Annotated in this window: 36 protein-coding genes and 1 pseudogene; 24 read left to right on the forward strand and 13 right to left on the reverse strand. The window is 34.7% G+C overall.

All coding sequences use genetic code 11. From position 1 onward, the window contains the following. Positions 1-1,098: 1,098 nt before the first annotated feature. Entirely contained in the window at positions 1,099-1,431 is a 333-nt protein-coding gene (locus C6H25_RS05030; RefSeq protein ID WP_104748368.1) for a zinc ribbon domain-containing protein YjdM, read from the reverse strand. Positions 1,432-1,907: 476 nt separating this feature from the next. Between C6H25_RS05030 and C6H25_RS05035 the strand changes: the two genes are divergently transcribed. The 6 genes from C6H25_RS05035 (at position 1,908) to C6H25_RS05055 (ending at position 5,220) form a co-directional block, all read left to right on the forward strand. Continuing rightward, positions 1,908-3,098: an HNH endonuclease gene (locus C6H25_RS05035; protein WP_158653878.1), complete on the forward strand. Its 1,191-nt coding sequence runs from the start codon at positions 1,908-1,910 to the stop codon at positions 3,096-3,098. Next, positions 3,070-3,342: a hypothetical protein gene (locus C6H25_RS05040; RefSeq protein ID WP_158653879.1), complete on the forward strand. Its 273-nt coding sequence runs from the start codon at positions 3,070-3,072 to the stop codon at positions 3,340-3,342. The genes C6H25_RS05035 and C6H25_RS05040 overlap by 29 nt, the downstream gene beginning before the upstream one ends. 169 nt (positions 3,343-3,511) lie before the next feature. Then, on the forward strand, positions 3,512-3,967 hold the full coding sequence (locus C6H25_RS05045; protein ID WP_104748371.1) for a hypothetical protein: 456 nt from the start codon (positions 3,512-3,514) through the stop codon (positions 3,965-3,967). A gap of 133 nt (positions 3,968-4,100) precedes the next feature. Continuing rightward, positions 4,101-4,289, forward strand: coding sequence for a hypothetical protein (locus tag C6H25_RS08595; protein ID WP_158653880.1), 189 nt, complete (start codon positions 4,101-4,103; stop codon positions 4,287-4,289). A gap of 20 nt (positions 4,290-4,309) precedes the next feature. Continuing rightward, positions 4,310-4,765, forward strand: a complete 456-nt coding sequence (locus C6H25_RS05050; protein ID WP_104748372.1) for a hypothetical protein — start codon at positions 4,310-4,312, stop codon at positions 4,763-4,765. A 5-nt stretch (positions 4,766-4,770) separates the two neighbouring features. Then, complete coding sequence (locus C6H25_RS05055; protein WP_158653881.1) at positions 4,771-5,220, forward strand: CopD family protein; 450 nt, start codon at positions 4,771-4,773, stop codon at positions 5,218-5,220. A 62-nt stretch (positions 5,221-5,282) separates the two neighbouring features. On the opposite strand, the gene C6H25_RS05060 is transcribed toward C6H25_RS05055, so the two are convergent. The 8 genes from C6H25_RS05060 to C6H25_RS05095 form a co-directional block, all read right to left on the reverse strand. After that, a complete protein-coding gene (locus tag C6H25_RS05060) occupies positions 5,283-7,424 on the reverse strand; it encodes an AAA family ATPase (protein ID WP_233707336.1) in 2,142 nt (713 codons plus the stop codon). 190 nt (positions 7,425-7,614) lie between these two features. Further along, positions 7,615-8,355: an HpaA family protein gene (locus C6H25_RS05065; RefSeq protein WP_158653882.1), complete on the reverse strand. Its 741-nt coding sequence runs from the start codon at positions 8,353-8,355 to the stop codon at positions 7,615-7,617. 163 nt (positions 8,356-8,518) lie between these two features. After that, positions 8,519-10,309, reverse strand: a complete 1,791-nt coding sequence (lepA, locus tag C6H25_RS05070) for a translation elongation factor 4 (protein WP_104748399.1) — start codon at positions 10,307-10,309, stop codon at positions 8,519-8,521. A 20-nt stretch (positions 10,310-10,329) separates the two neighbouring features. Continuing rightward, positions 10,330-12,180, reverse strand: coding sequence for a 1-deoxy-D-xylulose-5-phosphate synthase (dxs, locus tag C6H25_RS05075; protein WP_104748400.1), 1,851 nt, complete (start codon positions 12,178-12,180; stop codon positions 10,330-10,332). Positions 12,181-12,197: 17 nt separating this feature from the next. Then, positions 12,198-12,971, reverse strand: coding sequence for a flagellar assembly protein FliH (gene fliH, locus C6H25_RS05080; RefSeq protein ID WP_104748375.1), 774 nt, complete (start codon positions 12,969-12,971; stop codon positions 12,198-12,200). Beyond that, the gene (gene fliG / locus C6H25_RS05085) at positions 12,964-13,995 is read right to left on the reverse strand and encodes a flagellar motor switch protein FliG (protein WP_104748376.1); all 1,032 of its coding nucleotides are present in this window, start codon (positions 13,993-13,995) and stop codon (positions 12,964-12,966) included. Before fliG ends, fliH begins: the two co-directional genes overlap by 8 nt. 2 nt (positions 13,996-13,997) lie before the next feature. After that, positions 13,998-15,698: a flagellar basal-body MS-ring/collar protein FliF gene (gene fliF, locus C6H25_RS05090; RefSeq protein ID WP_104748377.1), complete on the reverse strand. Its 1,701-nt coding sequence runs from the start codon at positions 15,696-15,698 to the stop codon at positions 13,998-14,000. 58 nt (positions 15,699-15,756) lie between these two features. Beyond that, complete coding sequence (locus tag C6H25_RS05095; RefSeq protein WP_104748378.1) at positions 15,757-16,452, reverse strand: phosphatase PAP2 family protein; 696 nt, start codon at positions 16,450-16,452, stop codon at positions 15,757-15,759. A gap of 253 nt (positions 16,453-16,705) precedes the next feature. On the opposite strand from C6H25_RS05095, the gene pyrG reads away from it, so the two are divergent. The 5 genes and pseudogenes from pyrG (at position 16,706) to C6H25_RS05120 (ending at position 22,562) form a co-directional block, all read left to right on the forward strand. After that, positions 16,706-18,322 (forward strand): glutamine hydrolyzing CTP synthase, encoded by a 1,617-nt coding sequence (gene pyrG, locus C6H25_RS05100; RefSeq protein WP_104748379.1) that lies wholly within the window; start codon positions 16,706-16,708, stop codon positions 18,320-18,322. Between the two features lie 10 nt (positions 18,323-18,332). Next, the gene (gene recJ / locus C6H25_RS05105; protein WP_104748380.1) at positions 18,333-19,880 is read left to right on the forward strand and encodes a single-stranded-DNA-specific exonuclease RecJ; all 1,548 of its coding nucleotides are present in this window, start codon (positions 18,333-18,335) and stop codon (positions 19,878-19,880) included. After that, entirely contained in the window at positions 19,880-20,788 is a 909-nt protein-coding gene (locus C6H25_RS05110; RefSeq protein WP_104748381.1) for an RluA family pseudouridine synthase, read from the forward strand. Before recJ ends, C6H25_RS05110 begins: the two co-directional genes overlap by 1 nt. Positions 20,789-20,945: 157 nt before the next feature. Continuing rightward, positions 20,946-21,278 (forward strand): hypothetical protein, encoded by a 333-nt coding sequence (locus C6H25_RS05115; RefSeq protein ID WP_233707337.1) that lies wholly within the window; start codon positions 20,946-20,948, stop codon positions 21,276-21,278. Between the two features lie 118 nt (positions 21,279-21,396). Next, positions 21,397-22,562, forward strand: a pseudogene (locus C6H25_RS05120) (glycosyltransferase family 10 domain-containing protein). Positions 22,563-23,443: 881 nt separating this feature from the next. Here C6H25_RS05120 and tgt read toward each other — a convergent pair. Then, a complete protein-coding gene (tgt, locus tag C6H25_RS05125) occupies positions 23,444-24,559 on the reverse strand; it encodes a tRNA guanosine(34) transglycosylase Tgt (RefSeq protein WP_104748383.1) in 1,116 nt (371 codons plus the stop codon). Positions 24,560-24,615: 56 nt separating this feature from the next. Between tgt and C6H25_RS05130 the strand changes: the two genes are divergently transcribed. The 13 genes from C6H25_RS05130 to C6H25_RS05190 all read left to right on the forward strand — a co-directional run bounded on the left by C6H25_RS05130 (position 24,616) and on the right by C6H25_RS05190 (position 46,720). Then, complete coding sequence (locus C6H25_RS05130; protein WP_104748384.1) at positions 24,616-26,037, forward strand: COG3400 family protein; 1,422 nt, start codon at positions 24,616-24,618, stop codon at positions 26,035-26,037. A 4-nt stretch (positions 26,038-26,041) separates the two neighbouring features. After that, complete coding sequence (gene aroB / locus C6H25_RS05135; protein ID WP_104748385.1) at positions 26,042-27,073, forward strand: 3-dehydroquinate synthase; 1,032 nt, start codon at positions 26,042-26,044, stop codon at positions 27,071-27,073. A gap of 86 nt (positions 27,074-27,159) precedes the next feature. Beyond that, the gene (locus tag C6H25_RS05140; protein ID WP_418904548.1) at positions 27,160-28,632 is read left to right on the forward strand and encodes a mechanosensitive ion channel family protein; all 1,473 of its coding nucleotides are present in this window, start codon (positions 27,160-27,162) and stop codon (positions 28,630-28,632) included. Between the two features lies 1 nt (position 28,633). After that, positions 28,634-29,890 carry a tRNA (N(6)-L-threonylcarbamoyladenosine(37)-C(2))-methylthiotransferase MtaB gene (gene mtaB / locus C6H25_RS05145; protein ID WP_104748387.1) on the forward strand — a complete coding sequence of 419 codons (1,257 nt, stop codon included), beginning with the start codon at positions 28,634-28,636 and terminating at the stop codon, positions 29,888-29,890. Then, a complete protein-coding gene (locus C6H25_RS05150; RefSeq protein WP_104748388.1) occupies positions 29,877-31,529 on the forward strand; it encodes an AAA family ATPase in 1,653 nt (550 codons plus the stop codon). Before mtaB ends, C6H25_RS05150 begins: the two co-directional genes overlap by 14 nt. Positions 31,530-31,531: 2 nt before the next feature. Further along, entirely contained in the window at positions 31,532-32,059 is a 528-nt protein-coding gene (gene bioV, locus C6H25_RS05155) for a pimelyl-ACP methyl ester esterase BioV (RefSeq protein WP_104748389.1), read from the forward strand. Between the two features lie 3 nt (positions 32,060-32,062). Beyond that, a complete protein-coding gene (locus C6H25_RS05160; protein WP_104748390.1) occupies positions 32,063-32,533 on the forward strand; it encodes a DUF4149 domain-containing protein in 471 nt (156 codons plus the stop codon). 8 nt (positions 32,534-32,541) lie between these two features. Further along, the gene (locus C6H25_RS05165) at positions 32,542-33,486 is read left to right on the forward strand and encodes a glycosyltransferase family 25 protein (RefSeq protein WP_104748391.1); all 945 of its coding nucleotides are present in this window, start codon (positions 32,542-32,544) and stop codon (positions 33,484-33,486) included. A 106-nt stretch (positions 33,487-33,592) separates the two neighbouring features. Beyond that, positions 33,593-42,577 (forward strand): vacuolating cytotoxin domain-containing protein, encoded by an 8,985-nt coding sequence (locus tag C6H25_RS05170; protein ID WP_104748392.1) that lies wholly within the window; start codon positions 33,593-33,595, stop codon positions 42,575-42,577. Positions 42,578-42,627: 50 nt separating this feature from the next. Next, positions 42,628-43,842: a diaminopimelate decarboxylase gene (lysA, locus tag C6H25_RS05175; protein WP_104748393.1), complete on the forward strand. Its 1,215-nt coding sequence runs from the start codon at positions 42,628-42,630 to the stop codon at positions 43,840-43,842. Beyond that, positions 43,835-44,116: a chorismate mutase gene (locus C6H25_RS05180; RefSeq protein WP_104748394.1), complete on the forward strand. Its 282-nt coding sequence runs from the start codon at positions 43,835-43,837 to the stop codon at positions 44,114-44,116. Before lysA ends, C6H25_RS05180 begins: the two co-directional genes overlap by 8 nt. A 36-nt stretch (positions 44,117-44,152) precedes the next feature. After that, the gene (locus tag C6H25_RS05185; RefSeq protein ID WP_104748395.1) at positions 44,153-45,025 is read left to right on the forward strand and encodes a DUF2156 domain-containing protein; all 873 of its coding nucleotides are present in this window, start codon (positions 44,153-44,155) and stop codon (positions 45,023-45,025) included. Next, on the forward strand, positions 45,026-46,720 hold the full coding sequence (locus C6H25_RS05190; protein WP_104748396.1) for a bifunctional chorismate-binding protein/class IV aminotransferase: 1,695 nt from the start codon (positions 45,026-45,028) through the stop codon (positions 46,718-46,720). 297 nt (positions 46,721-47,017) lie between these two features. Here C6H25_RS05190 and C6H25_RS05195 read toward each other — a convergent pair whose 3' ends face one another. The 3 genes from C6H25_RS05195 to C6H25_RS05205 form a co-directional block, all read right to left on the reverse strand. Beyond that, positions 47,018-48,928, reverse strand: a complete 1,911-nt coding sequence (locus tag C6H25_RS05195) for an outer membrane protein (protein WP_104748397.1) — start codon at positions 48,926-48,928, stop codon at positions 47,018-47,020. Positions 48,929-49,016: 88 nt separating this feature from the next. After that, the gene (locus C6H25_RS05200) at positions 49,017-50,510 is read right to left on the reverse strand and encodes an outer membrane protein (protein WP_418904547.1); all 1,494 of its coding nucleotides are present in this window, start codon (positions 50,508-50,510) and stop codon (positions 49,017-49,019) included. Positions 50,511-50,528: 18 nt separating this feature from the next. After that, a partial coding sequence (locus C6H25_RS05205) for an outer membrane beta-barrel protein (RefSeq protein ID WP_158653883.1) occupies positions 50,529-50,849 on the reverse strand: 321 nt, incomplete at its 5' end.

The raw sequence follows: 50,849 nt of genomic DNA on the forward strand, positions 1-50,849 counted from the left end.
TAAAACACTTTTTAGGGTTAGATAAATTTTTGGATAGAATACAAGTCTAAGGAAGTTTCCACATAAAGAAGGTAACGACTTCTCTAGGTGGTCGCTCTCTAAGATTAACTTAAGGAGCTACCATGATTAAGTTCGTGACTTTAAAAAGACTAAATGTCTTTTTAAGGCAAGATTATACCGTTTTTACTAATGCCTTTACTTTAAGGACTAGAAGCTAGAAAAGATTTTAAAATTTTTTCTAGTGAAATGGAATTTAACTATATCCTTTAACCCCCCCTCCTAAGATACGAAAAATCAAGGATAATTTTATGGACTTTTTGATATAAGTGTAGGCAGTGGTAACAGTATTATCAATGGCTGGTATTTTCCAATAAGTAATCCTAATAAACTCGGACTTTCAGCCGAGGGGGTATTTTAGGATTTGTCTAATGACTCCCTCTTAAGGCGTTTCTTTGACACGCACAAAGAATAGTTTAACAAGTTTTTAATATTTAAATACAAGTTTAATATCCTTCAAAATTTAGACTTTAAAGGTCAAGAAATCTCTAGGTTTAAAGACACAAGCATGATCAAGCTCAAAAGAGTTTTAATGGATAAAATACCTATTAAATCAAGCCGCTTTGGTTTCTTTTTATTGCTTCTGTCCCGGTACTTTTTAATTTTTTAAAGCTTTTTATTTTTAACTTCATTTTTATAGTTTAGATTTTATCTTCTTATTAAGCTCATTATCTTGAGTTGAGGCAGATAAAAATATTTGGGTATCGCTCTTTGTTTTTTAAAAATGCGTTTAGCCCTTTTTAAAACGCTCACTTGATTACACCTTATAACCCCTTATAAAAATGCTTAAAAAGTTATCACTTTTATTTTCTTTGTCAAACTCTTTCATCTCTAACTTTTAAGAAATGTTTATATTATCCGTTATTTCTAATATCTATTATTAAATCTCAAAAAGGCTTATTTTGAGTGGTTGTTCCTAAGTTTTTATCTTGTAGAGTAAGGGGTATTTTGGATTTTAACAAGGATTGATCGTAAGCTTGTGTGAATATAAGACTAACTAGCCCTATGCTTATGCAAGGCTAGATGATTTAAGGGCTTGAATTAAGCCTTTTTAAGAAATTCTGATTTTAACGCTAGGCTTTGTCCCTCAACCTTGCAATCTACATTGTGGTCGCTATCTACAAGCTTAATATTTTTAATCTTAGTGCCTTTCTTTAGCACAAGCGATGAGCCTTTAACCTTCAAATCCTTAATAAGAATCACTGAATCGCCATTTTGCAAGATGTTATTATTGCTATCTTTGACAATAAAGTCTTCAGCATTGAAAGTGGCATTTTCGCTCCATTCATACGCACAGCTAGGGCAAACTAATTGCGTGCCGTCATGGTAGGTGTATTCATCTTTGCACTTAGGGCATGGGGGGAAATCTTGCATGATTTTTCCTTACAATCATTTTTAGCTATTGTAATGTGTTGGGGCTTAAAATGAGATTTAAAAACCATACTTAGTGGTATCTATGGCATATAGATTTGTTATATTTAAAATGTTTTTATTAAAAAAACTTTGCGTTTTCTTCTGTTTTATAAATATTTTAATATAAATACTTATATTTTGATTATCTTGAAAGTTTTATTTAAATATAGATGTTTAATTATTGTTGAATGTAGTTAGATGGTGATTCCAAAAATAATTGATGTAGTTTGTTTGGGTCTTCTAGACTCTAGTTAAAATTAAAGTGTTGTTAAAATATTCTTAACAATAGGTAGTTAGCTATGCAAGCAATAGATAAGATTTTTTATACAAATTTGCGTAACATTATGTTTCAATGCCAAAAAGAACATTGGTCAATAGATAAATTAAAATGGCATTATGAGTTTCTGTATCATTTTAAAGGTAGTAATTTTAACAAATTGAAAATTAATTTAGATAGTTTTTTTGATTTTTTTGATATTTTTTTAATTTCTAATCCTTTTGTTTCTATCAATAAAGAAGTTTGTGTAACACAAGAGTTAAAAAATAAATTTGGGAAATTTTTTAATAAATATAAGCAAGAGTTCAAGGGACTAAATAAACTCAAAGCTATGTTTGAGTGCTTGCAATTTGGAGATATTTTTTATATATGCAATTATGATGATATGAAAATGATTGCAGAAATAACTTTAAGTTTTTGTAATCAAGTAGTATGCCGATTCCCCAATTATTTTAAGAAAACCGATAATCGCAACAATGAGAGTTTAATACAAAAACTTATGACATTGCCAAATAATTATTCTGTAAATCCCTATGTACAAGATAAGAAGACCACTATTGGCGAGCCTAATAAGACGAAAAGAGTTTGTAGATTTTGCAACAAGGACTTTAGAGAAACCTCTTTTAATAATAAAGCCCATGTTATTCCAGAAAGTCTAGGTAATAAGATTTTGTTTAGTTCTAATGAATGTGATACTTGCAACAAAAGATTTGGTGAAACGATTGATTATTCTTTATCTAAATTTTTTGAACTAGAATATTTGGTGCGAGGAATTAGGGGGAAAAAGGTAAGGAAAAAAGCCTTATATGATAATGGTTCTGAAGTCTATCCAAAAGAAGGTTTAGAAAGTTGGTTAGAGAGCATTGACGATGAGAAATATAAGGAAAATATAAGAGAGTATTTAAGACAATTTGATTTGTTTTTGGAGAGATTAAATCAAAGTTTTGTTCAAGGGAAATCTTTATTTTATAAGCAAAAGTTTATTAAGGAGCTACTAGATAAAGAAAAATTGGATAACCTAATGAATAGTAAAGATGCTGATGAAAGAATGCGAGTGGTATGTAAAAATATTCTCGAAAATAGAGATAAGCTTGAGACACTATTTTCTTTCAGCGGAGTATTTTTAAAAGGTTCTGATTTTTCAATAAAGGAAGTTAATGGTGTAAAATACCATGTTTTAAGTTCTAAGGAATGTATAGGGATTGATGTTTATAAAGCACTTTGTAAAATGGTTATAAGTGTGATTGATAGCAAGGAATTACCCTTTTTACAGAAATGTGTAGAGTGGATAAACCATAAAGTTTTAGAAGAAACAAAGATTTTTGCCTCGCATAGCTCTAGGGGTTTTTGAGAATCCTTTGCCTTTACAACTTATGGTTTATATTAGAGAAGATAATGATATTAATATGCCACATATTTATGTAGAGTTATTTTGGGAAAATTATGTGTATGGATATATTATTCCTTATTCGTCAAAAGATAAGAAAGCTTTATTGGTGATGATGAATATATTCAAGTGTTTGAAAAATTTAGGAAGTTTGCAAAAACTGAGCATTGTAATTGGTATTTTGTGCAACTTGACAATTCAGCCATAGAATTCTTTGTGAGATTGTATCAGTAAATAAAGATGTTAAAATTGGCTTTCTTTTATTTTTGATATAATAGAAATTTTGTAAGTTAGATAGCTATTAGTTCGTTGGAGAGATTCATTGATGTTCTTTTCTCTGTGGTATTGACAAGCGTGTTGTATGGGTTGGGGGAGGGTTGTTAGCACTCGTATTATGGCGTATCCGCACAAAAATCTATCAAAGATTCCCCAAAAGTGCGTTTTTGATTTCTTCTATCAAAGCTTTTTTACGCCATTTAGCCCATGGTATCAAAGTTGTTCCCCATGAAAATAAGACGCCAGAGACCTTACCCAGTAATGACACACTAGAGATACCGCAAAAAACCTTGCTCTATATTCAAACAGATGGGCTTGGCGATTATATTGTTATGCGTAATTTTTTTGAACCTTTGCGTAAGAAATATGCAGATTATCACATTACTTTTTTGGGACGCACAGCTTATAGTAGTTTTATGGAATTAGATGGTCAGTATTTTGATGAATTTATTGCTTTGGAGCTTGAACAAATTGTTGATAATGAAAAAGGCCGTCCATTTTTTGCTCATTTTACGCAAACACGAGCTTTTGAGATAGTAATTTATGCTGCTCACTAGTTGGGTAGTTGAAAATCTAGTGATTGCTCCCATAAAAGCTCATTGGTGATTTGTTTCTAGTGGTTGGCATGTTTCTTTATCAAGCACCCAACGCCCTTATGAAGCTACGTTTGTTCCTATTAGCCAAAAGCCTTTGCATCAATTTGAACGCAATAAAGAATTTTTTACACACTTAGGTTGTGATATCTCTAATATTGAGCATCCCACGCTCATTGTGCCTAAAATATCCTTAAACTTCGTGCTTCCAAAAAAATTCGCACTTTTTTGTATAGGTGCGAGCGGTGATGCTAAGAAGTATAAACGGATGGGAGAAGTAGCATAAATGCTTTTGGAACATGATACTTGCTTAAACATTATTATTGTGGGGATAAAAATGACTTACAAGAGACTAAACATTTTACTTATTCTATCAAGGATAAATCACGCTTGATTGATTTGGTGGGAAAAACCTCTATTTTTGAATCGTTTGAGCTGATTAAACGAGCAAGTTTTGTTGTGGAAAATGATTTAGGTTTGGCCAATGCGACTATAGCATTAGATTGCAAGAAACCTGTTTTTGTAATTTCTAATGGAAGTCAATATAAGGGTTTTATGCCCTATCCCAAAGAGATGGCTCCAAACTTACATGTGATTTTTCATATGTTAATAGAAAAATATCAAGAACTAGCTCTTCATGACTTAGATTATGAAGAAGTCCTTGTAGCAGATTTATATTATTTTGTTGGTGCATCATTACACAAAATAGATGGTATAGAGTCAAAGCGAGTTTTTAAGCATATTATCTCAAATCTATTATAGGTTTTGTGCTATGGTCTGCAATGTTGCTTATCTTGCCTCGTTTATTTTCTATCCATATAGAGAACTTAGAGAATAAAGAATGGTGCGTTATTTTAGAGAAATTAGAGTTGTTTATTTATCGTTATATAGGGAGTGTGGGGGTTATTTTGGTCTTTATTATGGGGGGATTGCTTTTATACCTTAATCCTAGTTTGTTAAGCGAGCGGTTTTTCCAAGCAAAGCTTGTAGCGGTGGGTCTATTGACTTACTATAGCCATACTTTAGGTTATTATAGAAAAAGGCTTTCTACTACTAAGCGCAACGCACGCTTTTTTAAGGCGTATCATTTAGTGGCTTTAGCTTTAGTGTGTTTGATTATTTCTTATATTGTGCTTAAGAGTGTGTCTGTAATCTTTAGTGTTGGTGTGTTAAGTCTTATGGGGTTATTGATGCTTTTTATTTATAAAAGAAAATAAGCCCTTATTTTTAAGTAGGGGGCTTATTTAGGGTTTTATTGTTGCTTTTCTTATGGTTTTTCTTATAGCTTTTCTTGCAACCACTCTAAAAGCTTGTAAAAATTGTCTTTCGTCTTTTCTTCTACTAAGCTAGGTTTTATTAGCAAGTCATTTTTTAAAGCGCTTGTATAGGCGATATGTGAGCGAGACCATTTGTTTTCTAAATCAAATTTGATTTTATCCTTTTGGCTAAACAAGTCTTCAATGTTTTTAAAATTTGGTTCGCATGCACTCAGTTTAAAGACATCAATAGTGTTTTTTAGCTTGTCATGGTTTTGTAAATCGTTTTTGATTTTTTCACAAGTTTTTCCTCTCTCGTCGCCATCTACCAATAAGATTGCATGGGTTTCATCTTGGCTTAGAGCTTGCAATATTGCCTCAGTCTGTGCGTCATCTTTGCCCAAGCCATTAATGGGTAAAAACACCATATTTAGAGACTTCTCTTTTTCTTTTTCATAGAGCAATTTAAATGCACTTAGATAATTGTAATCGCTAATGCCTTCTACAAACACACATTTTGAGCCGATTAGATGGCGTTTTTCCACTCCTAAAGCATTTTTGATACGCTTTAAGGAATCGCTATCGTCTAGGCTGATAGATGAAAAATGATTGATATTCACATTACGCAAATCTTTATCTAAGCTTAAAATCCTTAACTCATCTAAATGGTCTGCATCAACCAAAAAGGGGTCATGCGTGCTTATAACAAAGGTAATCCCCTTTTCTTGCCCCAACTTTTTTAAAAAATTGCGATACTCTATGCGTGTAGGAACAGAGAGATTAGCCCCAGTCTCATCCATTAAAACAATAGAATTAGGCACTAACTCAGGGCTACACAAAAGATTGAAAAACAAATCAAAATACCACCTAAACCCATCGCTTTGATGGTCTAATTCTAAAACTTCTTCTTCGCTTTTCTTATTCCGCTTGAATAGTGAGAGTGAGACTTTTTGGCTATCTAGCTTAAAATCAAATTCATAATACAAATCTTCATTTTTATTTTGAAAATACATTTGGTTGAAATGTTTAGAAATCTCTTCATTGATAAGCTTTTCATACTTTCTGCCTGCTTGATTTAAATAACCTTCTGATTTATCCTTAGCCTTGATATAGGCATTCTTTATTTCTTCAAAAGCATTTTTATTGACAGCATTAAACAAAAGATTAAAAAACTTGCTTTGAATCAAATCATCTGGCGTTGTCATCAAATCTTTGGAGCTAAAGCTTGTTGTGGGTTTGTAATAAATGATTTGAGCGAGTTTAGAGTGCAAGAAATACTCAATTTTACCCAAAGGATAATCTTCTAAAATATTCTCTATGCTCTCATAATCCACATGTGAACTTAAAATAGGCTCTTTTAAATTGATTGTAGGGAAAGTTGGGGGATTTATCCTAGTATAGCCACGATTGATTTTGTCAGTATATTCGTTTGCAAGTTGCTTGAATTGTTCTAAATTCTCTTGCATGTCTTTTAATGCTGTATCTTCATCACAAATAGTTTCTATCAACTCTTCCAACTCTTCAGTTGAATTGAAATAGCCGCCTAATTGATTAGTGATTTTTTCTAACTCTTGCTTTAATCTTGTCTTGCAAGTAATTAAATCCTTTTTAAATTGTTCTTTTATGCCATTAGGTTTTTCATTGTCTTGATAACGCAAAATTTCATTAAAGAGCTTTAATAAACTATCTGCATTGCTAGTGCGATTAAGTTTGTTTGTGAAGTCTTCTTTAATGCTTGTTTCCATGTCTAAATTATTAAGCACTTTAAAACAAACGCTTTTAAGTTGTTCGGTTTTTGGAGTTAAAGAATACGAAATTCTATCATGTTCAATCTCTATACTTGCCTTATTTTCACTCTTTTTATCTTTGCCACTTTTTTCTTCTGTACATAACCCTAAATGCGTAATTGTATCTTCAAAACCTAAGTAATTAGGGGTGCAATTTTCTTTAAATTCATCTAAATGCTCGCCAAAACACCCTAGGGCTTTCAATAAATTGCTCTTGCCGGTATTATTCTCACCTATAATAAGAACCAAACCACCTAATTTATCGTTACTAAATGAATTGTTAAGGTATAGTCTTTCGCATTTTTCTTGCTCGTCTTTAACGCCAATATTCCTAAAATTCTTAATCTCTAAAAAGCGTGTGGTTACTTTTAGAGGCACTATGCTTTCATGGTTACTTGCGGGGGGGGGGGGGTAGTTTGGTTGCTTTGATTTTCTTTTTTACTCATCGTCTATCCTTTTAAGATTAAAATGTCATTATTCTAACCTTAAGGATTAAACTATATGAGATTTTTTGTTAATCATCTTTGGTAATAAAAACTTGCTTTTACCCAAAATTTTAAAACCCATTTTAATAATGGATTTTAGAGCGGATAGAGACGCTGTTTTTTTCATAGATCTCTAGCTGTGGCTTTTGGATTTTATTGTCTATTTCTTGCATGAGCTTGTTAAAGGTGTTATTCATTAAGGCGTGGGTCTTATCATTGAGATTGCTTTTGCCTTTCATAAAGTAGCTCATCCAGCTTAGCGTGCCATTGAAAGATTGGTGCTTGTAGGCATAAGTTTCTTTGTTTAGCTCGCCTGCTTTAATGCTAAAGGTGTTTAAGGTAGTGTTGCTTAAAGGCTCTAAAAAGGTTATGTTTACCACACCTACTACAGACATCTTACCTTCTTCAGTTCTTAAGCCAATAGAGCCAATGAAACTTAGCTTTGCACCACCGCTATCTTCATAAGAAATGCTTTTAGCAATGTCTAATTCGCCATTAAGCGTGATTTCAAAAGCACTATTTTGTTTTTGCTCATAGCTTAGATCTTCTTGCTTACTCACTTCTACAATGTCATAGCCTTGATTTTGCAACAAATGCTTGATGTTTTCTTTTAATTTAGCGCTAAAATCCTTGCTCTCTTTTTCATCGCCTTTGAACTGCACGCTGTTTAAAAGCAACACGCTTTTATGTTTGGATACCTCTTGCTTAGTGGTGCTTTTATAAGTGAAGTTAGTAGGGACATTATGGCTGACTTCTATCTTAGGAGCACACGCTACAAAAACCAAACTAATAAAAACAGAACCCACTATGCCAATTTTTTTCACAAACACTCCTTAAATAAAAAACTTTGCACAGCATTTTATATTAAAAGAACTAATTAAATCCTAATAAGTCTTATAAAATAAGACCAAAAGTTGTAACATGGTTTTTTATTTTGCTATGAATATTAGATAGCATGTTTTAAAAGCATGCGTTCTAAAAGGTTTTTTAATCAATCTTTAATATCGCTAAAAACGCCTCTTGAGGGAGTTCTACCTTACCAATAGCTTTCATGCGTTTCTTGCCTTCTTTTTGCTTTTCTAAGAGTTTTCTTTTTCGTGTAATATCGCCCCCATAGCACTTAGCTGTTACATTCTTACCGACTGATTTTACAGTCTCTCTTGCGATAACTTTATTACCTACACTTGCTTGAATAGCGACTTCAAAAAGCTGGCGTGGGATGAGCTCTTTCATCGCTTCTACTAAAGCACGCCCCTTTTCATACGCCTTGTTTTTATCTACTATAATAGAAAGTGCATCTACAATATCGCCCGCTACTCTCACATCAAGCTTGACTAAATTACCTTCTCTATTTTCTATAGGCTCATAATCAAAGCTCGCATAGCCTTTGGTACAAGATTTGAGCTTGTCATAAAAATCCATAACAATTTCATTGCTAGGCAAGCAATAGGTGAGCATGACACGAGACTGGTTTAAATATTCCATTTTTTCTTGAATGCCACGCTTATTATTTAATAAATGCATTAAATTACCCAAAAACTCGCTAGGGGTAATAATAGTCGCTCTAACATATGGCTCTTTGATACAAGCAATATTGTTTTCAGGGGGTAATTCGCTAGGGTTTTGGACATATTTAATACTGCCATCTGTTAAATACACTTTATACACCACAGTGGGAGCGGTAGCGATTAAGTTAAGGCTAAATTCTCTCTCTAATCTCTCTTTAATCACTTCCATATGCAATAAGCCTAAAAACCCTACCCTAAAGCCAAAGCCTAGTGCAACTGAGCTTTCAGGCTCAAAATTCAAAGCACAATCATTGAGCTGGAGTTTGAGTAACGCTTCTCTCAAATCTTCAAATCTATCGGTTTCTATAGGATAAAGCCCTGCAAAGACAAAGGGTTTAGCCGGCATAAAGCCTTCAACGGGCTCAGTAGTGGGTGTTTTAGCGTCTGTTAAAGTATCACCCACCGCAATATCAGTAACACTCTTTAGCCCTAAACTTACAATGCCAATTTCCCCACACTCTAAACTCTTAGTAGGGATTTTCTTCAAAGGGTTTGGGTAGTAAAGCCCTAAAACGCCGTGTTTTTTACCCGTTCCCATCACTAAAATTTCTTGCTCTGTGCTGATATTTCCATCTATAACACGCACAAGGGCTAATGCCCCTAAATAATTATCAAACCATGAATCATAAATGAGTGCTTTTAAAGGGGCATTAGGGTTTCCACTAGGAGCAGGAATGGTAGTGATAATTTTTTCTAATAAGTCCTTAATGCCAAGTCTAGTTTTAGCGCTCACTTCATTAGCACTAGAGCAATCAATGCCAATCGTGTCTTCAATATCCTGTTTGACCTCTAAAACATTGGCATTAGGTAAATCAATCTTATTTATCACGGGTAAAATTTCTAAATCATTATCTAAAGCGATATAGACATTGGCAATGGTCTGAGCTTCTACGCCTTGAGTGGCATCCACGACTAATAGCACCCCTTCGCATGAACACAAAGAGCGAGACACTTCATAGCTAAAATCCACATGCCCTGGGGTGTCAATGAGATTTAATACATAATCTTCTCCATTAAGCGTGTAATTCAAGCGCACGCTTTGAGCCTTTATGGTAATACCCCTTTCTTTTTCAATATCCATAGTATCCATAACTTGACTAGTCATTTCTCTGTTACTAATAGCATTACACTCACTAATTAAGCAATCCGCTAAGGTGCTTTTACCATGGTCAATATGAGCGATTATAGAAAAGTTGCGGATATTTTTCATAGGGATTTTTGGGGTTTGTTTCATTCTATGTGTCCTAAATCTTTTAAAATAGCGTTAGTTAAACTCTCTGTGTCTAAGCCTAAGGATTTTTCTACTAAGGCGGTGTTTCCATGCATGACAAATTCATCAGTGATTTCAAAGCTTTTGATAGGTTTTAAAATATTTTGTTCGCTTAAAGCTTCTAAAATCGCACTAGCCACTCCGCTAAGCTTGTAATTATCGCTAAAAATATAAAGCTTTTTATAGGGGGCAATAATTGAATTTAAATTTTTATCTAAGGGCTTAAGAAATCTTAAATCTAACAGAGCGCATTCTATGTTTTTCTCTTTTAAAGCAAGTTGGACTAAATGCGCTCTTCCTACGCCATTACCATAGCCTATGAGTAAAATTTCGCCTTCTTTTTTTAACAATTCACTTTGTCCTAAAACGAATTCACTAGGCTTAAAAACATTGTCTTTTAACACAAATGCTCCCCTTGGATAGCGGAACGCACAAGGGCTTGTTTGATAATCGTTCGCAAAAAGAACGGCGTTTTTTAAAGTTTCATTATCTCGTGGAGCAAAAATAACCATATTAGGAATACAGCGCAAATACGCTACATCTAAAAGCCCTTGGTGCGTTTCGCCATCTTCACCCACAATACCTGCTCTATCAATAGCGAGTTTAATGGGTAGGCTAGAAATACAAGCATCATGGACAATTTGGTCATAAGCTCGTTGTAAAAAAGTGGAATAGATACTTACAAAAGGCTTAAACCCTTCTTTAGCCATAGCAGCACTAGAAGTTAGGGCATGTTGTTCAGCAATAGCCACATCAAAAAAGCGTGAAGGATAAGCATTGATGAGTTTATCTAAGCCTGTACCACTAGGCATAGCAGCAGTTACGCCTACGATTTTTTCATCTCTTTTAGCTAATTCTAAAAGGGTGTTAGAATACACTTCAGTGGGCGATAAAACCGCACTCTTAGATTTTTTAGACAAACCGGTATTTAAATCAAAAGGCCCTACGCCATGCCATTTTTCGTATTTCCCCTCAGCCTTTTCATAGCCCTTACCCTTTAGGGTTTGTGCATGGATTAACACAGGCTCTTTAAGCTCTTTGGCTAATTTTAAGGTTTCAATAATAGCGTTTAAATCATGCCCATTGATAGGCCCTATATAATTGATGCCCAATTCTTCAAAAAACACGCCCGGCGTTATAAGCTTAAAAGATTCTTCAAAACGGCTCGCTAAGTAATTCACACTCTCAGGTAAGGTGTTTAAAATTTTTTTAACTTTAGAGCGAAAGGATTGATAAAAAGGACCTTTCATAAGTTGGCTAAGGGCTTTTGATAAGGCTCCAATAGGTGTGCTAATACTCATCTCATTATCATTAAGAATGATTATCATAGGGTATTTTCTATCGCCTAGTTCATTTAGGGCTTCATAAAAAAGTCCTGCACTAATACTTCCATCGCCTAGCAAAGCTATAGGAATACCACTTTCTTGTTTTAAATGAAAGGCTTTAGCCACTCCCACACCAAGAGAAACAGAAGTAGAGCTATGCCCAGCAATAAAGTAATCGCACTCACTCTCACTAGGCTTAGTAAAACCGCTTAAGCCTTGAAATTGTCTCAAGGTGCTAAATTCTTCAAAACGCCCAGTTAAAAGCTTGTGAGCATAAGCTTGATGAGAAGTGTCAAAAATAAAGGGGTTTTTTTTGCAATCAAATAAGGCATGCATGCCTACAATAAGCTCTACTGCCCCCAAAGATGAGCTTAAATGCCCCCCATTTTTACTTACCACTTCTAAAATACGCTCTCGTAATTTTGCACACACTTCTTGCAAATTTTTAATATCATCAGGGTTTAAATCAAAAGTTTGTTTTAAAATTTGTTCTTCAGCCAAAGCTATACCTTAAAATTATCCAAAACGCTTTCTTTGAGCGTTCTATAACGCTCCATTAAATTCCCATCAATGCTTCCATTAGAGCTACTAATCACAACGCCCCCCTTAGAAATAGCGTCATTGCTCTCTAGCTTGATTTTTGAAGTATTTTGCAAATGCTCGTTTAAAAAGGGATAGTCTAGGGGGTTAACCTTTAGATGAATATCTGTTGCATCTAAAACATTCTTTAATAACTCTTCAGCTAGAGCTAGGGCTACTTTTTGGCTATTATCTTCTACTTCTTTTACTATCACTTCTTTAGCAATATCTATTGCAATCGCACTCAATTCTTTTTCTAAAGCCATCAAATGTTCTTCAGAGCTTTTCATTTTTTCATGCAACGAAGTAATAGCGTGTAAGAGTTGGTTTTTTTCATCATTGACGCTATTAACTAGCTCGTTGCGTGCTTTTTCTTCGCCTTCTTTAAAGCCGATTTTATAGCCATCATTTTTAGCGTTTTCAATCAAGGATTTACTCTCTTCTTGAGCTTTCTCAAATTGCATTTGTAATTTGACTAAATGACTTGATAATTCATCGGTTTTTTTTAGCAAGCATTCTATTAAATCGTTTTCCATTAATTTTTGTTCTACATTTTCTTTAGGAACAGACAAATCTTGAGTAGAGTTGGTCTGCTGTGTGGCATTTGGACTGAAATTTGCCATACTCTTAAATTCATATCTTTGAATATCATGCTTATTCAAATTGTCTTTTTGAATTAAATTTTCTTGACTATTCAATTACATCGCCCTCCTCACTCGTTTGAATAATGCCTTTTTCTTGTAAGTTCTGCACGATTTCAATAATTTTTCGTTGAGCCACATCTACATCTTTGATTTTGACTGCCCCTAAATACTGCATTTCTTCTACAAACTGCTCACTAGCTCTGCTACTCATGTTGGCTAAGAATTTATCGCGCAATTCTTGGGTAGAAATTTTTAAAGCAAGAGACAAGTCTTTTTTATCTGCTACTTTTAAAATCTCTCTGATAGCAAAATTGTCTAATTTTACAATATCTTCAAAAGTAAACATCATTTCTTTAATGTCACTAGCTAATTTATTATCCACATTTTCAATACGAGCTAGCGTGGTTTTAGCGCTCTTTTGTCCTAGGCGGTTAAAGATTTCAGCCACCGCTCTTAAGCCACCCACTTCAATTTTATAACTAGTGAGTGATTCTAGCTTGTTCTCTAAAACGGTGGAAACTCGCTTGACTACTTGGGGCGATATATCGCCTAAATTTGCCATTCTAATAGAAATTTCAGCTTTCATTTCATCAGGAAAATAGCTCAAAGTTTCAGCCGCATTAGTAGCTTCCATATGAGCTAAAATTAATGCAATGGTTTGAGGGTGTTCATTAATAATAAAATCGGCTAATTGCTGAGGTTTGATTTTTCCTAAATAAGCGAAGTTTTTTTGAGATTGCAAACTTCTAGCGAGCTTATCCATAACCTTGCGCGCTTCTTCGCTCCCTAAAGTCCTAGTTAAAAGCTCTCTAGCGTATTCTAAGCCACCGGTATTGATATATTGGTTAGATTGAAAAATAGCAAAAAACTCTTCTAAAATTGCTGCACCAATTTGCTTGTCTGTGCCATTTAATTGCACGATTTGCTTAGAAATCTCTGTGATTGAATCAATGTCTAAATGCCTTAGAATTTCGCCGGTTGTTTCTTCGCCCACTTGAATAAGTAAGATAGCGATTTTTTCACTCATAGAGAGTTCGTCTAATTGAGCCTTTTGTTTAGGTGTGAGTTTAATTGCCATTTTTAGCCTTTTGCTCCTTCAGAGCCTATTTCGTCCTTGATGAGTAGCTTAAATAGAGTAGCGATTTCATCAGGGCGTTCTTTAAGGGTGCCTTTAATTTTTTCTAACATGATTTCGTATCTTACTTCATCTTCGCTAAAGCCACCATTAAGCCCCAGCTGGTCTTCTACTTTCTTTCTTAAATCACCAAACTTATTTAACTCATCTTCTTCTTCATCTTCTTCTTCAAACATAGATTTGACTTCTGTATCTTCATCAGGCACGACTTCAAGCATGCGTTCGCTGAATGGCACAATCACTTTTTTGTAGAATACAAACAGCACGATAGCCACAAGAATATATTTGATGAGTGGTGTGAAAGGGCCTAAGATTTTTTGGGCTTTATTGGCAATTTTTTCTGCTAAGGTAGCGTTATTGATAGTTGGCACATAGGGGTTAAACTCAAAGTTACTTACCGTTACATCATCGCCCCTAGTTTGGCTATAGCCAATGGCTTGTTTGACAAGGGCATTAATTTTTTTTAACGCCTCATCACTTAAGGGAACATACTCTAAAGAGGTTATATCATCTTTAGTAACACTTTTATACTTGCCATCAACAACTACAGCGGCATTTAAACGCACTAAAGTTCCAAACTCGCCTTTAATCTCACTGATAGTTTTACCCACTTCATAATTCGTGGTGTTTTGAGATTTCTCGTATTTTTCTTGGTTTTTATTATCCTTTAGCCCTTGCACAGGACCAATATTACTCACCACTCCGGGAACGCCACCGACTTGTTTTTTAGGAGCTCCCTCTTTTTTTTCTTCTAAATTTTGCTCGCTCCTAACGACATTATTAGGGTCAAAAGTCTCTTTAGTGCTTTTCTTTTGGCTAAAATCAAATTCTGCATTAACCCTTGCTACCACCTTATCCTTGCCTCCCACGATAGGGGAGAGAATATTCATGATTTTACTTTCTAAAATGTTTTCAAAGTTTTGTTTGTAGTGGAGTTGCTCTAGGGCTAGTTCTCTAGAATTATCTAAGCTATCGCCTTCGCCTAGTGGCTCGCCATTTTCATTCACAATCTTAACATTTTCTATCACAAGCTTTGGCACAGAGGCAGCAATCAAATTCTTAATGCCTAAGATTTGAGTGGGTAAAAGTTTCATGTTAGGTTTCATCTTAAGCATGACAGAGGCAGTTGGAGGCGTTTCTTTGGAGACAAACACGCTATCTTTAGGCACAGCAATATGCACATTGGCTTTAGCGATAGGGTTTAAGCTTTCAATCGTGCGTGAGAGTTCGCCTTCAATCGCTCTAATAAGTTTGATATTTTGGTCAAAATCAGTCGCCCCAAAGTCTTTAGTGTCAAAAATTTCAAAACCTACTTTGCTTGTTCTTGGAATGCCTTGAGAGCTAAGGGCAATCCTTTCTTCATAGATTTTATCCTTAGGAATGAGAATGGTGTCATCTTTAGGGATTTTATAAGGGATTTGATTTTGCTGGAGATGTTGTAAAATTAAAGCGTTATCACTTGCATCCATTCCTTCAAAAAGCACGCCATAACCACTAGAATATTTTTTATCATGGGCAGGATAGACTAATAAAAAAACAATCAGTGCTACACTCAACACACTAGCTGAAATAATGGCAATTTTTTGTTTTTTATTGAGTTTAGTAAATAGATTAATAAACTGCTGTAATAACGCCTTTAAGTCCAACGCCTAATATCCTCTCCCAAAAACTAGATAACCAGCATATCTGTATGTATCAAAATGCTTAAAACTTTTTAAACACGCTCAAATAGGCTCCAACCAAAAAGCAAGCCCCTAACGCTCCTAAACAAAACCCCCCTAAAACATCACTAGGATAATGCACCCCCAAATAAATACGAGCTAATCCCATTAAAAGAATGAAAAAAAGCAAGGCGTATATGAGAGCGTTTCTAATCTTTTGATTAGAGATAAAATGGGGTAATAGCAAAATGATTAGTCCATAGAAAATGGCACTAGAAAGCGAATGCCCACTAGGAAAGCTAAAACCATGCGGATTTGAAAGCCACTCATTGGGGTTTGGTCTAGGGCGTGCGATGAGATGTTTTAAAAGTTTTAAAACCGCCTCAGTAATCACAACACTAAGCACAAACCACACCCCAAGCACTAAATTTTTACGATAGAGTGCTAAAAACCCTCCTACTAATAAGCTTAGGGGTAAAATAAGTTTTGAAGAGCCTAAAAAAGTCGCATGACGCACCACTTCAGCTAAAGTAGGATTGGAATCAAAGGGGTGTGAACGCACTAGGCTAAAAATCGCTTGGTCTAAAAAATCTGCATGACCAAAGAGAACCAAACAAGCAATTATTCCAAAAAGCAAACTAAAAATAGCACCCAAAACAAAGAGAGCTTTTACTTGGGCATATAAAGGTTTTTGTGGTTCTTTAGAGAGATTATTTTCTAGTGTTTTATCCGTTGGCATGATTATTTAGCATTCCTTAAATTATTTAAGTGGCTTTAATTTCTTATTTTAAATTCAAAAAACATTTCTCAAAAATTTTAAAAAATAAAAGCCTTATATTTTAGTAGAAAAGAGCTGATAAGAAACTAAAAGATAAAATGTCTTATAGAGTCTTTTCATTAAAATACAATGAGATTTTATCGTTTTTCAAGGCTTTTTAACCCTTTTTAGACTACAATTTAGAATATAAAATCAAAAGGAACACGATAACATTATGGATAGAGCCAAATTTATATTCGTTACAGGGGGAGTATTAAGCTCTCTAGGAAAAGGGATTTCTTCCTCTTCAATTGCTACGCTTTTACAACATTGCAACTACCAAGTTTCTATTTTAAAAATTGACCCTTATATTAATATTGACCCGGGCACGATGAGTCCCTTAGAGCATGGCGAAGTGTTTGTTACAAGTGATGGAGCTGAAACAGATTTAGACATAGGGCATTATGAACGCTTTTTGAATAAGAATTTAACGAGATTGAATAATTTCACTACCGGTCAGATTTTTTCAAGCGTGATAGAAAATGAGAGAAAAGGTAAATATCTAGGCAAGACTATTCAAATAGTCCCCCATGTAACCGATGAAATTAAAAGGCGCATTAAAAATGCAGCTAAGGGACTAGATTTTTTAATCGTTGAAGTGGGCGGAACCGTGGGCGATATGGAGGGTATGTTTTATTTAGAGGCTATTAGACAGCTTAAATTAGAGCTAGGAAGTGAAAAAGTGATTAATGTGCATGTAACCTTAATCCCCTATATCCAAACCACTAATGAATTAAAAACTAAGCCCACGCAACATTCAGTGCAAGAATTACGCCGTCTTGGAGTAACGCCCCAAATTATCTTAGCCCGTTCGCCTAAGCCATTAGATAAAGAGTTGAAAAAGAAAATCGCTTTAAGTTGTGATGTAGAACAAGACAGCGTGATTGTCGCTACTGATGCAAAAAGCATTTATGCATGCCCAATTCTTTTCTTGCAAGAAGGCATTCTTACGCCCATTGCTAGACGCTTTAATTTAAATAAACTACACCCTAAAATGGCGGCATGGAACACTCTAGTAGAAAAGATTATCGCTCCTAAACACAAAGTGAAAATCGGCTTTGTAGGCAAGTATCTAAGTTTAAAAGAATCTTATAAATCTTTGATTGAGGCTTTAACGCATGCGGGGGCGCATTTGGATGCACATGTAGAGATTAAATGGCTAGATAGCGAGAATTTTAACGATGAAACTGACTTAGAAGGTGTTGATGCGATTTTAGTTCCCGGAGGCTTTGGAGAAAGGGGCATTGAAGGAAAAATGTGTGCGATAAAAAGAGCTAGGTTAGAAAAACTTCCTTTCTTAGGAATTTGTTTAGGCATGCAATTAGCCATTATTGAATTTTGTCATAATGTTTTGGGTTTAAAGGGGGCTAATTCTACGGAGTTTGACAAAGATTGTGAGAATCCGGTAGTGTATTTAATTGAAGATTTTATTGACCAAAATAATCATAAGCAAGTGCGCACTTATAATTCGCCTTTAGGGGGGACTATGCGATTAGGCGAATATGAATGCAAGATTGCACCAAACAGTAAGCTAGAAAGCGCGTATAAAAAATCGTGCGTGAAAGAGCGCCACCGCCATAGATATGAGGTTAATCCTATTTATCGCAAGGAGTGGGAATCTCAGGGCTTAAAGGTTGTGGGTGTTGGGGCTAATGACTTGGTTGAGGCGGTTGAATTAAAAAACCATCCTTTCTTTGTGGGCGTGCAATTCCATCCGGAGTTTACTTCTAGGTTGCAAAGCCCTAATCCTATTATTTTAGATTTTATTAAGCATGCTCGTAATAAATCTTAATCAATAAGAGATGAAACAAAAGCTTAAAGCCCAAATAGAAGAGCAAATCACTTCTATTTCTTATGAAAAGGGGTTTCCCTCGCCCTTTTTGTTTAAAGATTTAGAAAAGGGTGCTTCTAAAATTGTAGAGGCTATGCAAACCAACACTGAAATTTTAGTGGTAGGCGATTATGATGTAGATGGTGTAGTTAGCACAGCTATTATGGCGAAATTTTTTGAGGCTTTAGGTTATAAACATGCTCGCTTTGCAATCCCTAATCGCTTTGTTGATGGCTATGGAATTTCTAAAAAGTTTTTAGAAAAACATCATGCCCCCTTGATTATCACGGTGGATAATGGCATTAGTGCCTTTGAAGCTGCAGATTTTTGTAAAGAAAAAAATTATACGCTCATCATTACAGACCATCATTGTTTGCATAATGATGAAGTGCCTAATGCCTATGCCGTAATTAACCCCCAACAACCTGATTGTGCTTTTGTGCAAAAAGAAGTGTGTGGGGCGCTAGTGGCATTTTATTTATGTTATGGCATTCATAAACTCTTAAAAAAAGAAAAAAGCCATTCTAGCGAGTTATTATGCCTAGCTGGAGTGGCTACGATTGCTGATATGATGCCTTTGACCTTTTTTAATCGCTTTTTAGTGCAAAAAACCTTGTATTTTTTACAAAAAGAGCCAATAGGGGCCATGGGGTTTTTGCGTGAAAGAGAAGTTTTTAGAAAGCGTTCTTTGAAAGCGAGTGATATTTCTTTTAATATCGCTCCTTTACTCAACTCTGCAGGGCGTATGCAAGACCCCAAAATAGCCTTAGATTTTTTAAATGCTAGGAGTGAAACTCAAAGACAAATTTTATACCACCAACTAAAAACATGCAATTTGGAGCGAAAAGCTACCCAACAGCAAGTTTTTGAAGAGGCTTTAGAGTGTGCTTTAAAAGGAAAAAAGGTTGTGATTGCTTTTAAGGAGAGTTGGCATGAGGGGGTTTTGGGTATTGTTGCATCACGCTTAGTAGAGGCTACTCAAAAACCAAGTTTGGTTTTAGGGCTTAAAAATGGGGTTTTTAAAGGGAGTGGGCGTAGTTTTCAAGGGATTAATTTAATTGATGCCTTAAATGGTGTGTCTCATCTTTTATTAGGATATGGGGGGCATAGAAAGGCTTGTGGACTTAGTTTAGAGCAAGAAAAAGTTATGCAAGTTTTTGAGGCTTTAGAGCTGTATGAATGGCAAATAGAGAGCGTTCATAGTGCTATAGAGCCTTTGGAATTAAAGCTGAGAGATGTGGATAAAGAGCTTTTAGAGATTATAGAATTGGGCGAACCTTATGGACAAGAAAACCCAGAACCTTTATTTGAAGCTCAAAATTTAGAAGTCATAGAAGAGAAGATTATTAAAGAAAGCCATCAAATTTTGCGTTTTAAAGACAATGAATGCGTGAAAGACGCCATTTATTTTTGTGCTGAACGATTTTTGAAAGTGGGTGAAAAAGTGGGTGTGCTTTTTAGCGTGGAGTTAGATGAGTATTCTAATGAGCCTAAGATGTTTGTTAAAAGTTTATTGTAGTGCCTTTTATTGAAGAAGAATTTGAAATTTTAAAGCCCACAAAAGCCTTATTTTTTGTGCGTGATATTTTAAAATGCTCACTCAAAGAAGCTCAACGCCATATTGACAAAGAACGCTTAAAACAAGCTCATAAAATAGTGCGTAAATCTCAAATCATTCAAGGTTTAGTAAGCTTGATTTATTTTAAGCCTAATCAAAACTCTCAAAAGCTTGTTTTTGAAACCAAAGACTTTGGCGTGTTTGACAAATTAGCTCAAGTTTATACCCACCCTAAGGGCTATTTTTACCATGAAAGCTTGCTAGATTGCATTCAGTCTCATTTTGGTAAAAACGCCCACCCAGCCCACAGACTAGATTATGAAACCAGTGGGTTAGTCCTAGTGGGTAAAACTCTACAAAGCACCAAAGATTTAAAAACACTCTTTATGCAAAAAAAAGTTAAGAAAAGTTATTTAGCCTTAGTGCATGGTAAAATCACTCAAAGCTTGTGTGTCAATAAGCCCATTTTAGTGCCACAAAACATTCAAAAAGATTTGCGTATCCGCTCTTGTATTTCTCCTTTAGGCAAACTCTCAATGACGCTTATTGAGCCATTAACTTACAATTCTTTTTTGGATACTAGCTTAATTAGAGTTACCCCACTCACCGGGCGCACGCACCAAATCCGCTTGCATTTAAGTAGCGTGGGTCATAGAATTGTAGGCGAAGGGCTTTATGGGGTGAATGATGAAAATGCCAGAGAATATCTAAGATTAAAGCGTGAAAATAATGCCCCACTACTTATGCTCCATGCCACTAGCTTGGAATTTGAATTTAAAGGGGCGCGTTATAGGATAATTTCTCAAATGCCTGAGAGATTTTTATCATTTTTAGTCAAAAAAGAGATTTTAGGAAAAGATTGTTATTAAAAATTGGCTAGAATGGTATCTCAAAATAAGGCTTTCTTAATAGGATTTTAAGGAATTTTACGATAGAGTGCCTTTTTTTAAAAAAAACGAACAGCAAGTTTAAAGGATAAATGATGGGGTTAGGACGCTAGTTATTTTAGGCATTTTTTGGAGCGTTGTGGGTGCAGAAGAGATTAGGGGGATTAGCTTGTTTTCTTCACGCCCTTTAGTGTCATCTGTGAGTGATGGTATTATTACTATTCCTATTCATAAGCGTGTGTTTGTTTCGGCGATGAAATCGCTTTTTGGGGAGAGCTTATTTGTTAAGGCTAATCGCTTTGAGCTAGACAAGAATTTTTCCGCACCCTTAGAACACCACCATTCTTTTGAAAAAAAGTATGATAAAGTGGTCAATGGGTGTTTGAAATATATGCACATTCATTTGCCTCAAGGTGCAGCGAGCAATTTTGAGAGTGGGGTCTATAGCGCTACTTTAACTCTAGCTTTTTAGAGAGTTTAAGCTCTCTTTAGGTTTTTGAATCATAGGCTGTGATAATTGTTAATATTAGGTAGTTTTAATGTTTTTTGTGTCAAAATAATTCTAGATATTAGATTTTGAAGGATTGTTTTTGTTCCAACCACTACTGGATGCTTACATAGAAAGTTGTGAGATTGATGAAGTCTCTTATAAACCCCCTTTAAACATAGCTGTAGCGAATTGGTGGAGCGAAGATTCCTTACAGGGTTTCAAGGAACATCTTTTATATTTTATCTTAAGTCAGTATTATGAGATTACTTTACATAAAGACTTTCATAGACCAACTGATATAGTTTTTGGTGTGCCTAATGGGGCTACAAGAAATATTCTATCTTATCATAATACTAAGCGTTTCTGGTATAGCGGTGAAAATGAAGTTGTTAATTTTAATTTATTCGATTATGCTATAGGTTGTGATAATTTGGAATTTGGCAATCGTTATTTGCGTGTGCCAACATATTATTTGTCATTGCATTATATAAACCTTTTTACACTTTGTCGTGCCAATGATGACACACCCTACAAAACCTTTAATAGTCCTTATACAAAGAAAGATGGCACGCATTTTAGAGAGGAATTTCCTAACTTATATAAGATTTTAAAGGGGCAAGCTGACCCCTTTAAAAGAGGTTTTGTAAGTTTTGTTTCTAGCAATAAAGAAGCACCTATAAGAAATGCTTTTTATGATGCTTTAAGTTGTGTAGATGCGATTGCTGGGGGGGGGTAAAGAACACCTTGGGTTATAGAGTAAGTAATAAATGGGAATTTTTAAGTCAATACAAATTTAATTTATGTTTTGAAAATTCTAAAGGTTATGGCTATGTAACAGAGAAAATCATAGACGCTTATTTTAGTCATACTATTCCTATCTATTGGGGGAGTCCTAGTGTGGCTAAAGATTTTAATCCTAAGAGTTTTGTGAATGTGCATGATTTTAAAGATTTTGATGAAGTTATTGATTATGTGAGATACTTAAATACGCATAAAAATGCGTATTTAGACATGCTATATGAAAACCCTTTAAATTCTGTTAATGGTAAGCCTTGTTTTTATCAAGACTTGAGTTTTAAAAAGATTTTAGATTTTTTTAAGAATATTTTAGAGAATGATGAAATTTATCATGATAACCCTTTTATTTGGTATCGTGATTTGTATGAGCCGTTATTGTTTGCAGAAACTAAGTCTTATAAAATTTTTCGTAAAACTTACGAGAGAATGTTGCCATTAATACGCTTTTTTAAATCCTTTAAAAATTAAGAGATTTGATTGAAAGATTATGGTATTCCTTACTTGTTTACACTTAATTAAAACGCCCCAAAAGTTTTGAAAGACAAATCTACTACTCTAAAGGAAACCCCTAAGCTTTAAGAGCTTAGAGGAACTTTGGCTCATTACTTTTCTATAGAAAAGACTACTTTAAATCCCTTAAAAGAGAATTTAATGTATAATACTAGCCAAGAGTTTTTATCATGTTTGATTTCCATGACAAACTCTTAAAGAAAGTATATTTGCCCCATAATGCAACTATGGGGCGTAAATGTATTTTACAATAGCTACTCTTAAACTGACTAAGAAATCCTTAACAAACTTGAAAACTTATAAAAAATTAAAAGACTTTAAAAGTTTTTGTATTTAATCTAAAAATTACTCTACAGCGATAAACTCTTTTTTTTGATTTTTTGCGAAGTTTTTTAGTTGATTTTTATTTAAATTAGCTCATTTTGTTGTGTGATTAAATAATCTATTAGCGCTTTATAAGAATAGAGCTATCTTAAAATCTTATTCAAGCTACAACTCTATATTTTAAAACCAATCTACTAAGAAATATCTTGAATTATATCTATCTTAAAAATCATTGCAAGAGTATCAATCCATTTTTAAAAAGAAGAGTTTGCTAAAGAAAAGACTAAGAAATAAGAAGATAATCTAAACACCAAAGGCACTTAATACTTTAGTGTAACTATTATACTTAAAGACATTTTATTTAAAATTATTTTATGCTTATAAGAGTTGAATATTAACTTAATTAAATAGGTTAGGTTTTTTTACCCCTTTTCGTAGTAGTAGGATTGAATGAAACCCTTAATAAGAGCTTGCTTGTTAAAGATATTAGGAATTTTAGGGATACTGAGAATAGATTAGAAATTTTGCCTTGAATAATTTTCTAAAAACTCTTTTTTAAAACTCAAAAACCGCTTTTCTAAAATCGCCTTTCTAGCCTCTCTGGTAAGCTCTAAATAAAAATGTAAATTATGCAGGCTTGCTAGACGAGCATAAGTAAGCTCTTTGGCCTTAAATAAATGGTGTAAATAAGCCTTAGAATAACGCTTACAAGTGTAACATGTGCAATTTTCTTCAATGGGGGTATTGTCTGTTTTATATTGAGCATTTTTGATAGAAATTTTGCCAAAGTGTGTAAAGAGTGTGGCATTTCTTGCATTTCTTGTAGGCATCACACAATCAAACATATCCACCCCTAAATTGATAGCATCTAAAATATTTTCAGGTGTGCCTACGCCCATTAAGTAGCGTGGTTTGTCTTTAGGTAGTAGGGGAGCGGTATGAGCGATAGTCTCAACCATTTCGTTAGTGCTTTCACCAACAGCTAAGCCACCTATAGCATAGCCATCAAAATTTTTATGGGTTAATTCCACACTTAGACTTCGCATTTTTAGATTGGTTCCTCCTTGGATAATGGCAAAAAGATTATTATTAGGGCGGTTTTTTTCTTTGTGGTATTCTAGGCTAGTATTTGCCCATTTAGCACTTCTAATAATAGATTCTTCAATGCGTTTTAGGGGTGCTGGCAAGCCCACTAAATCATCTAAAACCATCATAATATCGCTATTTAAGGCGTATTGAATATCTAGGACTTTCGTGGGTGTGAAGTGGTGTTTGCTCCCATCAATATGTGATTTAAAAATGATTCCATCTTCTTGTAATTTGACATTAGAATTTAAGCTAAAGGCTTGAAACCCTCCACTATCAGTTAAAAAACTTCCTTGAAATTGCGTAAAGTTGTGTAAGCCCCCTAAAGTTTCAAGCACTCTTTCACCTGGGCGTAGATACATATGATATGTGTTAGCTAAAATAAGCTTAGCGTTTAAATATTCTTGCATATCATTTGCATCTAAAGATTTGATACAACCTTGTGTGCCTACAGGCATAAAAACAGGGGTTTCTACAATAGAGTGAGCTAAATTTAAAACGCCAGCTCGTGCGTTGTTATCCATAGCTTGGAGTTGAAAATCCATCTTTTAAGCCTTAAATCTTAGATATAATGGCGTAATCATTTTTAGGAAGTTTAGAATTGAAAAAAATCGCCCTTATTTTAGATGGCATTGTAGCAAAAAATTTTTTAGACTTGGTTTTAGCACGCTATTTTAGTAATAATTTGTATATTGTGATTGTTAAAGATAAAAATTTAATTCCTAAAGATTATCCTAGCACTTTTTCCTTTCATTGCTTTGATGCGACTTCAAGTTTTAGGCTTTTGCAAGTGGTTGATAGTGAAGTGAGCGATTTATTTATTGTGATGCCAGATTTGGAGGAACAACGCATTATTTGCGAGATTGCAAAGACGCATTTTAAACGCATGCGTGTGGTGTTAAGCTTAAAAGAAAATGCGCATGACTTGTTTTTAAACCATGATAAAATCATTACGATTGATGAAACAGAAGTTTTAGCGAGTAAGTTTGCCTCTCGCTTGCCTAATATCCCTAGCACGCCCAAAGAATTTGGCTTAGAACAAGGCGAAATTATGGAAATTGGCGTGCCTTTTGGGAGCATTTTTGCTTACAGACATATTGGCTCTATTAGACAGCAAGATTTTCGTATCGTAGGGCTTTATCGTAACAATGAATTTTTACTCTCTTCAGTGTCTATGGTAATACAGCCACGAGATGTTTTGTTGGTGGTGGGTAACCCTGAAGTTTTAAATGGGGTGTATTTTCAAGTCCAAAGCAATGTAGGGCAATTCCCAGCTCCTTTTGGTAAAAGCATTTATTTGTATATTGATATGCGTTTACAATCGCCAAGGGCGATGATGCGTGATGTGTATCAAGCGCTTTTTTTACACAAGCATTTAAAAAGCCATAAGTTGTATATCCAAGTTTTACACCCCACTAGTCCTAAGATTTATCATAAAATTTCTGCGTTAGAAAAAGAGGGCGTGGAGGTAAATTTGGATTTTTATGGGCAGAATTTTGTGCAAAAACTTGCCGAAGATAATAAGAAAAAAATTGGTTTAGTCGTGGTAGGCAAAGAGCTTTTTAGCCCTAGCAAGCACAGAAAAGCCTTGCAAAAAAGCCTTGCTCCAGTGTTTAAAACGAATAAATTGGGGCTTTCTAAAGTCTCTAGGAGCGTGGTGGTTTTAAATGAAAGCTTGCATATTAATGAGGATATGTCATCAGTGATTTTTGATGTGTCTTCGCAACTAGATTTAAGGCTTTTATTGTATGACTTTGACCCTAACAAACGCTATAGAAGTGAAATTGTGGATAGTTATGAAAATCTTTCGCACACCTATAATAGAAAGATTGATATTTTACAAACAGATACGAGAAACCCTATTTTATATCTTAATTCTTTAAAGCATCCGGTGGTGCATTTTCTACCTTTTGAAGAATGTATCACTAAAACACGCTTTTTGTGGTTTCTATCCACTAAAGTGGAGCGTTTGGCATTTTTAAATGATCATAACCCTCAAATTTTTATCCCCATTGTAGAGTGAATGCATGCGAGAAATTTTAATTGATTTAAAAGAAAATAGCTATAAAGTCTTTTTGGGAGTGTTACCTACTATTGAGATGAAACAAAAAGTGCTTGTAGTGAGCGATAGCATTGTTGCAGGATTACATTTACCCTATTTATTAGATCGTTTGAAAGCCTTAGAAGTGCGAGTATGCGTTTTAGAATCTGGAGAAAAGCATAAAAATTTCACTTCATTAGAGCGGATTTTAAAAAATGCCTTTGAAATGCAACTCAACCGCCATTCTTTAATGATAGCTTTAGGTGGGGGTGTTATTAGCGATATGGTGGGCTTTGCTAGTAGCATTTATTTTAGGGGGATTGATTTTATCAGCGTGCCTACCACTCTACTTTCTCAAGTGGATGCGAGTGTGGGGGGGAAAACCGGCATTAATACGCCTTATGGTAAGAATTTAATTGGTTCGTTCCACCAACCTAAAGCGGTTTATATTGATTCGCATTTTTTAAACACCCTTGAAAAAAGGGAATTTCAATCTGGTATAGCTGAAATCATTAAAATGGCGGTGTGTTTTGATAAAAATTTAGTTTGTTTTTTAGAAAAAAATAGTATAAACTCTCATATTATGGAAGTTATTTTTCAAAGCATAAAGATTAAGGCTCAAGTGGTTATGCAAGATGAAAAAGAGCAAAATATTAGAGCAGGGCTTAATTATGGGCATACTTTTGGGCATGCGATAGAAAAAGAAAGTAATTATGAGAAGTTTTTACATGGTGAGGCTGTAGCGATTGGCATGTGCATGGCGAATGATTTAGCCCTTTATTTAGACATGCTTACTTTTAAAGAGCATGAACGCCTAGAAAATTTATTAAAAAAATTTCATTTAGATTTGGATTATAAGATTGTTGATGTAGAAAAATTTTATCAACGCTTTTTTATGGATAAGAAAAGCGAAAACGATACGCTTAAATTTGTTCTACCTAAGGACATTGGGGCGTTTGAGATTGTCTCTAATATTCCCAAAGAAACGATTATAAAGGTCTTAGATAAATGGCATTAAAGATTGTTTTTAGTCTCATTGTTATCTTAAGTGTTCTAGTGCATGCAGACAATAAGGCTAATACTATAAAGGCTTTAGAAAATAAAATGAAGTCTATAGATAAAAAACTAGAATCTAATGACAATGTATGGCTGAAAAAATTTGAGAATTATAAAATTTATAGTCAAATTTATACTGAAAAAGAAAGCGTGCAACAAGAATTAAAACGCCTCAAATCTAAAAAAAACAAGGACATGCTTAAAATCAACACTTTAGAGCATACTTTCAAAGCACTAGAATCCCAACAAAAAATGCTTGAGAGCTATAGGGTAAATCCGTTTAAGGACTTGATAGAACGCCCTCAAATCCCTAATATTCCTAGTATCAGTAATCCTATTGCTATTATTGATGGCATTTCTTTTATTAAAGGGCTTCGCACAAGGCGTGCAAGCCTTAAAAACAATCAACTTTCTTTAGAAGATGTTTTGAAGTATTTAAACGCTAAATACACGCTTTTAAGCCAACTCCATGAATTAGAACCAAGTAAAAAACTTAGCAATGAAATTTATCAAACCCAAGCCAAACGCCTAGAATTGCAAGGAGCGCAAAACATTCTAAAAACCACGATTGATATTTTTCAAAAAGATAGCGATGAGGCGATTGCATTAGTCAAATCTCAAATTAAAGACCAGCTTTTTAAGTTCGCTTATGTGCTTTTAATCGCCCTTTTAAGCGTGGTGTTAGCATGGATTTTAAAAATCATCTCTAGCAAATACATTGAAAATAACGAGAGGGTTTATACTGTTAATAAAGCCATTAACTTTATCAATGCTAATGTGGTGTTGTTGATTTTTTTGCTCTCGTATTTAGAGAATGTTACTTACTTAGTAACCGTGCTAGGCTTTGCGAGCGCGGGTTTAGCCATTGCTATGAAAGATTTATTTATGAGTATTTTGGGGTGGTTTATTATTTTGATTGGAGGGAGCGTGCATGTGGGCGATAGGGTGCGCGTATCAAAAGATAATACGACTTTTATTGGCGATGTTTTGGATATTTCTATGTTGCATATTACGATTTTAGAAGATGTAACCTTAACCACTTACATGGATAATAGAAGAGCAGGGCGCATTATCTTTGTGCCTAATAATTATATTTTTACTACCATGTTTGCTAATTACAGCCATTTTGGCATGAAAACGGTGTGGGACGGAATAGATTTTTGCGTTACCTTTGATTCTAATTTCAAAAAGGCCTCTAAAATCGCCTTAAGCATTGCAACAGAGCTATCCAAAGAATATACCGATATTACCTACAGACAGCTTAATAGAATGCGTGATAAATATTCTTTAAGGAGTGTGAGCGTTAAACCACGATGTTTTTTGATGCCTGAAAGTAATGGCGTAAAAATTACGGTATGGTATCAAACCAATTCGTATGCGACCATGTCTTTAAGAAGTAGGATTAGTGCTGAAATCATTGAAAACTTTTTAAAAGAAGAAGACATTCATATCGCTTATACCACTACTAAGTTGCTTAAAGTAGATACTTATGGCGATGGCTTTGGGGATAAAAGGGGATAAAATGAAAAAAGTCTATTTTAAAACTTTTGGGTGTAGGACTAATCTTTTTGATACGCAAGTGATGTTGGAAAATTTAAAGGATTTTAGCGTAACTTTAGAAGAAAGTTTAGCCGATGTCATTGTGATTAATTCTTGCACCGTTACTAATGGAGCTGATAGTTCTGTAAGAAGTTATGCCAAAAAAATGGCACGATTGAATAAGGAAGTTTTATTTACCGGCTGTGGGGTGAAAACTCAAGGCAAAGAGCTTTTTGAAAAAGGGGTTTTAAAGGGCGTTTTTGGGCATGATAATAAAGAAAAAATTAACACACTCTTGCAAGAAAAAAAGCGTTTTTTTATAGATGATGATTTAGAAAACAAGCATTTAGATTCTACTATGGTGAGCGAATTTGTAGGAAAAACTAGAGCGTTTATTAAGATTCAAGAAGGCTGCGATTTTGATTGTAATTATTGTATCATTCCTAGCGTAAGGGGAAGAGCAAGAAGTTTTGAAGAGAGAAAAATATTAGAGCAAGTGAGCCTTTTATGTGCCAAAGGCGTTCAAGAAGTGGTCTTAACAGGCACAAATGTGGGGAGCTATGGGAAAGATAGAGAAAGCAATATTGCAAGACTCATTAAAAAATTAAGTCAACTTAATGGACTAAAACGCATTAGAGTAGGGAGCCTAGAACCTAATCAAATTACAGATGAGTTTTTAGAGCTTTTAGAAGAAGATTTTTTAGAAAAGCATTTGCATATTGCCTTACAACATAGCCATGACATTATGCTAGAAAGAATGAATAGAAGAAATCGTGCAAAAAGCGATAGGGAATTATTAGAAAAAATCGCTTCAAAAAATTTTGCAATCGGCACGGATTTTATTGTAGGACACCCGGGTGAAACCCAAAAGGTTTGGGAAATAGCGTTTAAAAACCTAGAGAGCTTACCCTTAACGCATATCCACCCTTTTATCTATAGCAAACGCAAAAGTACTCCATCAAGCTTAATGACTGATAGCGTGAATTTAGAAGATTCTAAAAAGCGTTTGAATATGGTTAAAGACTTAATTAATCATAAAAATAAAGTTTTTAGAGAATTACAACTCAAGCTTAACACCCCTTTAAAAATCTTAGTTGAGTCTCAAAAAGACAGCACTTTTAAAGCCCTAGATCAGTTTTTTAACCCTATTAAAATCAAAAGCAACAAGCCTTTAAAGGCAAGCTTTTTAGAAATTAGGGAGTATCAAATAGGGGAGAGAGAAAATCATGCAAACTTCTAAGAATTTAGAAAAATTAATCACCCCTTTTAAACGCATTAAAAACCGCTCGCTTGTTTTTGCACTAGGTTTTTTAATCCTTACTTTTTGTTTACTCCTTTTTTTGGTGTTAAGTGATTCTTCTAGGCTCTTGTCTAGCAAAGATTTTTTTTATATTATTCAGTCTAATCCTAAGCAAATTTTATTAGAAGATGAAAATTATTTTTATGCTAACAAGGGTCTTTATAAAACTAATAAGCAAGCTCTTTTAAGAGTTTATAAAATTCCAGAAAATATGCCTATAGAAAAACAAGAAAATTTAAGCAAGGCTTCTAAGATGATTTTAGCGTTGCTTTTTTTTGTTTCTAGCATGCTTTTTGGAATCTTTTGGCGGCTACCTAAACGATTAAATGTTAAAACGAGCTTAGAAAGCGTCTCTAAAAATGAATTAGAAAATTCATTCCAGCGTTATGAAACTTTAGGGGTGCGTTTTGAAGATATTGCTGGGGTGAGTGAGGTTAAAGAAGAATTATTAGAAGTAATAGATTATTTAAAAGAGCCTAAGAAATACCGAGATTTAGGGATTTTTTTGCCTAAGGGTGTGCTATTAGTAGGACCCCCTGGGGTGGGAAAAACCATGATTGCAAAAGCTTTAGCGAGCGAGGCTAAGGTGCCATTTTTTTATGAAAGCGGGAGCGCGTTTTCACAAATTTATGTGGGTGCTGGGGCTAAAAAAGTGCATGAACTTTTTATGCATGCTAAAAAGCATGCCCCTTCTATTATTTTTATTGATGAAATTGATGCCTTAGGTAAGGCTAGGGGAGGGCATAGAAGCGATGAAAGAGAAGCAACGCTTAATCAGCTTTTAACAGAAATGGATGGGTTTTTACAAAACGCTGAAGTGGTTGTTATAGGAGCGACTAATCAAATGGAAGTGATGGATGAAGCGTTATTAAGAAGCGGGCGATTTGACAGACGCATTTTGATTTCTTTACCTGATTTAATGGAGAGACAAAGCATCTTAGAAAAGCTTTTAGAAAACAAAAAGCACACGCTAGATTATGCTAAAATCGCTAAAATTTGCGTGGGTTTTAGTGGGGCTATGCTAGCGACTTTGATTAATGAAAGCGCCTTAAACGCCCTGAAACACAAACGAGTAGAAATCACTCATAGCGATATTTTAGAAGTTAAAGATAAAATCGCTTATGGCAAGAAAAAGCCACAAACCTTAGATGAAAATCAAAAGGAATTAGTGGCTTTGTATCAAAGTGCGAAAGCCTTAAGTGCGTATTGGCTAGAAATTGAATTTGATAAAGCCCCCTTGTTAGGGGAATTTATCTCTTTTAATGAAAATAAAATCCACAGCGAAAGTGAGATTAAAAGCTACATTAAAGTCTATTTGAGTGGGACAATTATTTTAGAGTTGCTCTATAAGGAGCGTTATAGTCTGTCTAAACAAGATTTGCAAAAAGCAAGGTTTTTAAATGAATTTATGATTAGTGAGCTAGTCTTAGCCCCTACAAAAGAGTTTTTAAGCACTCTTTATGAAGAGCAAGTAGAATTTTTAAAGCCACAAGTGGCTACTTGTAAGCAACTGAGTGTTTTATTGTTAGAGCAAGAATATTTAGAACATGCAAATCTTTATGATTTGCTTAATGGGTGAAAATGCGTTTTTTTAGTGGTTTTGGGTTTCAAAATGAAAGCGTTTTATTTCAAGATTGGCTTTTAAAAGGGGCTTATGATGTGGCAGGCTTTTCTATGGGGGCTATTAATGCTATAGAATATGCATTTAATGAAGTGTTGCAAAAACGGCGTATTAACTCCTTGTTATTGTTTTCGCCCTGTATGTTAAGTCATAAAAGTTTAGCCTTTAAACGCCTGCAACTTTTTCTTTTTCAAAAAGATAAAAGAAGCTACATGGATAACTTTTATAAAGAAGTGGGTTTGAATGCAGGGTTAGAAAATATTAAGCAAGAGAGTTCTCTAAAAGAATTAGAATTTTTATTAAATTACAAGTATAGTAGTTATACAATCAAGTTTTTATTAGAAAAGGGCGTAAATATTGAAGTATTTATCGGTTTAAAAGACAATATTACTGACACTCAAGCTCTCTTGGAGTTTTTTGTTCCTTTAGTGAAAGTGTGGCAGTTTAAGGACTATAATCATTTGTTGCAAAAATCTAAAAAAGGGTGAAAAATGAAAAAAATTTGTTTAGGGGTGTATTTGCTTATTTTAGGCATTCTGTGTGGATCTTTGATAATTTTAGGAGCAATAGTCGCTCCTGTAGTGTTTAAGGCGTCGGCTATTTTGCCAGAACTTCCTATGAGTGCTTTTGAGAGTGGAAAGCTTATGGCACAGATTTTCACTCGCTTTAACAAATTCTTAGAGTTTGTGGCTGTAATGGTATTGGCATACGAAATCATATCTTTTATATGGGGTAGGAGATTTTGGGTGCATTTAGTGCTTGGGCTAACTATTGGAGGTTTATCTTTGTTGTTTGTGTTTTATTACACACCTTATATTTTACATGCCCAACAGCTAGGTGAAGTTGCCATTAGGAGTGCGGAATTTACCCGCATGCATTCGCAGAGTGAGTGGCTTTTTAAGGAATTGTTTATTTTGATTTGTGTTTTGTTTTTTGGGCGTTTGTGGAGCAGAAATTATTAAGGTTTTTAATGGAAATTAGAATTATTTCACTTAAAGATAGCTCTAGGTATGAAAGCATGCAAAAATTATGTAAAAACCCTCCGCATAATCTAGCTAAAGATTTTCAATTCAGTATTTTTGATGCTATTAGCCCTAGTTCACCCCATTTTGAGGGTTTGAGAGCCAAACATTATGATAAAAACCGCTTAAAAGAGAGCGATTGGGTGTATTGCAAAAGAGGGGCTGAGCTAGAGCCTAATGAGCTTGGGTGCTATATGAGCCATTTTTTATTGTGGCAAGAATGCGTGAGTAAAAATACCCCCATAGTCATTTGCGAAGATGATATTGAATTAAAAGAGAATTTCAAAGAGGCTGTAATGAAATGTTTAAAAAGTCCCTTTGATTTGGTGCGTTTACATGCGGAGTATTGGGGCTATAGGGGAGGGACTTTTCAAAAGGTTTTACCAAGAATTGAAAATGAACCCCTTTATATGACTTCTAAAGAGAATTTGAGCATGGCTAGTCGTTTCAAGCGGTTTTTGAGAAAAGATTGTTTTAAGCTTTATCAAATCTTAAGGCGTTGCTACTATCCTTTAAGTATGTTTGAAAAAGAGTCGTTTTTAGACGAACATTTTTACATGAGCAGTTTGTATCTTAATTCTTGTGCTTGTTATTATTTAACCCCAAATGGGGCGAAAATTTTGATTGAAAAAAGCCGTTATTTTACCGAGCCATCAGACATTTTTTTATCTAATAGCCCTAAGCATAAACTCCCTAATATTGTTTATATGCCCTTGTGTGTAAAATTTGGTGAGGCAAGCTTGCAAACGACTATTTGCTTGCCTAAGCATTTTAAAAAAGTCTTTCCTTATACGCCCAAGCGTTTGATAATGCCACTAATCAATCTTGTGCATCGCTTAAGGGCTTATCATTGCTTTAAAAGTGCTTTTGAGAAACATAGAAAACATAAATAACTTTAGAGAAATAGAAACGCTCTTAATTTATCAAAGTTGGCAGACTTTTTGCTACAATGACCCAATTTAATACGAAAGAATGGTTTGAGTGGGATAAAATAGCCTTATGAAAAAAGATAGTCTTAAAAAATTTCGGCACAAGCAAAAGAATAAAAGGTTGCTAACCAATCGTGAAACTATTGCCCCAAGTTTAATCAAGCGTTCTTTATGGCTTGCACCCTTATTGTTGAGTGGGTTTGTGAAGGGTTTGCATGCAGATGAGAACTTGTGGAATGAGCTTAATTCTAAGATTGGGAGTGTATATACGCATTGGGTTAAGGGTCGTGAGTATTGTGCATGGTGGGAATTTGCGGGGTGTGCACGCACTATTTGGGGAGCTGGACATCAAGGGTATGATGTTGGTAATGTTGCACATTATTGGACTTCACAAGATTACAAACCAATTTCAATAGGCAATAATGAAAATGGTATTTTTACTCTTAATAATTTAGTTAATTATGCCGGAGGCAATCTTACCATTAATTTGAGTGGCAGTGCCACTCTAAAACTAAGTGGCACAAATAGTTTTACTTCTTATCAAGGCTCTAGCTATGGTGATGGAAAAGATGATGTCAGCTTTAATGTTGGCACATTAGATTTGAGTGGCATGCTAGAAGTAGGCAATCGCATTGGGACAGGAGCTGGCACGCATACCGGCACTGCTACTTTAAATCTAAACGCTAATGAAGTGAATATTAATTCTAATATCAGTGCGTATAAAACTTCGCAAGTCAATATTGGTAATACTAACAGCACCATTACAATCGGTTCAATTTCTTTAAATGGCAATGTGTGTAGCTCTTCGGTGAATTGGGGTGTGGGAGCGAATTGCTCTAGCACAGGACCCACTTACACATTCAAAGGAACTAGCACTTCTACAAACACGACTTTTAGCAATGAGAGCGGTAGCTTTACTTTTGATAATAACGCTAATTTTAGTGGGGCGAAATTTAATGGAGGCACTTACACTTTTAAGCAAAGTTTTAGTGCCACTAATAACACAAATTTTAATAATGGTAGCTTCACTTTTGAAGGCATAAGCTCGTTTGAGAATGCGAATTTTGGCAATCTTCAATACAATTTTCACAATCAAGCCACTTTTCAAAACAGCACCTTTAATGGGGGAACTTTTACTTTCAATAAGACAGATACTCAACACCCACAAATTTTGTTTGAAAACAGCTCATTTAGTAACACTAATAGCCCTATCAATATTCAAGGTGGCGTTACTTTTAAAAATAGTTTTAACAACCAAAACCATAATTTAACCATTCAAAACGCTCGCTTTGAAAACGCTTCGTTTAATAATAGCGGTAAGCTTATGATAGAAAATAATGCTACCTTTAATAACACTTCGTTTAACACCTCTATCAATTCTCAAAACACCGATATTAAAGGGAGTGTAACTCTTAGTGGTAAAAATGAATTGAAAAATAATGCGACCCTTGATTTTGGAAACGCACAAATTACTCTCAATCAAGGGGTAAGCTTTAATATTGCTAATTTAGGGAGTGGAAAAACTACAATCTTAAGATCTAGTAAAGACATTAATTATAACAGCCTTTTAAGCCATCTTCTCAATAGCTATACAGACGCTTTAAAAGAAACTAGCGGCTCTCAAAATACAAAAACTTCCACACAAGGCTATGCCAAAGGCTTATGGGATATTATCACTTATGATAACACGCAAGGGCATATCACAAAAGTTACCAAAGATAGCACAGATAGTGCCAATAATGGCTTAGGAACCTATCAAGTCGCCTATAAGGTTGGGAATAAGATTTATGGGCTAGAAGAAACTTTTGGTAAAAACTCTATTACTATTCAAGCCATAACAAGTGGCGAGTATACACCACCTCCTGTGGTTAATGGTTCTAAATTTGATTTAGCCAATTCAACTTACATTAACTCCGACATGTCTTGGTATGACCATAAATTTTACATGCCCAAATCTCAAAATTTTACAGAGAGTGGCACTTACTACTTGCCTAGCATTCAAATTTGGGGGAGTTATAATAATACATTCAAACAGACTTTTAGTGCAAGTGATAGTAATTTAGTCATTGGTGCTAATTCAACTTGGAGTGGGAATAATATTAATTCTAGTGATACGGTGTCTTTTGGAGATATTTCAGGGAGCGTTCTTAATGGGCATTGTGGACCTTGGCCTTATTACCAATGCACCGGCACAACCACTGGCACTTATAGCGCTCATAATGTCTACATCACAGCTAATTTACAATCAGGCAATCGTATAGGCACCGGTGGGGCAGCTAATCTTACTTTTAATGGAATTGATAATATCAAAATTTCTAACGCTAAGATTACGCAAAATAATGCCGGTATTTATTCAAGCTCTATGACTTTTTCTACTGATAATATGGATAGTGATGGCAATATTCAACAGAGCTTAAATAATAATGGTAAGCTTTCTGTTTATGGCACAACTTTCACTAACCATGCTAAAGATGGAACATTCACTTTTAATGCCGGACAAGCTACATTCCAAAACACTAATTTTAATGGAGGGACTTACAATTTTCAAGGTAATAACCTAGACTTTGAAAATGGTAATCAGTTTAATAGTGGAACATTCAATATCGGTGCTAATAACACCACTTTTAATAACGCTAATTTTAATAAAGACACTTCTTTTAACTTTGATAATTCTAGTGCGAAAACGACCTTTAAAGGAAACTTTACTAACACTAATCAAAACATTCAAATTGCCGGTAATGCTGTCTTTACTAATGCTACAACTAATGATAGCTCTAACACTGAAACACAAAATAGCACACAAGCGACCTTTAATAATACCGGTAAGATTACCATAGGTGGGAATGCAAGTTTTAATAATGTTGCTTTTGATAGCCCTACTAATGTAAGCGTGAAAGGAGATGTTGCTCTTAATAATATCACTTTAAAGAATTTAGATAATCCTCTATCCTTTGGTGAAGGCATTATTACTTTTAGTGGGGATACAAAGATTAATATTGCCCAAGCGATTACTAATGGCAATCCTATTACGATTGTTAGTTCTACTAAAGCGATTAATTATGACACTAAAGATTGGGCTAAAGATTTATGGAAAATCATCAATTATCAAGGGGCAAGCAGTGAAAAGGTAGTTTCTAATTCTAGCTTAAATAATGGCTTAGGGGTTTATGATGTTACCTATACTATCGGTGATGAAACCTACCAAATGCAAGAGACTTTTTCACAAAATAGTATTTCTATTAAGCGTTTGGGCGTTCCTATGCAATATACTAGCGTGAATATGGAAGACCCCTCTAATTTATACTATAAAGATATTTTAGGTTTTCAAACTTACATTCCTAAGAGCTATAATAATAATTTAGCAAGCAATCAAAACAATGTCATTTATTACTATCAAGATACCATTGATTTCTATGCCTCTAGTGCGGAGTCGTTTTCTCAAAAATTTATAGGGCAAAATACCGCCATTGTTTTTGGGGCTAAAGAACTATGGACGAACGCAAGCGACGCACCTGAATCTAACACGATTATTTCTTTTGGGGATAATAAAGGGGCAGGGAGCAATAGTGCTGATGGGCATTGTTGGGGAGCTCAATGTATAGGCTTTATCACAGCACATTATGAGGCTCAAAAAATCTATATTACAGGCACTATTGAAAGCGGGAATCGTGTAACTAGTGGTGGGGGAGCCAACCTTAATTTTAATGGTTTGCAAGGCATTGTTTTAACGAATGCAACCTTAAATAATCGTGCGGCTGGAACGGGAATTTTAGGTGTTTCACAGATGAATTTTTCTAGCAATGCCGATATTCAAGCTCAAAATTCGCATTTCATAGATAATACCGCGCAAAATGGCGGGACACCTAATTTTAGTTTCAATGCTCTTAATATGGATTTTTCTAACAGCTCCTTTAGGGGCTATGTGGGAGATACACAATCTATTTTTAAATTCAGTGCCATTGACACAATTAATTTTACTGACAGCACGAATTTAAGCTCAGGTTTGTATCAAATTCAAGCTAAGAATGTGGCATTTAATAATTCTAATTTGAGTTTAAGCGTTAATGCGAATAAGGGGGAAAGCACCATAAAAGCTAATCAAATTAGTTTTAATCAAAATGCCTCTATTGATGCAAGTAATAATGCCAAGCTTAATCTTAATGGGAATTTGAGCATGAGCGATACAAGCTCCTTAAATCTCAATCAAAAGAGCGTTGTTGATATAAGTGGTAGTGCAATACTTAATGATAAGGCGAGCTTGATTTTGGATAATGGCTCTCAAATTCACTTTAATGGGACAACCAATTTTGATTCAGCTAATATCAATGTTAATTTGAATGACAACTCTTCTATCGTGTTTAAGGGAACGACTTCTTTAGGGGGTCAGTTTAATTTCAGTAACAACTCTTCTTTAACCTTTCAAGGCTCTAGCACTATTGCTAATAACACGGCGTTTAATTTCTATGATAAAGCGTTCTCCAACTCTCAAAGCCCCATTTCGTTTAAGCAAGCCCTTAATGTCAATGCAAGGCTAACTTTAGGGGGTAATCTCTTAAGTGCTAATAATAGTCAGAGCGTGCTAAGTTTAGGAAATAATGATTTTACTTTCAATAATCAAGGGAGTTTGAATATCGCTAATATTGATTTATTGAGTAATCTTAGCGATAATAAAAATCGTGTTTATAATATTCTTCAAGCTAATATGAGCAATGATAATAACTGGTATGAGCATATCAATTTCTTTGGTATGGATATTGCTAGTGGGGTTTATGATTTAAAAACACAGAGTTATAGCTTTACTAATCCGCTTAATAGCTCGTTGAAAATCACAGAGAGCTTAAAGAATGGTCAATTAAGTATCACGCTTTCTCAAATTCTAGGTGTAAAAAACACACTTTATAACATCGCTCCTGAAATCTTTAACTACAAAAAAACCTATGCTAATACAAATGGTGTGTATTCTTATAGTGATAACGCACAAGGCACTTTTTATCTAACGAGCAATGTTAAGGGCTATTACCACCCTAATTCTACTTATCAGGCTAGTGGCAATGATAACACCACTAAAAACAACGATATTAGCTCTAATACACAAGGCTCTGTTATTCCAACTACCTATAACGCTCAAGGTAATCCTATTAATGCGTTACATATTTACAACAAGGGCTATGATTTAAAAAATCTTAAAGATTTAGGGCAAATGGCACTTGGCTTATACCCTAAAATAAAAGAAATTTTAGGGGGCAATCTTTCGCTTTCAAGTCTTAGTCATTTAGACAATAATGCTTTAAACCAGCTTGAAAAATTGATTACCCCAGATGATTGGAAAAATATCAATCAGTTTATCAATAACGCTGATAATTCTATCGTTCAGAATTTCAATAACGGCTCCTTAGTGATTGGAGCGACCAAAGTAGGGCAAACGAATACTAATAGTGCTATTTGGTTTGGGGGGCAAGGCTATGAAAAGCCTTGTAATAATACAGATATAGTTTGTCAAAAATTTAGAAACACTTATTTAGGACAGCTTTTAGAATCTAGCTCGCCAAGTTTAGGCTATATTAACACGACTTTTAATGCGAAAGAAATTTATCTTACCGGCACTTTAGGGAGTGGGAATGCGTGGGGGACTGGGGGGAGTGCGAGCGTAACTTTTAATAGTGCGACTTCACTAAGTCTCAATGGGGCTAATATTGTAAGTTCTCAAACGGATAGTATTTTTAGCATGCTAGGTCAAGATGGCATTAATAAAATCTTTAATCAAGCCGGACTTGCTGATATTTTAGGCGAAGTGGCTAAGCAGTCTATGACAAAGGCTGGGGGCTTAGGAAGTTTAATCGCTGATATGTTAGGGAGCAATAGCGTTATTGGCAAAACGCTCACTGATAAACAAAAAAATGAAAGTTTAGACCAGCTTTTAGGCACACAAAATTTTAATAATCTAATGAATAGTAGCGGTTTAAATACGGCTATTAAGGATTTAATCCGACAAAAATTAGGCTTTTGGACAGGTTTAGTAGGGGGCTTAGTAGGACTTGGGGGACTAGATTTGCAAAACCCCGAAAAAATGATAGGGAGCATGTCTATCAATGATTTACTAGGCAAGCAAGATATTCTTAATAAAATCACCGGTTATATTTCAGCCAATGATATAGGGCAAGTGATGAATGTCATTCTTAAAGATATTGTTAATCCTAGCAACGCCTTAAAAGACAATGTTACAACTCTAGGCAAGGAAATGATAGAGAAGTTTTTGGGGCAAAATACCCTTAACTCTATAGAAGACTTATTGCAAAACCAGCAAATTAAAAGCGTGCTAGATAAAATCCTTAGTGCTAAGGGCTTAGGTCCCATCTATAAGGAAGGCTTAGGAAAATTAATGCCAAATCTAGGCGATAAAGGACTTCTTGCCCCTTATGGGTTAAGTCAAGTGTGGCAAAAAGGGGATTTCAATTTCAACGCTAAGGGCGTGGTTTTTGTGCAAAACTCTCATTTTTCTAATGCGAATGGAGGGACACTAAGCTTTAATGCAGGGGACTTATTGATTTTTTCCGGAAACAATAGCATTAATTTTAGCAAGCATACCGGCACGCTTAATTTGCTCTCTAATCAAGTTTCTAATATTGATATTACTAGCTTGAATGCGAGCAATGGGCTTAACATTAACGCTACAAATAACAATGTATCCGTATCTAAAGGCGATATTTATGTGAATGCAAGCTGTGTGAGTGAAACTCCAACAAGCCCTGCTACTTCAAATACATCTAGTCCTACAAATTCTTGTGAGCCTATTACCACAACCAATTCTAATAAGAATACTCAAAGCACTTCTTCAAGCACATATTCAAACAGAAACGCCCAAATTGTTTTAAATAACAATAATGAGAGCTTGAGCGTTACAGCTAATAATTTTAATTTTTTAGGCAATATTTATGCCAATGGAATTGTCAATCTCTCAAGCGTTCAAGGTTTTTCAAACATCAAAAATTTATACCTTTATAACAACGCTCAGTTTCAAGCTAACAATCTCATTGTTTCTAAGCAAGCCACTTTAGATAAAAACGCAAGCTTTATTACCAATAATCTCATTATTCAAGGCACATTCAATAACAATACTTCACATAGCATAAAAATTAATAAAGATTTGAATATCACTCAAAATGGCTCTCTAAGCACCGGTGTTTATGGTGTAGAGGTAGGGGAGAGTTTGAATAATTTTGGGACAATGAATTTTAATTTGAATGCAGATTCTACCACTACAGCACCTAAAGCTACTGCCACCACACCCAAGACATCTACCACAGCCTTAGCTATCCAAGAGAATTTTGCTACCCCCTTAGCATCTGAGCCTCTCATTCAAGTAGGGGGTGTTGCTAATCTCAATATGACTAATACGCCTTTTATGAAAATTTCAAGCGATTTTATGAATGATAATACCTACACGCTATTAAAAAGCAGTCGCTATATCAATTATAATATTGATCCAAACAGCTTGCAATCGTATTTGAAACTCTATACTTTAATTGATATTAACGGACATCATATTAAAGATGATAATGGCGTTCTAACTTATTTGGGTCAGCGAGTGAAACTGCAAGATAAGGGGCTATTATTGAGTGTCAATATAGACACCACTTCTCAAAACACTTCTAATGCTACTGATAAAAATGATAATTCAAGCCAAGTAGCTACAACACAAAGCGTAAAAACGCCCACGCCAAGCACTCCAACCAATAAAGTTTTAAGCCTTTCTATCTTATATAACCAAATTAAAATGTCCTATGGGAATAAGGTCATGGCGTTTAATGCCCCTACTTTGCAAGATTACATTGTGGGTATTCAAGGTAAAAACGCACTAGAAAAGATTGAAACCATAGGAGGGAGTAGCGTGATGAGTTGGCTCTCAAAATTAATGATAGATACGAAAGCCAACCCTCTTTTTGCACCGATTTATTTAGAAAAGCATAGCTTGAATGAACTTTTGAATGTGGCTAAAGACCTTAAAAACACTATGGGTTTAATCTCTAATCCTAATTTTAGAAATAATGCCACAAGGCTCTTAGAAATCGCAAGCTATACCCAACAAACAAGCCGTTTAACTAAGCTCTCTAATTTTAGAGCCGAGAATGAGTCCAATTTTCATGAGCGTTTGTTAGAGCTTAAAAACAAACGCTTTAGTGAGGCTAACCCTAACGCATTAGATTTCATTCTCAAATACACTCAGCGAGATAAGTTTAAAAACAATGTCTGGGTGCAAGGCGTAGGGGGAGCAAGCTTTGTGGCTGGAGGCACAGGCACGCTTTATGGATTGAATGTAGGCTATGATAGATTTATTAAAAATGTGATTGTAGGGGGGTATGTGGCTTATGGGTATAGCGGGTTTAATGGGCGTATTATGAATTCTGGCTCTAATAATGTGAATGTAGGAATGTATACAAGAGCCTTTGTCAAAAAGAGTGAAATCACTTTTAGTGCGAGTGAGACATGGGGAGGGAATAAAACGACTATTAGTTCTAATAACTCCTTATTGTCTGCTATTAACCAACGCTATAACTATAACACTTGGACAACAAGTTTGAATGGGAATTATGGCTATGATTTTATCTTTAGGCATAAGAGCGTGGTGCTAAAGCCTCAAGTGGGCTTGAGCTATTATTACATGGGATTAAGTAGTATGAAAGGCAAGATGAATGACCCATTTTATCAGTCATTCGCTACTAACGCTAACCCTTCTAATAAATCTGTTTTGATGGTTAATGTAGGTGTTGAAAGCCGTCAATATTTTGGTAAAAATTCCTATTATTTTGTAACAGCTAAGTTAGGGAAAGATATTTTTGTTAACTCTTCTGGGGATAGAATGGTGCGTTTTATGGGTGAAGACACTTTGTTGTATCGTAAAGGTGGGGCTTATAACACTTTTGCAAGTGTCGTAACAGGGGGTGAAATGCGTTTGTGGCATGCCATTTATGTGAATGCGGGTATTGGAGCTAGGTTTGGCTTGCAATACCAAGATATTAATTTAACCGGAAATGTAGGTATGAGGGTGGTGTTTTAACTTTTTTGTTATAATGCCAAATCTTTTAAATACTATATTAGGTTTTTTACATGCTAGATTACGAAGAGCTATCTCTTGCTTATGAAACCCCTTTTTATCTCTATGATTTTGACAAAATCAAGCGTGCCTTTTTGAGCTATAAAGAGGCGTTTAGGGGACGCAAGTCTTTAATTTGCTATGCTTTAAAGGCTAACTCTAATTTAAGCATTCTTTCTTTATTGGCGAGTTTAGAGAGTGGGGCTGATTGTGTTTCAATAGGTGAAATAAGAAGAGCCTTAGAAGCTGGGATTAAGCCTTATAGAATCGTGTTTAGTGGGGTGGGAAAAAGTGAGTTTGAAATAGAACAAGCCCTAAAACTCAATATTTTATTTTTGAATGTTGAGAGTTTTATGGAATTAAAAACGATTGAAAAAATCGCTCAAAACTTAGGGATTAAAGCTAGAATTTCTATAAGGATTAACCCTAATATTGACGCTAAAACGCACCCCTATATTTCTACCGGCTTGAAAGAAAATAAGTTTGGTGTAGAAGAAAAAGAAGCCTTAGAAATGTTTGTTTTTGCTAAAAAAAGCGATTTTTTAGAACCCATTAGCGTGCATTTTCATATCGGCTCACAGCTTTTAGATTTAGCCCCCATTTTAGAAGCTAGTGCTAAGGTGGCCAAAATCGCTAAATCCTTGATAGCACTTGGGATAGATTTACGCTTTTTTGATGTGGGGGGTGGAATTGGCGTAAGCTATGAAAATGAAGAAACGATTAAACTCTATGATTACGCACAAGGGATTTTAGATTCGCTTAAAGGCTTAGATTTAACCATAATTTGTGAGCCGGGTCGCTCTATCGTAGCTGAGAGTGGGGAATTAATCACACAAGTTTTGTATGAGAAAATGGCTCAAAACAAGCGTTTTGTGGTTGTTGATGTAGGAATGAATGATTTTTTACGCCCTAGTTTGTATCATGCTAAGCATTCTATAAAAGTAGTAACGCCTTCTAAGGGGGGCGAAACTTCACTCTGTGATGTGGTAGGACCTGTGTGTGAAAGTAGTGATATTTTTTTAAAAGATGCAATGTTGCCAAAATTAGAGCAAGGCGATAAATTAGTCATAGAAAAGGTGGGGGCTTATGGGACTAGTATGGCAAGCAACTATAATTCACGCCCCAAACTTTTGGAATTAGCCCTAGAAAACAAAGAAATCAGAGTGATTAGAAAAAAAGAGAGTTTAGAGGATTTGTGGCGATTAGAAAAGGAATGCTTAAATGATTGAAAATAATAATTTAAGTGTTTTAAGGGCTAGAATTGATGAAATTGATGACAAAATTATAGAATTGTTAGAAACACGCTTAAAAATGGTTGTAAAGATCGCGCAAAATAAGGATAAAAATTCTATTTATTGCCCTAAAAGAGAAGAAGAAATTATTAATCGTTTGAATCAAAAGCCTTTAAAATACTTGGATAAGATAACGCTTACAAAGATTTATTACGAAATTTTTAGTGGCTCTAAAGAGTTGCAAGAAAATACTTTAAAGAATAAAAAATAACTTAATAGTTATTAAATATAAGGAAAATAAATAATCATGTTTAAAGAAATCACTTTAGAGCATAAAGATTTGTTTTCAAGGTTTTTAAACGCTCAAAGGATTGTTTTATCTGATGTGAGTTTTGTGAATTGCTTTTTATGGCAACATGCACGACTCATTAAAGTGGCTGTGATTAAGGATTGCTTGGTGATTCAAACCACTTATAAAAATCAAAAGCCCTTTTATTTCTATCCTATCGGTAACAACATTAATGAATGTGTTAAAGAGCTTTTGAAATTAGAAAAAAATTTAGAATTTCACTCTCTTAGCTTAGAGCAAATGGAGTATTTAAAAGAAAATTTTGTAGGGGTTTTTGAGTTTGTTTATAACAGAGATAGAAGTGATTATATCTATTTGATTGAAGAACTAATCGCTTTAAAAGGGAAAAAATACCATAAGAAAAAAAACCACTTAAACCAGTTTTTAAAAAATTACCCTGATTTTGTTTATGAAAAAATTTCTTCTAAAAATAAAAAAGAAGTTTTAGAAATCTCTCAAAGGTGGTTTGAAAAAAGTGCGACTAATGACTTAGGGCTAATCAATGAAAATAAAGGGATTATTAGTGTCTTAGAAAATTATGAAAGCTTGGATTTAAAGGGGGGGCTTGTTAGGGTTGATAAAGAGATAGTGGCATTTAGCTTTGGAGAAATTTTGAATGAAAATAGTGCACTCATTCATATTGAAAAGGCTCGTTTGGATATTGTGGGAGCGTATCAAATTATTAATCAGCAATTATTATTGAATGAATTTAGCCATTTAACTTATGCTAACAGAGAAGAAGACTTAGGACTAGAAGGCTTGAGAAGGGCTAAAATGAGCTATAACCCTGTCTTTTTTATAGACAAATACGAAGCCATTGCTAAAAACTAAATGATTTTTGGGGATTTTAAATATCAGAAGTGCGTTAAAAAACTTGTTGCCACTAATTTTAACGAGCTAAAAGACGCCTTAGATTTTATCTCTCAAAATAGGGGAAAGGGGTATTTTGTAGGGTATCTCACTTATGAAGCACGCCTTGCTTTTTTAGATAAAACTTTTAAAAGCCAAACCCCTTTTTTATATTTTGAACAATTTTTAGAAAGAAAAAAATACGCTTTAAAGCCTTTAAAAGAACACACTTTTTACCCTAATATTCATAGCCCTTTAGATAAAAAGAGCTATTTAAAACAATTTAAAAGCATTAAAGAGCATTTAAAAAAGGGCGATACCTATCAAGTCAATCTCACTATGGATTTAATTTTAAACACTCAAGCCAAGCTAGAAAAAATTTTTGAAGAAGTGTTACATAACCAAAACACGCCTTTTAAGGCTTTTATAGAAAATGAGTTTAGTAGTATTTTAAGTTTTTCACCAGAATTATTTTTTGAATTAGAATTTTTAGATAATGCGATTAAAATCATCACAAAACCTATGAAAGGCACGATAGCTCGTTCAAACAATCCCCTAATAGATGAGAAAAATAAATTATTTTTACAAAATGATAGCAAGAATAGAAGTGAAAATGTGATGATTGTGGATTTATTGCGTAATGATTTGAGCCAAATTGCTCTAAAAAATAGCGTAAAAGTCAATCAATTATTTGAAATCATAGCCTTATCTAGCGTGTATCAAATGGTGAGTGAAATTGAAGCCAAATTGCCCCTAAAAACAAGCTTATTTGAGATTTTTAAGGCGTTGTTTCCTTGTGGCTCAATTACAGGGTGTCCTAAAATAAGAACGATGCAAATCATTGAAAACTTAGAAAGGCGTGCTAGGGGGGTGTATTGTGGGGCTATAGGACTTGTTGAAGAAAAAAGAGCTGTTTTTAGTGTGCCAATTCGGACGATAGAAAAGAAAAAAGGCGAAAATTTTTTGCATTTAGGGGTAGGGAGTGGGATTACTTATGAAAGTAAGAACGAAGATGAGTATGAAGAGAGTTTTTTAAAATCCTTTTTTGTCATGCCTAAAATTGAATTTGAGCTTATAGAAACCATGCGAATTATAAAAGTAGCTCAAAAATTAGAGATTAGAAATAAAAACGCCCATAAAGAACGCCTTGTGAGTAGTGCTAAATATTTTAATTTCAAATACGATGAAAATCTTTTAGACTTTGAGCTAGAAAAAGAAGGGGTTTTAAGAATTTTATTGCAAAAAAATGGCACACTCATTAAAGAATATAAAACTTTAGAACCATTAAAAAGCCTAGAAGTGCGTTTAAGTCAATTCCCCATAAATAAACACAATGATTTTTTATACCATAAGACGACTTACGCCCCTTTTTACCAAAAGACTAGAGAACTCATTAAAAAAGGCGTTATTTTTGATGAAATCTTTTATAACCAAGATTTTGAACTTACTGAAGGGGCTAGAAGTAATCTTGTTTTAGAAATCAATAATGAGCTACTAACCCCTTATTTTAGTGCGGGTGCGTTAAGGGGAACTAGTGTTATGGAGCTGTTAAAAAAGGGTCTTGTTAAACATGCCCCTTTGAATTTGCAAGATTTACAAAGAGCCACTAGAATCTATTGTATCAACGCTTTATATGATTTGGTGGAAGTGAAATGGGTTAGAGATTGGTCTCATTAAAATAAATCATATTTATCTTAAAAATCGTTGCAAGAGTATCAATCCATTTTAAAAAGAAGAGTTTGCTAAAGAAAAGACTAAGGAATAAGAAATAAAGCCCCTAAGAAGATAATCTAAACGCCAAAGGCGTTTAAATCTCTAGTATGCTTGTGCTTAAACACATTGGATAAACAATTAAAACAAGAAATAATTAGCCTTTAGGCTATTGTCCATGCCTTTATTTTGACCATGCTTAAACGCATTAGATAAAAAACCAAAATAAGAGCCTTTAAAAAGCTCTCTTAAAGAATATCTATTTTAGTAAGCGAACACATAATTGGCAAAAATACTATAAAGTCTTCTGTATTCTAGCTTAGAACCCATAAAGCTATAATAGTTAGTGTTAATGGTGGGGATTTTTACGCCTAATTCAAAGCCATGTTGAGGGGCATGTTCTGTTTTTTTATTCTCAGTGAGATTGACTCTTAACCCAAGATTGAATAAAAATTGGAAGTTTGAGGTTTTAACATTAGCTTTATAAGGGGTTGTTGGACCATTGAAAATAGGATTATTTTCTAGCACAAGATTATTGCTATTAAGCCAAGAAGTCCCTGCAAGCTGAATGCCTCCAAAAAGACCAAAAGAGAATTTATTGCCTGCTTTGCCTATTTTCTTAGCATTGATAATATTGTAGAGTAAATCTGAACCTACACCATAAGTTAGCACATTAGAGGCTGAATTAAAAAATCCGCTTTTAATATACGCATGGTTATAATCAAAAAATCCATAATATCTTGCACCCCAGCGTTTTTGCTTGCCAAAGAATTGTTTATAGCCCATCATCACGCCAAAGCCATTCATCGCTCCGTTATTGATTTGAGATTTGAGTATGCCCACATGCCTAAAGGGATTAGCACTCATAGCTTGCAGAGCGTTGTTTAGAGCGTTTTGTTGGTTAACATCGATAGAGATAGTGCTCCCTGGGCTATATGTGTTTTCTTGGATGGTAACAAGGTTTTTTAAATCAAGATTATTGTTAGGCATGTTTGAAATGGCTTGGATTTGATGGTTAGTTGCACTTAGAGTGTTCTTTAAACTTTCTTTGTTGACTCCTAGATGGGTTACATCATTCACGATTTGAGCGGTGTTATTGGTTGAAGTGTTGTAGTAGTCAATAGATTGTTGTGTAGCTTGCTCACTATTATTAGGGTTAGCAAAAGAAGTGCTGTTGCCATAAACCCATTTGCATTTTTCAGTCTCAGTTATGGTGCATGATTTGCCTTCAAAGATACTTTTTACCACTCCCCCCAAAGGTTTGTAAGCATTGACAATATTTTGAGCGCCTTGAATAACTTTTTCTTGGGCATTAAAAGCCTCTTGAAATTGACTGGCAAAACCAGCAGTATTGGCAGTGGAATTTTTTTGCAAACTACTAGCTTGAGTGTTAAGGATTTGGCTTGTTTGAAGTAAAGCAATGGCATTATCGACCATATTAACAGCTACTTTATAGGCTTGAGTTTGATTGATAGCCATGCCATCTGGACCTAGTTGTTCAACAACTTTTCCAGTATTTTTATCTGTATAATTTGCAGCATTCCCTGTGATAGTAACTTGGGTTTTTCCAAAGATGGTTAGGATTTCTTTTGCAGTGTCTAGCATGTTGCTTAGATTAGCATAAGTAGGACTGGCTTGCAATTTTTGTTGAAGTTGTGTGGCGAGTTGTGTGGCTTTTGTCATATCAGTTTTTGATTGTCCTAAAGTAAGACTGCTGTTTTTATTATAGTAGCAATTAGATTGAAGGCCTTTACATACATTCCCTGTTCCTAATAAAATCCCTTGTAGCATGAGTGCCATGCTAATAGCCATCTTAGAGGCTTGGTATGTGGGAGAATACTCTCCGTTTGTTGAAGAGCATGTTCCGCTACCAATAGCACCACCACCAGTGTTACATTGGTTATTTTGACTGAAAGCTTGGATGCTGGATATCGATTCAGTGATTTTAGCACTATCATTGGCGTTATTAACGGCACGATTTAATTCTTGCATCAACACTAGATTGTTTTGCAACTCTGCATAACTATCATTAAGCTTTTGGATAGCACCAGTGTTTTTAGCGATTTGCTGAGCTTCGCCAATTTGATAACCCACACTTACAAAAAAGCCATTTTCTTCAGCACTCAAAGGAGCGAGACTAAGAGCTAGAACTAGAGCTAGATTTTTCTTTATCATTTTATTAAATCCTTTATTGATATTCTTACATTTAAAAATAGACAAGACTTCACTCTTGCCGTAAACAAAAATCTAAAGCCCTAAAGCCTTAGAACGCATACCCATAAACCCAATACACCGAATAAGGACGGTAGTAGGATACTTCTGTGCTACCATTACTATAATAAGTGTTATAAATCGTAGGGATTTGAATACCAATCTCAATGGAGTGTTGGTTATGTTTCTTCATATCTTTTTTCAAAATACCAAAGTTCATACGCATCCCCACATCAAAGAGAAATTGGAATTTGGTTGCAGTAGGTTTATGAACAAGTTGAGAATTTTTAGCTAGACTTGTGATATAGCTATCTCCTGCAAGTTGGATTCCAGTGAAAAAGCCTGCATTAATACTCCTAGAACCAAATGAACGAGAAAATACATTATAAAGCACATCAGTTCCCACGCCATAAGTGAGTAAGTTTACTTGGTTGTAAGTAGGGCCATTACCTACGCCTGCTCCATTATAAGAGAAAAAGCCATAGTATCGTAAGCCAAAGGCTTTTTTCTTTCCAAAGAATTGCTTGTAACCAATCTTAGTGTAAAAGCCATTCATCGCATTGGTTTGCTTGCTATTACCAGCGGCAAATTGACCTAGCCATGGGTTGGCTTTAAGCTGACTGTTCAAACGCACGAGTTTATTAAGGGTGGCCTCAGCGTTAGCAAAGTATTTTTCAGTGCTTTGAGGACTCTTTCCCCATTCTTCTTTATAGCCTGTAGAAGAACTAATATTAGCTTGTTTGAGTTCATTAAGAGTGCTTGCAGATTGGTCAATCATGTTTTGAACCAGACCTGTAAAATCCTTAGCACTGATACTATTGCCCGCATTGGCCGAGTTGAATATCTGCATGGTCAATAAAGCGTTAATAAAATCTTGGCTTGCCGCAAGAGTACTTGCAGATTGATTCAAGGCATAAGAAACTTGTTGTGCGTTTTTGAGATTTAATGCCCCAGATGGAGAGTTGTTAGCTCTAATAGAGGCGTTCATGTATTTGATATAGGTATTGAGATTATTAAGACTGCCTAGTTGCTCAGATAGCAAGGGGTAGGTTGTTGTGCCATATTGAGTTAAGCCTGCCATTTGTTGTAATGCTGTTTGGGTGTTTTGATACATGGCCTGATAGATTTGATAGCCAACGGTGTTTTGTAAGTTTTGGTCTTTAATTTGTTGGTTATCTTTTAACTGTGGGTAAAGATTGGCAAGGTTTTGTAATTGGAGCGTGAGCAAGTTGCCCAAATTCCCTACGACATTACCCCCTTCATCCTTATTATCAATATTGATAGTTGTTGTGGCATTGATTTCATTGGCTAAGTCTATTGCTTTATATTTATTAGGATTCTTAACTTTTTGCACCACTTGCCCTAGCTCATAACCAAAGGTCATAAATCCTCCATCTTCTTCAGCACTCAATGGGCTTAGATTTAAAGAAAGCACTAGGCTTAAAGGGGCTAAGAATGTGATGTTTTGTTTAAAATGTTTCACAAGATTTTCCTTATTCATCTTATTTGTTGTTTTGAATGCGTTTTGTTTCATTTTCTTTATCATTTTCTTTTGCCTCCTTTCTTAGAATGAATACCCATAAGACCAATACACGCTATAAGGACGGAAATATTTCACCGTAGTTCCAGCAGACTTATAATAAGTGTTATAAATCGTAGGCACTTGCACACCTATTTCTACGGTGTGTTGGCGGTGTCGTTTAGTCTTTTGACCTAATTTACCAAAGTTCATGCGAAATCCTAAGTCAAAGAGGAATTGGAAATGCGTGCTATTAATGTCTTTCTTATTGACATATTGATTATTCTTTAATGAAGAATTAAAGGTCTCTCCTGCTAATTGAATGCCTCCAAAGACACCAAAATTGACGGCTTTATTTTGATAAGT

This window comes from Helicobacter cetorum, assembly GCF_900198405.1.
In the GTDB taxonomy this organism is placed as follows: domain Bacteria; phylum Campylobacterota; class Campylobacteria; order Campylobacterales; family Helicobacteraceae; genus Helicobacter; species Helicobacter cetorum_C.

What these genes read in the sequence shown, in the direction of transcription:
- lepA (WP_104748399.1), bottom strand. Translation starts at nt 10,309, where the DNA reads ATGAAAAATATCCGCAACTTTTCTATAATCGCTCATATTGACCATGGT.
- C6H25_RS05140 (WP_418904548.1), top strand. Translation starts at nt 27,160, where the DNA reads ATGAAGTCTATAGATAAAAAACTAGAATCTAATGACAATGTATGGCTG.
- pyrG (WP_104748379.1), top strand. Translation starts at nt 16,706, where the DNA reads ATGGATAGAGCCAAATTTATATTCGTTACAGGGGGAGTATTAAGCTCT.
- aroB (WP_104748385.1), top strand. Translation starts at nt 26,042, where the DNA reads ATGCGAGAAATTTTAATTGATTTAAAAGAAAATAGCTATAAAGTCTTT.
- C6H25_RS05190 (WP_104748396.1), top strand. Translation starts at nt 45,026, where the DNA reads ATGATTTTTGGGGATTTTAAATATCAGAAGTGCGTTAAAAAACTTGTT.
- C6H25_RS05180 (WP_104748394.1), top strand. Translation starts at nt 43,835, where the DNA reads ATGATTGAAAATAATAATTTAAGTGTTTTAAGGGCTAGAATTGATGAA.
- fliG (WP_104748376.1), bottom strand. Translation starts at nt 13,995, where the DNA reads ATGGCAATTAAACTCACACCTAAACAAAAGGCTCAATTAGACGAACTC.
- lysA (WP_104748393.1), top strand. Translation starts at nt 42,628, where the DNA reads ATGCTAGATTACGAAGAGCTATCTCTTGCTTATGAAACCCCTTTTTAT.
- C6H25_RS05165 (WP_104748391.1), top strand. Translation starts at nt 32,542, where the DNA reads ATGGAAATTAGAATTATTTCACTTAAAGATAGCTCTAGGTATGAAAGC.
- bioV (WP_104748389.1), top strand. Translation starts at nt 31,532, where the DNA reads ATGCGTTTTTTTAGTGGTTTTGGGTTTCAAAATGAAAGCGTTTTATTT.
- C6H25_RS05185 (WP_104748395.1), top strand. Translation starts at nt 44,153, where the DNA reads ATGTTTAAAGAAATCACTTTAGAGCATAAAGATTTGTTTTCAAGGTTT.
- mtaB (WP_104748387.1), top strand. Translation starts at nt 28,634, where the DNA reads ATGAAAAAAGTCTATTTTAAAACTTTTGGGTGTAGGACTAATCTTTTT.
- recJ (WP_104748380.1), top strand. Translation starts at nt 18,333, where the DNA reads ATGAAACAAAAGCTTAAAGCCCAAATAGAAGAGCAAATCACTTCTATT.
- C6H25_RS05195 (WP_104748397.1), bottom strand. Translation starts at nt 48,928, where the DNA reads ATGATAAAGAAAAATCTAGCTCTAGTTCTAGCTCTTAGTCTCGCTCCT.
- tgt (WP_104748383.1), bottom strand. Translation starts at nt 24,559, where the DNA reads ATGGATTTTCAACTCCAAGCTATGGATAACAACGCACGAGCTGGCGTT.
- C6H25_RS05150 (WP_104748388.1), top strand. Translation starts at nt 29,877, where the DNA reads ATGCAAACTTCTAAGAATTTAGAAAAATTAATCACCCCTTTTAAACGC.
- C6H25_RS05160 (WP_104748390.1), top strand. Translation starts at nt 32,063, where the DNA reads ATGAAAAAAATTTGTTTAGGGGTGTATTTGCTTATTTTAGGCATTCTG.
- C6H25_RS05030 (WP_104748368.1), bottom strand. Translation starts at nt 1,431, where the DNA reads ATGCAAGATTTCCCCCCATGCCCTAAGTGCAAAGATGAATACACCTAC.
- C6H25_RS05170 (WP_104748392.1), top strand. Translation starts at nt 33,593, where the DNA reads ATGAAAAAAGATAGTCTTAAAAAATTTCGGCACAAGCAAAAGAATAAA.
- C6H25_RS05200 (WP_418904547.1), bottom strand. Translation starts at nt 50,510, where the DNA reads ATGATAAAGAAAATGAAACAAAACGCATTCAAAACAACAAATAAGATG.
- C6H25_RS05095 (WP_104748378.1), bottom strand. Translation starts at nt 16,452, where the DNA reads ATGCCAACGGATAAAACACTAGAAAATAATCTCTCTAAAGAACCACAA.